We start from the raw sequence: 56,128 nt of genomic DNA, 5'->3' as shown, positions 1-56,128 counted from the left end.
ATTGGGCGGCTGTGACGTTCGCCCAGCAAGGTATTCGGGAGAGGATCATGGCCGGTGTGCCCATGGACCAGCGTGATGGCTGGATCTGGTTTGATGGTGAATTCAAGCCCTGGAAAGATGCAAAAATCCACGTGCTGACGCATGGGCTGCACTATGCAAGCTCGGTGTTCGAAGGTGAGCGCGCCTATGGCGGCGAGATCTTCAAGTCGCGCGAGCATACCGAGCGGCTGATCCGCTCGGCGGCGACGCTGGATATGCCTTTCCCCTATTCGGTCGACGAGATCGAGGCGGCCAAGCGTGCGGTGCTGGAAAAGAACGGCCTGGTCGATGCTTATGTGCGTCCGGTGGCGTGGCGCGGTTCGGAAGAGCTGAGCGTTCCTGCTCGCAACAACAAGGTGCATGTGGCGATCGCCGCCTGGGTCTGGCCGAGCTATTTCTCGGTCGAAGAAAAGCTCAAGGGCATCCGGCTCGAATGGAGCCGCTGGAAACGCCCGTCTCCGGAAACCATCCCGTCGTCGGCCAAGGCTGCCGGTCTTTATATGATCTGCACCCTGTCCAAGGACGCGGCCATGGCCAATGGCTATGCCGATGCACTGATGCTGGACTATCGCGGCTATGTGGCCGAAGCCACCGGCGCCAACGTGTTCTTCATCAAGGGCAAGGACATCACGACGCCGACGCCCGACTGTTTCCTGAACGGGATCACGCGGCAGACGCTGATCGATCTGGCCAAGCGAAACGGCTATACCGTTACCGAGCGCCACATTATGCCGGAAGAACTGAGCCAATTCGACGAATGCTTCCTCACCGGTACGGCCGCCGAGGTTACCCCGGTCAGCCAGATCGGGGAGTATAATTTTACGCCGGCCGAAGGCTGCCGTACGCTCATCGATGCGTATTCGGCTGAAGTGCAGCCCAAGCGCGCTGCCGCGGAATAAGCGGAATCAATATGCGAAAAAGCCGGGCCAAGTGCCCGGCTTTTTTGGCACTACTCCCAGCGCGCCTTCGCCCGATCATCCTCAGCCTTGGCCTCTATCCATCTGGTTCCGGCGAGGCCTGTTTCCTGCTTCCAGAATGGTGCATCGGTCTTGAGGTAATCCATCAAGAACTCGGCGCCCTTGAAGGCAGCCTCACGGTGCGGTGACAGGGTCATTACCTGAACGATTGGTTCACCGGGTCGGAGCGTGCCGTAGCGGTGGATGACCGTGGCGGCGAGGAGTTCGAAGCGGGCGGTGGCTTGCTCGACTATTGCGGATAGCTGGTTGATCGCCAGTTCCGGGTAGCATTCCAGCGTCAGTGCGGTGATCGGGTCCTGCGCGCTGGAACGAACCACACCCGTGAAAGTCGCCGCGGCTCCGGCGCCATTCGCAGTTGCGAGAAAGGCGTTGAGTTCGGCGCCGGGATCGAACGGCTCGGGCGAGACGCGGACCTCTATCTCAGCCTCCCGTCATCGGAGGGAACAGCGCCACGGTGCTGGCGCCGCGAATGGATGCGTCGTGCGCTACGAGCCGGGCGTCCACGGCGGCCTTGATCAGGGCGCGCTTTTCGACCGCGTGCGAGAATGCGTCGTCACGGGAGGCGAGCCAATCAATCAGCTTGGCAACGGTATCAACTTCGTCAGGGGGAGAAACTTCCTCCTCGCCCCGGTTGAGCCGTTCGCGGAGCCAGGCGAAATACAGCACCTTCATTTGGTTTCAGCCGTCAGATGCGGCCAGCTGGCGCGCAGGTATTGAAAGCCCGTCCAGATGGTGAGGATGCCGGCGAGCCAGAGCAGCACATCGCTGACCAGGCCAATGCCGGGGACGATGGTTTCGAGCAGGACGATGGCCAGCGAGACCAGCTGGATCGTGGTCTTCCACTTGGCCAGCCAGCTTACGGGCAGCACGATCTTGGTATTACCCAGGAACTCGCGCAGGCCGGAGACGAAGAACTCTCGGAACAGGATGGCGCAGGCGGGAACCATGTCCCAGGCCGTAAGGCTGCCATCCCAGGCAAGCGCCGCAATCAGGATGCCGACGAGAAGCTTGTCCGCGATGGGGTCGAGCATGCGGCCCAGGGGAGAGTACTGGTCCCAGGCACGAGCAAGATAGCCGTCCAGCCAGTCGCTTGCGGCAGCGACTCCATAGATGATCAGGGCCAGCAGCCGCATAGTCGGATCCCCATTCATCACCAGTGCAACGATGGGGATTATCGCCAGGATTCGCGCTATGGTAATAAGATTTGGAACGAGCAGGAGCGGTGATCTGGCCATGGGAGGACAGAACAGGAATGGGGAGTGGGGGTCAAGGGTGCCAGTTGAACCCGAGCCCCGTTCTTTCTTGTCCCTCGCCCCTGAGGGGCGAGGTGAGCAGTTGCCCGCGGGTGACCTGGTGATCAGGCGACCTGCTGGGTGGTGGCCAGGCGCCGTTCGGTTACGGCGTCCGCAAGAGCCTGCAGCGTGGTAACCGTCGTATCCCAATCGATGCAGCCGTCGGTGATCGACTGGCCGTAGACGAGTTCCTTGCCTTCGATGAGATCCTGCCGGCCGGCGACAAGGTTGGATTCGATCATGACCCCAATAATGCGGCGGTCACCGGCAGCCATCTGGCGGCCGATGTCGGCGAGAACGAGCGGCTGGTTCTCCGGGTTCTTGGACGAGTTGGCGTGGCTGGCGTCGACCATGATCGAAGGGGCAAGGCCCGCCTTGGTGGCAGCTGCTGCTGCGGCATCGATGCTGGCGGCGTCGTAGTTGGTGGTTTTGCCACCGCGCAGGATGATGTGGCAGTCCTCGTTGCCCGTCGTCGCCGCGATAGCCGAGCGGCCGTCCTTGGTGACGGCGAGGAAATGGTGTGGTTGGCTGGCGGACTGCACGGCGTCGAGCGCAATCTTGACGTTGCCATCGGTGCCATTCTTGAAGCCCACCGGGCAGGAGAGGCCGGAGGCCAGTTCGCGGTGGATCTGAGATTCGGTGGTGCGGGCGCCGATGGCGGCCCAGCTGACGAGGTCGGCGATGTATTGCGGCGTCGTCATGTCGAGGAATTCGCACGCGGCTGGCAGGCCCATATTGGCGATGTCGAGCAGCAGGGCGCGAGCAGTGTGCAGGCCCACATCGATCTGGAAGCTGCCATCGAGGTTAGGGTCGTTGATCAGGCCCTTCCAGCCGACGGTGGTGCGCGGCTTTTCGAAGTAGACGCGCATGATGATCTCGAGCCGGTCGCCCAGGGTGTCACGCAGCGCGGCGAGGCGCTTGGCGTAGTCCAGCGCCGCGGCGGGATCGTGGATGGAACAGGGGCCGACAATGACGGCGAGGCGGTCATCGGTGCCTTGCAGGATGTTGTGGAAGTCGTGACGGGCGCTAAGCACGGTTCGGGTCGCGGCGTCGGTGCGCGGATGCTGGCGCATGACCTCGATGGGCGTGGTCAATTCCATAATCGCGCTGATGCGCAGATCGTCAGTTGATTTAAGCACGGTGTGGACTCCTCGGGGATCTGGGTAGGGCGAGGCGGCCACAAAAAAACCGCCTCGGGGGGCGGTTGGCTCGGGATTGGTCTTATCTTGTCAGGATCAGATCAAGCGCGCGGTAGCCTCCGCCGGGAGCGGATAGCTAAAATACCAAAACGAGATGGTTGCGACGGAGATCATGGGCAGATGTGTAGCGCGGAGGATGCAAAGTGTCCAGCCTACTTTCGGATGACGTGCCGACGCGCCGCCTGGATGCGGTTTTGATCAGCGTGCACGTGGCGAGGCCTTGCCTCGGTAGGTTTTAGTGTGTGAGACAGAGCCTCGCCACATGCGATGGGATTTTCTGGCGCGCGCGACTCTGGCTCCGGGCCGCCATAGACCCGGTAACACTTCCGCTTGCCTGCAGGGATCACGACATCCCTGCCCCATCTGACAACAACACTAGCCGGTTCGCGCGACCCGCTGGGCGTGAAGTTGGTAGGGGCAAGATAGCGCGTGGGAGATGGAGGGGGAGAAGATGGATAGATTATTTATGGGGGAAGCCCCCACCTAGCCTCCAGGGGGAGGGATTAGCGCGGTGGGGCGCGGGCGCCAACTATCCACTGCGATTGAAGTGATCGTAGACCAGTTGCGCCATGGCGCTGGAAATGCCGGGGACGGCGTTGAGGTCGGTTAGCGAGGCCCGGCCGACAGCTTTGGCCGAGCCGAAATGGTTGAGCAGGGCGCGTTTGCGGGTGGGGCCGATGCCCTCGATTTCGTCGAGCGGGTTCTTGATCTGGTCCTTCTTGCGCTTGGCACGGTGGGTGCCGATGGCGAAGCGGTGGGCTTCGTCGCGCAGGCGCTGAACGTAGTAGAGCACCGGATCGCGGTGGGGCAGCATGAAGGCTTCCTTGCCCTCCATGAAGAATTTTTCGCGGCCGGCGTCACGCTCCTCGCCCTTGGCGATGCCGATAAAGGTCACGTCCTTGGGCAGGTTCATGGCCGAAATGACTTCGCGCACGGCGTTGAGTTGGCCGGCGCCGCCATCGATGAAAACAACGTCAGGCCAATCGGGCATGCCGGTCACTTCGTCCTCGACCTCATCGTCGTTTTCGTTGGCGAGGCGAGTGAAGCGGCGGGTCAGCACTTCGCGCATCATGCCGAAATCGTCGCCGGCGGTGATGTCGGATTTGATGTTGAAGGTGCGGTAGTGCTTTTTCGAAAAGCCTTCCTCGCCCGCCACGATCATGGCGCCGACGGCGTTGGTGCCCGAGATATGCGAGTTGTCGTAAACCTCGATGCGGCGGGGCGGTTCATCCAGGCCAAAGCAATTGGCGACGCCTTCGAGCAGTATGCGGTTGGTGGCGCCTTCGGCGAGCTGGCGGCCAAGCGCCTCGCGCGCATTGTTGAGGGCGTGATTGACCAGGTCGCGCTTTTCGCCGCGCTTGGGCTGCTCGATGTAAACGCGGCGCCCGGCGCGGGTGGAGAGGGCTTCTTCCATGACGCCGTGCTCGGCCAACTCGTGGCTGACCAGGACCAGGCGCGCGGGCGTCCGGTTCTCGTAGAACTGGCCGATAAAGGCTTCGAGCACTTCGACGTCGGTCAGGGTGGCGTCGGCACGGGGGCGATAGGGATAGTTGCCCCAGTTCTGGAAGGCGCGGAAAAAGAACACCTGAACGCAGAATTGCCCGCCCTCGTGATGGATGGCGAAAACGTCGGCTTCCTCGACGGTCTTGGCCGTGGCGTCGCCCTGCGACTGGATCAGGGCCAACGCGGAGAGACGGTCGCGGATAAGCGCAGCCCGTTCAAAATCAAGTTGCTCGGCGGCCTGGTTCATGTCCCGCTGCAGATGATCGCGCACGTTTTGCGACTTGCCGGAGAGGAACTGGCGCGCGTCCTCGACCAGTTCGGCATAGCCTTCGAGCGAGATTTCACGCGTGCAGGGCGCTGCGCAGCGCTTGATCTGGTGCTGCAGGCACGGCCTCGTGCGGGCGGCGTAGAAACTATCCGAGCAATTGCGGAGCAGGAATGCCTTTTGCAGGCTGGCAATGGTCCGGCCCACAGCGGTCGCCGAGGCGAAGGGGCCGAAATAGTGACCCTGCCTCCGGCGGGTGCCACGATGCTTGGTGAGCTCGGGCGCCTCGTGATCGGTGGCGATCAGGATATAGGGGAAGCTCTTGTCGTCGCGCAGCAGCACGTTGAAGCGGGGCTTCAAGCGCTTGATCATGTTGGCTTCGAGCAGCAGCGCGTCCGACTCGGTTTCGGTGCGCACGAATTCCATGCTGACCGTCGAGGCGATCATGCGCTGCAGTCGCACTTCGAGCCCATCGGGCCGCGTGTAGTTGGTGACGCGGGCCTTCAGGTTCCGTGCCTTGCCCACATACATGACCTCGCCATTCGCATCGAGCATGCGATAGACGCCGGGCGCGGCGGGCAGGGTGCGGACGAAGTCGCGGATGACTTCGTGGCCGGATTTGGTCGGTGGGGTGGTCTGGTCGGTCATGTGCGTGGGGTAACGGCGCGACGCGCCGGATATTCGAGGTGCTGCCCGCCATCGAGCGCCAGCATCTGGCCGGTCATGGAGGGCGTATCGAGCAACATTATGACGCCATCGGCGATCGCCTGCGGCCCGGCATTGCGCTGCAGGGGCAGGGCTTCTACGGCGCGCTCGAACGCCTCCTGCGACTGACGCGAATGGGGCAGGACCGGACCGGGGCCAATGGCGTTGACGCGGATGGTTGGCGCAAGCGACTGGGCAAGGGTGCGTGTTGCGGTCCACAGCACGGATTTGGAGAGCGTATAGCTGAAATAGGCGGGGGCCAGGTGCAACACACGCTCGTCGATGATGTTGACGATGTTGCCGTCGGCGCCTTGCGGCAATTGCGCTGCGAAATCGCGCGCGAGGAAGATGGGCGCCTCGGCATGAATGGCGAAGTGCTGGTCCCAGATGGCTTCGTCGACGTCGTGGATGCTGTCCGGATCAAACGTCGAGGCGTTGTTTATCAGAACGGTCAGCGGGCCGAAAAACGCCGCAGCTTTCCCAATCAGGCCTGCACGTTGCCCGCGCTCGGCGAGATCGGCCTGGAGGATCTCGGCCCTGCCACCGTTCTCGATGATGGAATCGCGAACCGCGCTCGCCCCCTCGGGATTGGAGCGATAGTGGATGACGACCGCATGGCCATGCCGCGCCAGGGTCTTCGCGATGGTCGCACCGACCCGGTCGCTGGCGCCTGTAACGAGGGCGACGGGCTGGGCCGATGAAGTTTGATTCGTCATGAAGCTATTTAACCTGATGGAGCGGCAGTTTACTGCGGTTCGGGCCCGCTCAACAATGCGCGAGGTAACGCAGGCTGCTGACATCCGAGGGCAGCAGCTATTGTCCTATGCAATCGCTGGGGTTTGCGGTAGCGCTCAGATGCACTGCATAGATAAGCATCGAACATGACCATTTCACCTGGCGGCGGCCGGAACGACAATGTCGGCCGGGCTATCATTCTCACCATCTTCACGGTCGCGGTGTTCGGCATCCAGGATGTCGTTTCCAAAACGCTGGTGCAGACCTATTCGCCGTTCCAGGTGACGATGATGCGCTATTGGGGCTTTGCCCTGTTCGCATTTTTCCTGGTGCTGCGGCAGGCGCCGCTCAAGCAGGCGCTGCAGTCCAGGGTGCCGGCCTGGCAGGTGCTGCGCGGCTCGCTGCTGATTATCGAGATCTGGTTTTTCGCAATGGCGCTGCAGTCGGTGCCATTGGGCGAATTGCAGGCGATATCGCTGGTTTATCCGCTGCTGGTGACGTTGTTTGCCATTCCCCTGCTCGGCGAAAAAGTAGGCGTGTTCCGCTTTGTTGCGGTGGCGGTGGGATTCGCAGGGGCTTTGGTGATCGTGCGGCCTGGTGGCCTGCCGATGGGCTGGGGCGTTCTGGCAGCGCTGATTTCAGCGACGCTTTATTCGCTCTATATCGTGATTACCCGCAAGGTCAGCCAGTTCGATAGCGCGGCCACCAGCATGGCGTATACCGGGCTGATGGGCTTGCTGCTTTCGACCGCGGTGGGCGTGTTTCACTGGCAGCCCATGGCGTGGAGCGATTTCGCGCTGGTGGCGACCATCATGGTGACCTCATGCCTGGGGCATGGCCTGATGGTGTTTGCCCTGTCCATGGCGCCGGCCAGCACGGTGCAGCCGTTCAATTATTTCTCGCTGCCCTGGGCGATCTTCCTCAGCGCCTTGGTGTTCGGTCACTGGATCGACGGCATTTCGCTGATCGGCGCGGTGATTATCGTGGCGGCGGGCCTGGTGGTGATGGCCCGTGAGCGCATGCGCAAGGTCAGGACTGCACCAACCCCGACCCTGCCGGGCACCGAATAATTAGACAGAAACGCCGCCCTGGAGGGCGGCGTTCGAAGGGATGCGGCGATCAGTTGCCGATGCAGATAGAGCTGTTGGGGCTATTGAAACAGACATTGCTGTCGTGCCGGTCCGGATAGCGCGGGCGATGCGGACGATTGTCCCAGTGGGGCGGGCGGTGAGGCCGGTCCCAATCCCAACGGGGCGGACGCGGTGGGCGAGGGTGGTAGACGGGCGGACGATAATCGTCGTTCCAGCCGGGACGACCGCCACGTTCGAGATAATTGGCCGAGACCCAACCGTCCGGACCCCGCTTTTCCACATAGCACCAGCTGCCGCGGCACTGCTGCACATCGACGCGTTCGCCACGGCGAAGGGCGTCGACAACGCCATAGCCAGTGCCCGGACCCGAGCGCACATTGACGTTGCTGGTGGCATAGGCGGGGGCTGCCAAAGCGGCGCCAGCTGTCGCCATCAGCGCCAGAGCGGCGAGCCCGCCAGCCATGAGTTTCTTGCTCAAAGCCATTTCGATCTCCTTTCCATTGGGCAGTTAATGCCCGTGATCCATAAATAGCTCCATTGCCGATGAACCGGACCTGAATGGAATTGTCAGAATCCGCTCAGAGACTTAGCAGCTCGACAAAACGCTTCAGGTGATCGCCGAGCCGCTTGCGGTGCTTGGGCTTGAGTTCACCCATGAGGGCCTCTTCGAGCTGTGCCCAATGGTCGGCAAGACCGTTGCGGATGCGCACGCCGCGTTCGGTGAGTGCCACACCGGGAGCCAGTTCGGGACCGACAGCCTGGCGCGTGACCAGTTCGCGCTCGATCAGGCGGGCGAGGCGATCGGCGAGGGCGTCTTCGGCGACGCCAAACTGGCCGGCCAGCGCCGCTTCCGTCGTGCCCGAGCGTCCCAGCTCGAACAGGATGGCGTCATCGCCCGGCTCCAGCCCGCGTTCGAGCAGCGGCAGCAGCAATGCCTTGTGGGCAAGCTGGCCAGCTTCGATCAGCCGGTAAAGTGTGGAACGTGGAGAAGGCCTGGACATAAGCGGGAAAATAGTCCGAACTCCTTGTGCGCGTCGATTGGCGTTTCCATCCTATCGTTAATCTTGCCATGACCAAGGCCGGTTATTGTTCACAAGATGCGGATGAGTTATCCGTGTATTACGCTGATCTCGTGAACGGAATTTCATGACGCAGGACCTTGCCCGTATCCGCGCCTTCGTTCAGGTTTTCGACTCTGGCGGGTTCTCCGCCGCAGCGCGCCAGCATGGCCGCTCCAAGGCGCTGCTCAGCAAATATGTGACCGATCTCGAGGATTACCTTGGCGTTCGGCTGATGAACCGCACGACGCGCAAGCTCAGCCTGACCGAGGCCGGCGAGGCATATTACCGCGAAGCCAGCGCTCTGTTGCAGCAACTCGACGACCTGGACGCCACCATCACCGACCAGACAGCGGAGCCGCGTGGGCTGTTGCGCGTGTCGGCGCCGCGCAATTTCGGCGAGGATACGCTGGCCCCGGCCATTTACGATTATCTGCGCAAGCATCCCAAGGTGACGCTCGATCTGCGGCTGGAAGATCGTTACGTCGATCTGGTGGACGAGGGGATCGACCTGGCGCTGCGCATCTCGACGCTGGCCGATTCCTCACTGATCGCGCGCAAGATCGCGGATATGCACGTGGTCGTCGGCGCATCTCGGGAACTGCTGGGCCGCATCGGCACGCCGGCTCATCCCGAAGAATTGCGGCACATGCCATGCATCGTCGACGTCAATCTGCAGGGACAATCGAACTGGCGGTTCATCGAGGATGGCAAGACCATCTCGGTGCCGGTCAATGGTCCCGTGCGGGTCAATTCGCCACTGGCCGCGCGCAAGGCCGCGATCATGGGCCTCGGTTTCGTCGTATTGCCTTCCTATCTGGCGGAGCCGGCAATCAATAGCGGGGAACTCGTGCCGGTTTTGTCCGAGTTCCTGCCGACAGGCCAGACGCTGCAGGCGGTTTATCCGCATCGGCGGCATCTGGCGGGCAAGGTGCGCGCGTTGATCGATCATCTGGTCGATTGGTTCACGAGCCATCCGATACATTAGGGGCGGGGTGTGAAAATTGGTCGTTTCGGGCGCTGGGTCGCCGGGGTCGCGCTGGGTCTGTTTGCTCTGTCCGCGCCTGCGCTGGCCCATCCCCACATCTTCATCGACGCCAAAGTCACCGTCGTTTTCGACGATGCGGGGAACATTGCCGGGCTCAAGCAGGATTGGAGCTTCGACAAGGCGTTTTCAGTCTGGATGATCCAGGGTCTGGACACCAATGACGATCGCCAGACCAGCCCCGATGAACTGCAGCCGCTGGCCGACGAGAACATGGTCGGGCTTGCCGATTACGGGTTCTACACTTTTGCCGGCCCGCAAGACGATCTGATGGAGTTCACCCCCGCCGGTGACCAGCGGATGGTGTTTGCCGACGAACGCACCACGCTCTCCTATTCCCTGAGTGCAGTTGAACCTCGCGTGGTGGATACGGCGTTTGAAGTGGGTGTCTATGATCCGGAATACTACGTCGCCATCGCGGTCCAGGACGTGGTTCTGGAGAACGCGCCGGCAAGCTGTGCGGCTACGATCCAGCCGCCGGTCGAGATGAGCGATGAGCTGCAGACGCGGCTTTATTCGCTGGGGCCGGAAGTGCTTGAACTGCCGCCCGATCTGGCGGCGGCGATGCGCGGCACGCAGGGGTTGATCCTGGTCAATTGCGAGGGCGATGCTCCCGCTGCCCAGTTTGCAAGCACAGCATTGGAAGCGACTGAACAGGTGGCGCGGGCGGCACCGGCACTGCCCTTTGGCGGACCACCACCCGAGCCCGGCCTCAACCTGCCGCGCACCGGCTTCTTTGGCTGGCTGCAAACCCAGCAGCGCGAATTCTATGGCGCAATGAATACCGCGCTCGGCTCGCTCAAGCAGGACTGGACGGCCTTCTGGCTGCTCGGCGGGCTGAGCTTTCTTTATGGCGTTTTCCACGCCGCTGGGCCTGGGCACGGCAAGGTGGTGATTTCATCCTATGTGCTGGCTAACGAGACCCAGTTGCGCCGCGGCGTAACGCTCAGCGTCCTGTCGGCGCTGCTGCAGTCGCTGGTGGCGATCGGCTTCGTGCTGGTCGCGGCAGGATTGCTGGGCATGACCAGCATCGCCATGGGCGTTGCCGCCAACTGGATCGGGATCGTCTCCTACGCACTGGTGGCGCTGCTTGGCCTTTGGCTGATCGCGCGCAAGGTCTTCGGCTGGGGCCATGGCCATTCCCATGACCTCGCCGGCAAGGCACACGCGCATCTGCATGATGGGGATCACGATCATCATCACGACCACCACCACCATCATGACCACGCCCATATCGTGACGCCGGAGGCCACGACCGGCAGCTGGCGCGAGCAATTGGGCGTGGTATTGGCAGTGGGTCTGCGCCCCTGTTCCGGCGCGCTGGTGGTGCTGGTATTTGCCCTTTCCCAAGGCTTGCTTGTTGCCGGCATCGCTGCCGTCTTGCTGATGGGTGTGGGTACGGCAATCACCGTGGCAGCGCTGGCGACGATTGCCGTGTCGGCCAAGGGCTTGGCTCGGCGCGTTGGCGGGGTGGACAACCCGGTGATGGGCACAGTCGTATGGTGGGTGGAACTGCTGGGCGCCGTAGCGGTGTTCGCATTCGGCATATTGCTATTGGTTGCCAGTCTTTAGCGCGACCCATCGCCGCCTTGCGCGAGGGCGTGATGTGGTTATGGTGCGCGCAGCCTAGAACCTCTCCAAACTGGCCATCCATGTCCGACCATTTGCCGCCGTCGCACCCGCAAGTCCTCAAACCCAAGATCGGCGTCGTGCTGCTCAATCTGGGCACTCCGGACGCTACCGATTACTGGAGTGTGCGGCGCTATCTCAAGGAATTCCTGAGCGATCCGCGGGTCATCGAGACGCCGAAATGGTTGTGGTGGCCGCTTCTCAACCTGGTGATCCTGTCGGTGCGGCCGCAGAAAAGCGGCCACGCCTATGCGCAGATCTGGGACAAGGAACACAATGCCAGCCCCTTGCTGGTGATCACTCGCGAGCAGACCGCGGCGCTGGCCGAGCGGATGGCCGGCCACGACAACATCATGGTGGATTTCGCCATGCGCTACGGCAATCCATCGACCAAGAGCGTGCTGGAGCGCCTGCACAAGGCCGGCTGCAGCAAGATCCTGCTTGTGCCGCTGTACCCGCAGAATTCCGCGACCACCACGGCGACGGCCAACGACAAGGCTTTCGACATCCTCAAGACCATGCGTTGGCAGCCAGCCGTGCGCACGGCGCCAGCCTATTTCGAAGACCCCAAATATATCGAGACGCTGGGCAATTCGATCCGCGACGGCGTAGCGGCACTCGACTTCGAACCCGACCTGGTGCTGACCAGCTATCACGGCATGCCGGTGAGCTATCTCGAGCGCGGCGACGTCTATCATTGCCAGTGCCACAAGACGACGCGCCTGGTCCGAGAATATCTCGGCTGGCCCAAGGAAAAGCTGATGGTGACCTTCCAGTCACGCTTCGGCCCGACCAAGTGGCTGGAACCCTATACCGACAAGACGCTTGAAGCGCTGCCCGGCAAGGGGATCAAGAAAGTCGCGATCCTGGCGCCTGCCTTTTCCGCCGACTGCATCGAAACCCTGGAAGAAATCGCCATGGGCGGCCGCGACATTTTCATGGAAGCGGGCGGTGAAAACTTCGCCTATATCCCATGCCTTAACGCCAGCCCCGCAGGCATGGACATGATCGAAGCCATGGTGCGGCGCGAGTTGAGCGGCTGGATCTAGGTTTTACGCTGCACCCTCGGCCTGCGTCGCCCGTACTGCCAAATCTGCCTCAAGGCCAAGCAGGTCGGTCAGCGCCGAGATCAGCAGGTCCATCTGCGCCTTGCCGTTATAGCCCTGCACGGACAGCCGCGCGATGCAGCGGTCCTGCCATTTGAAGACCGGCATTTCGATGTTGTAGCGCTCGATCAGATCGATCTTGAGCTGCTCGGTGTTGCATTCCGGAAGCGGCATGGCGACCATTTGCGGGGCGCAGAATTGTGGTGCGCTCAGTGGCTCAAGGCCGGTCAGTACGCCGAGGCGCCGCGCCGTATCCTGCGCCAGCGCCTGGCAATGGGCCTGAACACTAACCCAATCATTGTCGCGGCGATAGTCGAGGGCCGTGGGAATGGTGAGCCAAGGCGCCGGATCGCGCGTGCCCTGGACTTCGATCTCGTCAATGAACGGGGAATTGCCGAAGGCGCCCTTGGCGCCAGCGTCCCTGGATTGCGCGGTCCAGCCATGGCTGATGACCAGCGGATTGAGCAAGCCCTGCACTTCCGGCCGGGCATGCAGAAACGCCGATCCCTTGGGCGCCATCATCCATTTGTGGCAGTTGCCGGCGTAGAAATCGGCCCCCAGCGCGTCCAGTTGGAGCGGAATGTGGCCGGGCGTGTGCGCGCCATCGATGACGCTCCAGATGCCGCGTTTGCGTGCTTCGGCGATGGCGCGTTCGATGGGGAACAGCAGCGCCGTTGGCGAGGTGATATGGCTGAGGAACAGCACCCTGGTGCGGTCGGTCATACCTGCGACCACCGCATCGGTGAACTGCGCTTCGGTTTCTAGCGGCAGGGGTATGTTGACCACCACGATCTCCGCCCCCGTCCTGCGGCAGACATAGGCCCAGGTCTTTTCCAGCGCGGAGTATTCGTGATCGGTGGTGAGGATCTGATCGCCGGGTTTGAGATCAAGCGACTGGGCAACGATGTTGAGGCCCGTCGTGGCGTTGGTGAGCCCGACGATGTTCTCGGGCGTGGTGCCAAGCTCTGTCGCGAGCGCGGTGCGGGGCAGGCGCATGTTCTCGGTCAGCGCGCGGCCCAGGAACTCCACCGGCTGGCGTTCGAGTTCGAGCTGCCAATGCTGGTAGGTCTCGAACACCGGCCGAGGGCAGGCGCCGAACGAGCCGTGGTTAAGGAAAACGACATCCTCACGGATGAGGAACTGCCGGGCCAGATTTTCGGACAATTCAGCGGCCTTTCGCTATGCGCTCAACAACACATGTCTGACGAATGCCTCTGCGCTTGGCAATCGAGTCGGTGCGCAACGTTTGGCGGCAGGGTGACGCAGCGTGAAATTATAACCGCAACTCCCCTGCGGCCCGTTCGTTCTGCCACGACGAAACAGCAGGAGCGCCTCATGGCCAAGGAACACCACGACAACGACAAGACTCCCGAGGAAGCGCGTGATCGCATCTGGGAGCTCGCCAAGAAGATCGACTTTTGCATGTTCACCACCTGGGATGGCGAACGCCAGCGCAGCCGGCCGCTCTCGGCGCGCGTGTTCCGCGAAGAGCACGCCATCTATTTCCTGGTGGACGAGGACGGCGCCAAGAATTCGCAGGTCGAGAAATTCCCTTTCGTGTCCTGCGCCTGGGCCGACAATGGCGGCCACAAATATGTGGTGATCTCAGGCTCCGCCCGCGTCAGCAATGATCGCGCAAAGATCAAGGAGCTGTGGAACGACTTCGACAAGGCCTGGTGGGATGACGAGAACGATCCGTCCATCCGCCTGCTGACCGTCACGCCCGAAGATGCCGAGCTTTGGGACAGCCCCAACCAGCTCGTCGCCACCGCCAAGATGGCCCTTGCGGCCGTGACCGGCGCTGCCCCCGAAATGGGCGATAACGAAAAGGTCAACCTCTAGGCGAACGCTTGAACCACCGGCGGGACTGGCGCATTGAAAGGGCACAGCAAAGGAGCCCTTTCATGCGCCTTCCCCTCATTATCGCCGCTGTTGCATTGGCCCTGCCGACCATCGCCAGCGCCGCCGAACCTACCGCGCGCGTCTCCGGCAACATCGCGGTCCGCTCCGGCCCCGGCACCGACTACCGCGCCATCGGGCGCCTGGAAAACGGCAGCCGCGTCACCCTCGACTACTGCACCCGCGACGACCGCTGGTGCCTCGTCTCCGGCGCGGGCTGGGTCAACGCGTCCTACCTCATCGGCTGGTCCGCCAAGATCCCGGTAACCCCGTTCCGGTTCCTGGGGAGTCCGAGCATGGATGACGATGGCCGCGAGGATTCGATCTGGTGACAAACGTGCGGAAGCGCCGCACAGCCCTGGAGCCTGCGGTGACACGGTGTGAAGCGGCTTTCGTCCCGAGGGCTTGCGCCCCCTGATTGAGTGTTGAAGAGGCGAAAGCCGCTTCGCACGACCTGATTTTCCTGCGCACGCATCGAGCGGCCGCCCCTGTGGGGTTCCGGATCGGTCTGCGGCATGGCCGATGGTCTGGCCCATGTCGCATTCCGCCGGCGGACCGGTGGTCAGCATCCACGCAGGCGCCGGGCGACCCCGGCAGCCAGCCTTCCCGCCTGATGCTTCGTCGGCATCACGTGTGTGGCGGGAACGGCCCCATTATCGCGCGGCGAAACCGGAGGGGGATAACTTCTTGCGGTCGTCGTGAAAGGCCTCGATTGCCTCCACGGTCAGCCATTTATCCCCATAGTCGTCATCATGGTCGCGATGCGCATAGGCAAAGGCGTCGAGCGCCACTTGAGCATCGCGCAGCATGGTGGACAGGGTACGCAGATCCGGCGGGTGTCGTGGGTCAAGACGCGGCAGGGCGCGGGCGCCCGGCTCGCGCGAGACCAGGCGATAGAGATCGCGGAGCAGCTGCCCGGCTGCGCCGCAAAGCGTCGGGCTGGCAAGGTTATCCGGCGCATCCTTGCGCGCCGCCGCCACAATGGCCCGCAGCGCCATCAACCGCTCGGACAGCTTTTCGTGGTCGAGCACTTTGGAAAATGAAATCGGCTGGATCATCGGTTCCCCCTTTGCGGCAAGCGTAAGCGCATGCGGTGGGATGGGGATAAGATTGAGGGAAGTGGTGCCGTGGGCAGAAGATGCAATTAGGACCTATTTGCAACACGAGAAGCGTCGGGCGGAGGGTGGGTTGGTTGGTTGGGCAGGTGGGTGGGTTGGTTGGGACGGCGGGTTGGGAGGTGGAGGTAGGGTGGGTTGGGAGGTGGAGGTAGGGGAGAGGGAGGTGGAGGGAAGTGGAGGGAAGTGGAGCGAAGTGGAGGGAAGTGGAGGGAGGGGAGGCTGGGCAGAAAGGGAAGGGGGAGGGTAGCGGGCAGAGGGTGAGGGCAGAGGGCAGTGGCAGAAGCAGAAGCAGAGGCAGAGGCAGAGGCAGAGGCAGAGGCAGAGGCAGAGGCAGAGGCAGAGGGCATCTGCTGTGCTGCCGGCCCCTCGAAAAGGGCGGACGCCAGGGCGGCGGCTACTGGCGGATGGTCAGGGTGTTGGTGTCGCGGATGATCACCAGTTCATAGGGTTTGCTCAGGCGGTAGCGGCCATATTCGGGCTCGAATTCGGCAAACTTGAAGCCGGCCTCGGCCATCTGGCTGGCTTCGGCAAGGGTTAGCGGCAGTTCGCGGGTGGAACGGTTGGCGAGTTCGGTGGTGAAGGTTGGCATGATGGACTCGACAGGTTATGTTCTGCGTTTGTTCTAAAATGACTTGATGTGAGAGTCTAGAGGCCGGGCGCTGATGTGATGAAGGCGGTGTGGACATCTGGCGTGTGAGGCGCAATCTACATGGGGTGCGCGGGGCCAGGGAGAATTCAGCCATGGTTGAGTATCGCAAGCTCGATGAGGCATTGACCGGCGGCTGCCAGTGCGGCGCGGTGCGCTATGCCGTGGGCGTGCAGCCGGACAATGTGCATGTCTGCCATTGCCGCATGTGCCAGAAAGCGGTGGGCGGGTCGTTCGCGGTGATCTGCCCGGTGCTCAAGAGCGATTTCGTGGTGACGCGCGGGGCGATCAGCTGGTTTCACAGCTCGGCCGTGGCCCGGCGTGGCTTTTGCAAGGATTGCGGCACCCCGCTGATTTTCGACTATCCCGCCTATCCCGATATCGGCGTGCTGGCCGGCAGCTTCGACCAGCCCGACCGCGTGCCGCCCGTGGTGCAATATGGCGTCGAGAGCAGGGTGCGCTGGTGGCATGGGCTGGAAGCGCTGCCGGGCGACAAGCCGACTTATGCGGATGATCCGGAGAGGATGTTGCCGCGGATCAGGGCGAGCAATCGGCAGCATCCGGATTGGGAGACGTAGGGCTGGCGTCAATCGCCGCGGTCAGGTCCGCCGACGAGGTGATGGCCGCACAGGTGGCGCTGAGATCGGCCACCGCGATGCCGCATAGTCAGACTGGGGGAACCTAGAGAGGCTCCGTGTGACCTTGCTACGGGAGCAGCCTTGTGAGGCGCAATCCTCACAGTTTCGAGAATTTAGTGGGCTAGTGCCATTGAACCACAAGAAACGAGAAATATCTGTTGCCCGAAATATATATCCTAATGTCTATACGTATTAGGGCATGATTGTCCAAATTGGAACGGGGATACTGTGTCCACATATCTATCAGAAGATTCGATTCATACGGCTATTAGCCATCTTTGCCGATTTGGGGACACGGATATTTTCCCTCACTTGTTTGAACTTGTCTACCTCTCCGAGAAGGCTGACGAGGTCGTCGATCAACTCAAGACGTACGACGTCTCCAATTTCTATCCGTCCCACTCAGTCGAGGCGTTGGCACCGAAGTCTCGATACGGATTCAGGATTGCGAACCAGTTGGTTATGCTGGATGCACTTTTGCTGATGGCAGGGACGGTTGAGATTGCGCCAGATCTTGAAAATTTCAAGGCTCCAGACGAGAGGTTCGGGCCGTTCTCTTATCGGTTTGAAAACAAGGGCGACGGCTCTGTCTTGAAAAACGATCGAACCTACCGAGATTGGATCGAGTTTCAACGGGAGATCGCAAAGGCCGGCGATATAGAGTACGTGGTCTTTACTGACATAGCTGATTTCTACCAAAGAATATACTTTCACAGAATCGAAAATGTTTTGCGGTCAGCGTCAGCTAACAAAGGAGTTGCTGCTCTTCTTGAAAAAATAATCAAGAAGATACGTGCGAAACAATCCTACGGGATACCAGTTGGAGGGACCGCGTCCCGGTTTATCGCCGAGGCTGTCCTGTCCGATTTTGATCATGCGCTGGAAGCCGAAGAGTACTTTTTCACCCGCTTTGTAGACGACATAAGGATTTACATCCGTAAGGGCGAAAGCGCGTATCGATCCTTGGCCTTTGCAGCGGAAGTGCTTCTGTCGGAGGGGTTAACTCTCAATGCTCAAAAGACGCGGGTGGTTACCCTAAATCAATACGTAGAATACCTCGACGATGAGGGGCTTGATGCGTTCGACGAGACTCAGAGGACGGCACTTGAGGCACTATCCAATTCTCTCTACTTCGAGGAGGCGGACGAGCCGGATGCAGATGAGCTGGCGTCTCTACAAGCTCTTAACTTAGTAGATCTGCTCTCAGACTTGCTAGCCGCAGAGTCCTGGGATTTTGGTAAGATTCGGTCCATTTTAAGGGCGCTACGAATTACTCAAAATGCCGAGTGCGTGCAGTTTATTGGTGCGAACTTGGAATTGCTGCTGCCCTTTATCAAGGACGTCGTCCTCCTTCTCGACAATCTGTCCAAATCTGGTGCGCTTCCGGCCGAGTTTGACATTACGCCGTCGGTAGTTGGCCACCTTCGGGTAGGCGCGGGGCGAAGCGTGCCCGTAATCAGAGCTTGGTTGTTGGAGCTATTTATCCGCCGGATAACACCGATCTCAGCAAAGACACTCGGAGAAATCGAGAGAGTGTCTGAGCTAGATGGCCGACAGATTATTCTGATTAATGCTACGATTTCGAATATCGCATATTTTAGGAAAAATAAGACTAGATTTGATCAATTCAGCATGTTTGAGCAGTATGCGCTAATTATTGGCGCCACGTGTCTACCGAAAGACGAATACGATACCTGGGTGGATGCTGTAAGAGGCGGAATGCTACAACCACTTGATAAGTCGTTTTGTGATTGGGCGAAGTCAAAGCAGGGAAAGTTTGGCTTGGTTATCACAGATCTTGCAAATCTGGCGCAAACGAGTGACGGCCAGTCCTGACTGACCTCAAAACTACCGGTAACAGGGGGGGGCACAGGTAGCCTGATTGAAATCCGCTTGTCAGCTGACGATGGCCGACGGTTCGGGGGCGTCGATAGTATAAAGCTGTTCGAGCTAGTTCATTCCCCGACAACCTATCATCTCCAACTAGCTTAGCTGCGTTACCTCGTGGATCTGGCGCGAATTTTCTGAGTGGCTGTTAGTGGACCCCCCACCTCGCCTCCCCTGTGAGCGGGAGGGATACTATCTGGGATGGGGTTGGCTTGGTGATGGCGAGATGGTCGGCTCCTCCCCCTGTCAGGGGGAGGTTGGGTGGGGGTTCGGCTGAGGGAGCGGTGATGGACCCCCACCTCGCCTCCCCCTGGGAGGGGGAGGAATCCCATCGGGGACTTGGCGAGTTTGGTGGGCAGGTGTTGGGCTCCTCCCCCTTTCAGGGGAGGTAGGATGGGGGTTCTGCTGAGAGAGCGGTGATGGACCCCCACCTCGCCTCCCCTTGGGAGGGGGAGGAATCCCAATGGGGATGGGGTGGGGGTGGTGGGCTTGCCGATGGGCTGGCCTTGGTTGATGCTGGGCTGATTGAGTTCTGCTTGGGGGGCGGATGGACGATCCGGTGAGCGTGGGGCGGCGGTTGCGGCGGGATCAGACGGAGGCGGAGCGGCGGTTCTGGGCGCTGCTGTATCCGTGGCGGTTCAGTGGTTGGCACTTTCGGCGGCAGGCGCCGGTTGGGGTGTATTTCGTCGATTTTATCTGCAAGCGCGAGAAGCTGATCTTCGAGATCGATGGTGGCGGTCACTATAGTGACGAGGGCGTGGCGCGGGATGCGCGGCGGACGGCGGTGCTGGAGTCGGCGGGTTATCGCGTGGTGCGGTTTAGCAATGACGATGTGTTGCGGAATGCGAATGGGGTGGGGGAGGTGTTGGTTGGGATTTTGGGGGAGCCGGGTGGTAGTGGCTCATAGGCTGGTGATGGACCCCCACCTAGCCTCCCCCTGTTAGGGGGAGGGATCGCATCGGGGATGTGGCGGGTTTGGTGGACAGGCGGGATGTTGGGCTCCTCCCCCTTTCAGGGGGAGGTTGGGTGGGGGTTTTGCCGAGAGTGTAGTGGATGGACCCCCACCTCGCCTCCCCCTGTAAGGGGGAGGGACACCATTGGGGTTGGGGCGGGGTTTGCGTTAGTTGACCTCGCCCGATAGCGTATCCAGTTCCATTTCGCGCAGGCGTTTGACTTCGTCGCGTAGTCTGGCGGCCTTCTCGAATTCCAGATTCGTCGCGGCTTCGCGCATCTGGGCTTCCATGTCCTTGATGACGGCGGCGAGGTTGGCGCCGACCTGGATTTGCTCTTTGCCGTCGCGGCCTTTGCCGATGGAGACGGTGACGTGGTCCTGTTCGTAGACGCTGTCGACGATGTCGTGGATGTTGGAGCGGACGGATTGGGGGGTGATGCCGTTGGCGGCGTTGTAGGCCATCTGCTTTTCGCGGCGGCGGTTGGTTTCGGCCAGCGCCCGTTCCATGGAGCCGGTGATCTTGTCCGCGTAGAGCACGACCTTGCCATCAACGTTACGCGCGGCGCGGCCGATGGTCTGGATCAGGGACGTCTCTGAACGCAGGAAGCCTTCCTTGTCGGCGTCGAGAATGGCGACGAGGCCGCATTCGGGGATGTCGAGGCCTTCGCGGAGGAGGTTGATGCCCACCAGGACGTCGAAGGCGCCGAGGCGGAGGTCGCGGATGATTTCGATGCGCTCGATGGTGTCGACATCGGAATGCATGTAGCGGACGCGAATGCCCTGTTCGTGCAGGTATTCGGTGAGGTCCTCGGCCATTTTCTTGGTGAGGACGGTGAGGAGGGTCCGGTAGCCGGCCTTGTTGGTCTGGCGGATTTCGTCGACCACGTCATCGACCTGGGCCTTGGCGGGGCGGATTTCGACCGGGGGATCGATCAGCCCGGTGGGGCGGATGACCTGTTCGGCAAAGACGCCGCCGGTCTGCTCCATTTCCCATGAGCCGGGGGTGGCCGAGACATAGACCGATTGCGGGCGCATGGCGTTCCACTCCTCGAAGCGGAGCGGCCGGTTGTCCATGCAGCTCGGGAGGCGGAAGCCGTATTCGGCCAGGGTCGCCTTGCGGCGGAGATCGCCGCGATACATGGCGCCAAGCTGGCCGATGGTGACGTGGGATTCGTCCACGAACACCAGGGAATTTTCGGGCAGATATTCGAACAGCGTCGGGGGCGGTTCGCCCGGCTTGCGGCCGGAAAAGTAGCGGCTGTAGTTCTCGATGCCGGCGCAGGAGCCGGTGGCTTCCATCATTTCGAGATCGAACAGGGTGCGCTGTTCGAGGCGCTGGGCTTCGAGGAAGCGGCCGGCGCCGTTGAGCTCCTGCAGGCGGGCCTGCAGCTCCTGGCGGATCAGCTTGAGCGCCTGGTTCATGGTGGTGCGCGGCGTCACGTGGTGGGAATTGGCGAAGACGCGGATGAAGGTCAGGTCGGCGGATTTCTTGCCGGTGAGGGGATCGAACTCAACGATGGACTCGATCTCGTTGCCGAACAGGGACACGCGCCAGGCGGCGGCTTCATAGTGGGCGGGGAAGATTTCAACGGTATCGCCACGCACCCGGAAGGTGCCGCGCACGAAGCCGGTGTCGCCGCGCTTGTATTGCAGGGCCACCAGCTTGGCGAGCAGCTCGCGCTGGTCGATTCTATCGCCCTTCTGCACATCGATGGTCATGGCGGTGTAGTCTTCCACCGAACCGATACCGTAGATGCAGGACACCGACGAGACGATGATGACGTCGTCGCGTTCCAGGATCGAGCGCGTGGCCGAGTGGCGCATGCGGTCGATCTGCTCGTTGATGGTGGATTCTTTTTCGATGTAGGTGTCGGTGCGGGGGACGTAGGCCTCGGGCTGGTAGTAATCGTAGTAGGAGACGAAATACTCCACCGCATTGTCGGGGAAGAAGGATTTGAACTCGCCATAGAGCTGGGCGGCGAGGGTCTTGTTGGGGGCGAGGATCAGCGCGGGGCGGTTGGTAGCGGCGATCACCTGGGCGGCGGTGAAGGTCTTGCCCGAGCCGGTGACGCCGAGCAGCACCTGGTCGGTTTCGCCATTGTTGACGCCTTCCACCAGCTCGGCGATGGCGGTGGGCTGGTCGCCGGCGGGCTTGTAGTCGGTGACCATGCGGAAGGGCTTGCCGCCCAGCCGCTTTTCGAGGCTGTTCTGCGCTTTGTGCGGCACCCAGGGGGAGGAGCCCTCCACCTCCTTGCGGCCGTGCAGAATGATCTGTTCCAGCGCCTTGACGGTGGCGGTGATGCCGACGGTCTGCGCGTTTTCGAGGCTCTCGCCCTTGCGCGCCTTGTTCTTTTTCACCGAAGCGTCGAGCGCCTCGCGCAGGCGGGCCTGTGCCTCGGGATCAGCGGCGGCGGCGCGGGAGATCTCGCGCGCGCTGGGCATGTGGTTGAAGCCGGCCTGGGGCGCTTCGCCCATGCCGGAGAAGTCCACGCGATCGACGGAGTTGATCTTGGTCTTGCTGGTCTTGGCCGCCATGCCGGTGACGGTGTCGTGCGACGACTTGGTGGTGCGGCGCTTTTCCAGCGCGGTCTTCTTCTTGGCGGCCTGCTCCAGAGCCTTGGCGGCATCGGCCTCGGCCTGTGCAGCGTCGGCGGCGGCCTTCTGGTCGGCCCGGTCCAGCGCGCGCTTGTTGCGCATGCGCTCGGCATAAAGCGGCTTGCTCGCGGCGAGGTCCTCGGCCTTCTCGATTTCACCGAGGAAGTCGTCGATGGAAAATTCGGCTTTGCCGGGGCGAGCGGATTTGTCGGCCATAAGGAAACACCGTGCGCTGGGGAAGCAACTCAGATGGGGAACGAGGCACCGAAATGCAATGTTCCGCAGAGTGTAGCGCCTAACGAACGGAGAGGGAACAGGGGGTGCTGACAGGGGGTGTCAGGATGGGGGCACTGCCACGGCGTCATTCCCGCGAAAGCGGGAATCCCGCTCCGGCGCTGAAGGGAAGTGAGATTCCCGCGTTCGCGGGAATGACGTGTTTTAGCCGAGGTGCTCAGTAAACCCGCGCCGAGGACAGATTGCGCTGCAGATACTGGTCCAGCACCGGCTGGGAGGTGATGATGCGCTCGCAATAGCTCTGGAAGAAGCGGTCGCGGCAGGCGGCGACGGAGACATTGCCGACCAGTTCGACGGAGAGGAACTGATTGTCCATGTTGAGCAGGGCAAAGTCCTGCACCACGCGGCCGGGGCGGGCGCAGAAGGCAATGCCGGTGAAATTGGTGCCGGTATAAAAGCAGACTTCACCCGGCCCGCCGGAGGGATAATCGGGGTTGATGCCGCCGGGCCAATCAGCCGGTGTCTTGCCGAAGGAGATGTGGTCCCTGCTGGTCCAGCCGCGGCCGCCCTCGCCATCCACCAGGCACCACAGGCGCTGGCAGCGCAGCACCTTGATGGCGGCGTTCTCGGCGATCTGGCCGGTGACGTGGTAGGCGGAGCCCGGGCCGGAGCTCAGCACCAGCGGGCTTGTGCTCCAGGCGTGAGTGCCCGACTCGGTATAGGCGGAGGCGGGAATGGCGAAGGCCAGCAGAAGGAAAAAGGTGGCAATGAAGCTGGGGCGGCGCATTTGCATATCCTGGTGCAGCTATGTTGCCTCTAGAAGAACCACTCTGTGGGCTCAAGAGCAACAGAAAAGGCGCCAACCGGAGCTGGCGCCTTTGGATGATCAGCGGACGCGGACCGAGACGATGTAGTCGTCGAAATCACCCAGCGAAGACGCGCTGGTCGTGTAGGTCCGGCAATTGCGGAAGTTGCGCTCGGAGCAGACCTGAACCCGCAGCCCATCGGGATTGTCGATAGAGGACGCGCGATCGGCGAACTCACCGAGGTTGCGATAGCTCTCGCCGGCCTCCAGGCACAGGCTTTCGCCACGGAAGCGCGTGCGGTCATAGAGGCACACTTCGCCGGCATAGTCCGGCTGTTCGATCACTGGCGGACGCTGAGGCCGGTTCTGGCCGCCGACGCCGATGTTGATCTGGGGTCCGTTTCCGCCACCCAGATCAATCGAAATGCCCGGCTGGCCTGCGTTGCCCGGACGGCCATTGGTGCTGATATAGCTGGAGGAAACCCAGCCGTCCGGGCCGGGCTTGGAGATGAAGCACCACGAACCCTGGCACTGCTGCACGTCCACCTGGCTGCCGCGGCGCACGGTGTCGACTACACCGTAATTGGTGCCCGGGCCGGAGCGCACATTGACATTGCTGGTGACCATGCCGGGCGCGGCATAGGCGGCCGGCACGAAAACGGCTGCGGCCGTTGCGGCGACGGCAATGCCCGTCGCGACATTGAGCAACATCTTGCGGGTATTTCGGTTCATATGGACGCTCCTGAAGCAACGGGCCGGCTTCCGGTGGAAGCAACGCTGGCGGACCATTGCGCAATTGTTGGGTTTGGCAAACAAACGAGGGCAGAAACAAAGAGTTCCGCCCGCGGTGAAATGTGCAAGGCCGTTTATGGCGCAGCAACTGAACGCCGGCTGAACGAAATCTTAGCCAGAAATCTCCGTTGTCAGTGCTCGATCGGGCGCTTCTTGCCGTCTTCGCCTATCGACACGTAGACGAAGCGTCCTTCGGTTACCTTGTGACGGCCCTGGAGCCGCCGCCTGGACCAGGCCTCGATGGACACGGTGATGGAGGTGTTTCCCACCCGCTCGATCGAAGTGTAGACGCATAGCACGTCGCCCACCTTGACCGGCGCAATGAACGTCATGGCTTCGACGGCGACGGTCACCACACGGCCCCGGACGCGCTCGACGGCGGCGATGGAGCCCGCGATGTCCATCTGGCTCATCACCCAGCCACCAAAGATATCTCCGGCCGGGTTGGTGTCGGCGGGCATGGCGAGCGTCCGGATGGTGAGGGCGCCAGAGGGTTCGGCATCGATGTCGTTCATGGTCCAGATCCTTCCTATGGGCCTTTCACCGGCCAGCGGCCCACGGCTTCTTCCCAATGCTTGCGGCACAGCGAAACATAGACCGATTTCTCGATGGAAACCTGCTCGCCTTCCACCAGCACTCGACCGTCCGGGCTCTGGCGAACCACCATGGTGGCCTTCGCCCCACATTCGCAGATGGTGCGGATTTCGCGCAAGACGTCGGCGATGGCCAGAAGCTCGGAGGAGCCGGGAAACAATTGCCCGCGAAAATCGGTCCGCAGGCCGAAGCACATCACCGGGATTTTTAGCCGGTCGCTGACGCGCGCCAGCTGCCAAACCTGATCGGGGGACAGGAACTGCGCTTCGTCCACAAAGACGCAGTCGACCTTGCCCTCTTCGAGGTGGTCGCGAATGGACAGATAAAGATCGTCGTCTGCCCCATAGAGTTCGGCCGGCTCGGCAATGCCGATGCGCGAGGAGATGAGCCCCACGCCGCCGGCTGCATAGAGCGCGGAGGTATAGAGCAGCGGACGCATGCCGCGCTCGCGGTAGTTATAGGCGGCTTGCAGCAGCAAGGTGGACTTGCCGGCATTCATCGCCGCATAGGAGAAATAGAGCTTGGCCATGGCACTTTGTGCCGGAGTGCCGACGCGCAGGCGAGAGAAAAGCCACTGCGCTCCACAAAAAAAAGGCCACCCAAAAGGGCGGCCCGAGGTGCCGACATTATCGGCAGTGGAACGCGGGTTGGCGGCCGCCTTCCACGAAGGGCCGGGCGCGACGTTGGGGACGTGGGGCGCGGCAATCCTGGCGGAATGGGGAAGGGCCAGGGCAGGGGTGATGGTAGGCCCGCCACATGACAGTGCCATGACCCTCAACGATGACCCCCAACGTTCAGCCGGCGTTCAGCTTGGCTGGCCCAGGATCACGGCCAGGCTAGTGGAGTAATGTCATGCGTTTCCTGGTTCGTGCTGCGATGGCAGCGACACTTGTTGCGAGTTCGATCCTGCCCGCCGCTGCGGCTTCGCCCGATGGGGTATGGGAGCTGGAAACCCGCGACACGCGCATCCAGGTCAATATCTGCGGCGATGGACAGCAGCTGTGCGGCGCGCTCGTCTGGCTCAAGGACACCGACTACAACGCCAGGTACAAGCCGCTGCTCAACAAGCCCATGATGGAGCGGGTGACGCAGGTCGCGCCTAACCAGTGGCGCGGCAAGATGCGCTTGTTCGGCATGACCGCTCAGGGGACCATTACCCAGGTCAGTGATGACCAGCTGACGCTTAAGGGGTGCGTGCTGATCGTGGCGTGCAAGACGTATCAATTGTATCGGCACGCGGAGTAGGGGCTGCAGGGCCTTCCCTGATTTCCCGCTCTCGCCGGCTTAGCAGCTGTCACCGGGTCATTCCCGCGAAAGCGGGAAGCTCCGTTTCAAAACTGGGGTTCCCGCTTTCGCGGGAATGACGTGGTGGGTGGAACTGACGAGAGACCAGAAGCCCTAAACAAGCATTGCCCTCCGGTAGGAGGCTAGCCCGGGGTCTCCGTAACCGGGCCCCGCTCGCTCAGCCGGTTCCCCCGCCGCGCCAGCATCGGCGGCAGTGCTTCCACCATCACGATGGCTGCAAACAACAGTGTCGCCCCGGCATAACCCACTGCCGGAAGACGATCGCCCATGAAAATGGCGCCACCGATCGCGGCGAACAGCGATTCCGATGACAGGATGATTGCGGCATTGGCCGAGGGCACATGCTGCTGCCCCACGGCCTGCAGCGTGAAGGCAATGGCGGTGGAGAATATGCCGGCATAGGCGATCTCTTCCCAGCCACCCATGATGCCCGTGATCGTCGGCGCTTCCCACAGCAACGCCAGGATCAGCGCGGCGCCGCCGGCCAGCAGGAAGCTGACGCAGGACACCAGGATCGGCTGGCCCGTGGTGCGGGCGATGAAGCCGAGCATGATGACCTGGATGGCCCAGAAAACCGCTCCCCCAACCACCAGCGCATCGCCGCTATTGAGCCGGTCGAGCCCCCCACCATTGAGATAATAGATGCCGACCAGCGCCAGCGGCACGCCCAGCCAGACAATCGGATGCGGCCAGGCGCGAAACGCCACAAGCCCGATCAGCGGCACGAACAGCACATAAAGACTGGTGAGGAAGCCGCCATTGGTGACGGTGGTGGTAATCAGACCAACCTGCTGCAGCCACGATCCCAGCATCAGCGCCAGGCTCATACCGCCCACAAACCACCATTGGCGGCGGGTGAGGCGCTGCGGCGCGCGCCGTGCCATGGCCAATGCGACCGGCAGGATGACAATGCCGCCCAACAGGTACCGCACCCCCATGAACGTCAGCGGCCCCATGGTTTCCATGGCGGATTTTTGCACCACAAAGGCAAAGCCCCACAGCGATGTGCAGATCAGCAGCAGGAGTATGGCGAGTGGGCGGGACATGGGGGATTACACCAGTTCAAGGGTAGACCTCATCCTGAGCTTGTCGAAGGACGAGGTCGTGGCACGATGTGGGCACGCCCTCGTGGTTCGACAGGCTCACCATGAGGGCTACTGGGGGGCTGCTGGAGAGCTTTCTGCTGTGTCTACTTCAACTCGGCATTCAGCGCTGCAATCAACTGCTCGATCTCGGCGGGCGACGTGTAATGCACGAAGCTCAGGCGCAACACGCCATGATCGGGGTCGATGCCCACGGCCTCAAGCAGCCGCTGGGCATAGAAATGTCCGCCACCTGCCATGATGCCGTGCTTCGCCAACCGCGCAGCGACAACTGCACCGGGCTCGTCGAGAGCGACTGAAATCGTCGGGGCGCGCTCGGCTGGATCATCCGGCCCGATGATGCGCACGCTGTTTTTCTTGCGCAGGAAATCGAGCAATGGCGTCGCGAGGGCAATCTCCTGTGCCCGCATGGCGGCATGGGCGCGGCGATAGGGATCGGCGCCTTCGACCTTGTCACCAGCCAGATCAGCGACGGCTTCCAGATAATCGACAATGCCGGCTGAGGCCGCGATCTGTGCGTGGTCCGGGCCAGCCGGCGTCAGGCGATAGCGCGGCTTGGTGTCATTGAAGAAATGACCCTGGTTGGGCAGTTCGGCCGCCAGCGAAGGGCGGATGGCCATGACGCCCTGGTGCGGGCCATAAACCTTGTAGGTCGAAAAGAAATAGATATCCGCGCCGAGCGCCGCCAGGTCGGGCAGGCCATGCGGCGCGTAGCTGACGCCATCGATAACCGTGATCGCGCCGACCGAGCGGGCGCGGGCGGCGATCTCGGCCACCGGGTTGATCTCGCCGGCAATATTGGAGCAGTGAGGCGCTGCGACCATGCGCACCTTGCTGTCGAGCAGGGCATCGAGCGCGGCAAGCGAGAGGCGGCCGGTCTGCGCATCGACGCGCCATTCGCGCACTTCGACGCCGATCTTGCTCAGCTTGCGCCAGGCGCCGGTATTGGCTTCATGGTCCTGGTTGGTGACGATGATGGCATCGCCCGCCTTGAGCCAGCCGGCAAAGGCATTGCCCAAAACATAGGTGTTGGCCGATGAGGAGGGCCCGAAATGGATCCAGTCGGCGCTGACATTAAGCGCCCGCCCAATGCGCTCGAAGCTCTCGTTCATCGCCTCGCCCGCCTTGATCGAGGCGGCATAGACGCCATAGGGCTGCACCTTGGTGGCGCGATAGAAATGCTCGAGCCGGTCCAGCACGCTTTGCGCGGTGTAGGAGCCGCCGGCATTCTCGAAAAACGCTTGTCCCTGCAGCGAGGGCTCGGCAAAGGCGGGAAACAGGGCGCGCAGGCGGGCGGGATCGAGCGGCAGGGCGGTCATGGCTGGTCCAGTCGGGATGTTGCCAATTGGATAAAGGAAGGCCCGGCAAAAGCAAACCCCGGCCGTTGAGAGCCGGGGTTCGTGCAGTGCCGGAGGGAAGAGCACCGCAGGAGCAGCGCCACCGCAGGAGCCGGCGCTGCCGGTGGGGCTATCTCAGCCAAGGCTCCAGAAGACCTCATGGTGAGCCTGTCGAGCCACGGGGTCGAGCGAGTGGAGGTCTGGGTGCCACGACCCCGTCCTTCGACAGGCTCAGGATGAGGTCTACTGGCGGTGCGGTACTTTAGCCGTTGGCCGGAGCCTCTGGAGCCTCTGCTGCTGGCGCTTCAGGCGCATCCGGGCCGCCGCGGTGCATGCCGCCTTTGCCCCAGTTGCGCCCGCCGCGCTGTGGGGTGAGCTGGGCCTTTTGTTCATCGGTCAGGCTGTCGAAGAATGCCGTTGCCGATGGCTGCACGGCTTCGAGCGCCTCCAACTGGGCCGAGGTCATGGCGATCCGGTTGGCCAGCATTTCGGAGAACTCCGGACGAACGCGGGGCTGGCCCTCGACAGGGGCTTCCGGGCGGATGGCTTCCAGTGCGCTGGCGAAATCCTCGGCTGCAGCCATGGCGGCGGTCTTGAAGGCGTCGAACAATGGCTGCTGTTCGGCAGTGGGATCGACGCGCTGGCTGAGGCGGACCAGGCTGATCTCCACGGCATCGGGATTGGTCAGGTTCAGGAAGCCGCCGCCCATTCCGCGGCCAAAGCCGCGCTCGCCACCATGACCGCCCGGGCCCTTGCCGTGATGACGCATCTCGCTCCGTTGTGGCGCAGCGTCATGGGCAAAGGCCGGAGCGGCGGCCGAAAGCCCGATGGTCGCGGTCATCAGGGCCACAATGGCGGTGGTTGTGATCGTCTTCATTGTCATATCCTTTTGCATGGGAGCCGGTTGGTGCCCGCAGGAATGAACCTAAACCGGCTTGCCTGTTGCTGACCTTGCGGCCAGATGAAGAGTTGGAGAGATTGGTAAGAATGGAGGCCATCGTGATCGATATCGTTACCGATCCCTTCGCCGATGATGCCGCCATGCGCGGCCTTTGGCGTTCGGCGTGGGGGAACGATGGGCCGGAGAGCTTCCAGCCGATTTTGCGGCGGAGCCTGGTGCATGTTGGCGCATTCGACGGGGCCATGCTGGTCGGCTTCGTCAACGTGGCATGGGACGGCGGCATCCATGCCTTTCTGCTCGATACCTGCGTGCACCATGCGTACCAGCGGCAAGGCATTGGCGTGCAGCTGGTGGAGCGCGCAACGCTGGAGGCGCGGACCCGCGGAGCGCAGTGGCTGCATGTGGATTTCGAACCCCATCTGGCCGCGTTCTACCAACAATGCGGGTTCCGGACGACGTCGGCCGGGCTGATTGCCCTGTGAAAAAAATGGGCCGGCGCGAAGCCAGCCCAAGCAGGTCAGAACAAAGGGAGGAGGTCAGTTAACAAAGGCGCCGTCCGACAGCGGGCGGCGATTACGGGCGGCCGGCAGCTCGGCAGGGACGTTGCCCCGCAGGACCACACGGGTCACCTCGAACATCATGGCCAGCACAAGGAGCGTGAGCGGGACCATGAAGATGGCAATCTGGGTATCGGGTTGATGGGCCAGATTGGCAGCGGTAGCCGGTGTGACGCCGGCCATCAGGCCCGCTGCAGCGCCGGCAACCATCAGGATGGCTGAGGCAATGGCATAGGGCTTGATGATTTTCCGCTTGGCAGACGTAGATTTGTGCATGGGTCGACGTCGTTTCTTGTCTTCGCAACGACTGTCACTAAGCGCCCGGAATGCGGTTCGAGTTTGTGTCGAACTTGGTCTCAGCCGGGCCATTCTGAGGCAAAACTGTGGCGGTCGGTGGCAACCTCGCTCCGTTGTGCCAGGATGGGACGAGGCTCACCTGCGAGGGTTCATATGCGGTGGAAGGTGGGCGATGGAGCCCGCCTGTGCCGCACTAGAGCGCGAACAGCACTGATCAGCGGCCGCAACAAACCATCGCTTTCTTTCCGTGGCGCGGGTTCCAGTGCGGGGGCAGGGCGCTCCCAGGCATCGAAATAGATATTCTTGAACAAATAGCTGGCGGGTATCATCATTCTTCTCCATTGTTGAATCGGTTCAAAACGCAGATACAGCTACTCCTTGAATCGATTCAAATCATACTCCTCCGGGCCGCCAAGTCAAGGCAAATTTGAATCGGTACAATAAGTTTGCTAGCCTCGCCTCTCAATCATGAGGCCCGTTTTGCCGAGAAGTACCGACAAGACCATCAAGCTCAAGGACGTAGCCAAAGCCGCTGGCGTGTCCCAGGGCACAGCATCCAATGCCTTCAGCCGTCCCGAAATCGTGCGCGAGGAAGTGCGCGAGCATGTCCTCAAGGTCGCGCGGGAGCTGGGATATGCCGGGCCAAGCATAACCGGACGCTTGTTGCGGGCGGGGCGGGTTAATGCCGTCGGTGTCGCCGCCATCGAGCCACTGAGCTATTTCTTCAAGGATCTTTGGGCCCGTCACCTGATGGACGAGATTTCTCGCATCTGCGACGAGCGCGGGGCAGGGGTGGCGCTGGTCTCAGCCCTGAGCGACGAGCGGCTGGACTGGAATATCCAGTCGGCGCTGGTGGACGGCTTCATCCTTCTTTGCGTCGAAGGCGGCGAGCGGCTGGTGGAAATCACCCGGCAGCGCCAACTGCCCTATGTCGCCCTAGCGATAGGCGCCGACGACAGTTCGATCCCCGCAATCGGCGTCGACAATGTGGGGGGCGCCCGCGCCGCGGCCGAGCACCTGATCGGCCTGGGGCACAAACGCCTGGCGATTCTCTCGACCGCACTCAGCGATGACCATAGCGGGCTGGTTACGGAACGGCAGGTCGATGAAGCGCTCTATTCCACCTCCCGCAGCCGAGCCCAAGGCTATTGGCAGGCCATGGACGCCGCGGGCATCGCGCGCAACACCGTGCCGGTCTTTGAAACCCGCGAGAACCAGGCCAGCACCCATGCCGGAATGGCGGAACTGTTCGACAGCCCCAAGCCGCCCACGGGCATACTGGCGATGTCCGATTTGATCGCCATGCACGCCGTGGACTGGCTGATCCAGCACGGGTACAGCGTGCCGGGCGACGTTTCGGTCGTCGGTTTTGACGGCGTGCCGGAGGCGGCGGTTGCAACGCCCAAGCTCACCACCATCGAGCAGCCCATGGCCGAGATCGCCCGGCTGGCCGTGGAGGCGGCGCTGGGCGGAACGCAGGTCACCGGCCGGCGCGTGCTGGAGCCGCGCCTGGTTATCCGCGAAACCACCGCGCCGCCCCGCGATTGAGCAGTTGCCCGCCGCCGCAGGAGCCCTTATCAATTCGCCCGATCTAGGGGAGGCTGGTTTGGCGTTTTTGTCTGATGCTCTGGCGCGCGTGGCGCCGTCCGCAACGGTTGCGATCACCCAGAAGGCGCGTGTCCTCGCTGCCGAGGGCCGCGACATCATCGCGCTGGCCGCCGGCGAGCCCGATTTCGACACGCCCGCCAATGTGCGCGAGGCAGCCGCCCGCGCCATGAACGAAGGCAAGACGCGCTACACCAATGTGGACGGCATTGCCGAACTCAAGGAAGCCGTCGCCGCCAAGTTCCGGCGCGACAATCGCCTGGATGTCACGGCGGCCGATTGCTTCGTGTCCTCGGGCGGCAAGCAGATCATTTTCAACGCCATGCTGGCAACGCTCAACCCCGGCGATGAAGTCGTGGTGCCTGTGCCCTATTGGGTCAGCTATCCTGAAGTCGTGCGCCTTTGCGGCGCCGAGCCGGTGTTCGCTGTGGCCGATGCGTCTACGGGCTTCAAGCTCAGCCCCGAAGTGCTGGAAGAATCGATCACACCTGCCACCAAATGGCTGATCCTCAACACGCCATCCAACCCCACCGGTGCCGCCTATAGCGCGGCCGAACTGCGCGGGCTGGCCGATGTGCTGCTGCGCCATCCGCATGTGCATATCCTGACCGACGATATTTACGAGGTGCTGGTCTATGACGGCGGCACTTTCGCTACGCTGGCGCAGGTCGAGCCCGCCCTGCAGCCGCGCACGCTGACCATGAATGGTGTGTCCAAATCCCACGCCATGACCGGCTGGCGTATCGGCTATTGCACGGGTCCGCGCCCCTTGCTCGCCGCCATGACCAAGCTGCAGGGGCAGTCGACCACCAATCCCTCATCCATTTCGCAATGGGCAGCGGTGGAAGCGCTCAACGGGCCGCAGGATTTCCTGGCCGAATGGCGGCAGGTGTTCCAGCAGCGCCGTGATCTGGTGGTGCAGGGCCTCAATGCCAATACCGGGCTCGATTGCCTGACCCCGGAGGGCGCCTTCTACGTGTTCCCGTCCTGCAAGCGGCTGCTGGGCAAGACCAGCGCCGCCGGCACAAGGCTCGAAACCGACGAAGACTTCGTCATGGCGCTGCTGGAGGAAACCGGCGTAGCCCTGGTCCATGGGGCCGCCTTTGGCCTGCCCGGCCATTTCCGCCTGAGCTATGCAGCCTCGAACGCCGAACTTGAGGAAGCCGTGCGGCGCATCCAGAGCTTCTGCGCGGGAATCGCGTAGCGCTCCAGCGTCTGCCTCCAAAAGCAAAAAAAAGGCCCCGCCCGAGGGGATGGGCAGGGCCAGCAGTCATCTGCCGAAGCGTCCGACTTTGGAGGGGCAGCACCACGAATGCTGCCAATTTACGTTCGGAGTATTGAACCTCGCAGCCTCATGCGACAATCCGCCCATATGACAGTGCTGCCATGCAAATTCCGTAGCGGGGCTGTTTCATCTCCCCTTGAGCAAAGGGTTCATCAACCCTTGCCAGCGGCGTGATGCAATCAAAAACCCCGTGTTGCCCTCGGGCTTGACCCGAGGGCCGTTCAGGGAGCCCTTACCGGAGAGCGGTGTTTGCGGAACGTGGCCCTCGGGTCAAGCCCGAGGGCAACACGGTGGGTGGGATAAATCTGTGTGCGTTACCACCGCGTCATTCCCGCGAAAGCGGGAACCTCCGTTGGCGATGGTTGCGAGGGAAACAGAGGTTCCCGCTTTCGCGGGAATAACCCGATGGAAAAAACGATAATGACCCGGTGGAAAATGCACAAAGCACGTCCGCCAACCTCCCCCCCTCAGATCTGGCCCGGACCAAAAAAAGAGGCTCCAACCGAAGTTGGAGCCTTATGATAGGGCCGAAGCCAAATCTGAGTAATAGCCCGGCGCAAGGGAGGAGGATATGCACCGAACCGGGTGGACCCAAGCCGAGGGAGGAGGATACGGCCTAGATCCGATGTCGCCTAAACGCGGGTCCGAGGGAGGAGGATACGGAGCGGCGTCACCGGCGACAAAGCCAATATAGGTTTTGACCATTTGGTCAGCAATAGAAAGGTCAACATGCCTGCCATGCATTTTAGCCTGCGGCAACCTGTCAACCAGACGTCGTAACTGCTGACGTCCGAAGATAAAACGCCTGTTTGCCGATTGGGTTCCAGACTGATGCGGGTTGAACCGGCGTGCTGCAGGGCAAAAAAAAGGCCCTGTCCGAAGACAGGGCCTGAAGACCAGGCCGAAGCCAAATCCGAAGTCTTGGCAGAGAGCAAGGGAGGAGGATATGCGCTCTGCCGGTGAGCCTTGATCGAGGGAGGAGGATACGATCGCGGCTCGGTGTTGCGATGCGGGGTCCGAGGGAGGAGGATAGGGAGCGCGCCTCAGCAACAACTGCAATATGTACTCTATCGGATCAGTCGACAATACCCCAGGGGGCATGTCAGCCATGCATCGAACGCAGCAAGGGGGCAAAAAAATATGGCCCCGCTCGAGGGGAGAGCGGAGCCATAAAGTGACGGGAGGGAAATCCCGCCAGGAGGGAACGCAGGGGGCGCAAGGGAGGAGGAGGGAAGCGCCCGCTGTGTGATGCCCATATAGTCGGCAGGTGGCAGCCTAACAATTGGGCTCGTGGCATGTTTGATATGCAATCAACGCATGCGGCCCGGGAAACGCCTGAAAAGCGTCCCGGAGGCCTTACAGCCAGCCACGCCGCTTGAAAAATAGATATGGCAGGATGGCCGAGCAGATCATCGCGCCAATCGCCAGCGGATAGCCGAATTGCCAGGACACCTCCGGCATATGCTCGAAGTTCATCCCGTAGATGGACGCAACCAGCGTGGGTGGCAGGAAGATGACGGCGGCCACCGAGAAGATCTTGATGATCTGGCTCTGCTCCAGGTTGATCAGGCCCAGCGTCGCATCGAGCAGGAAATTGACCTTGTTGGACAAAAAGCCGGCATGGTCTCCCAGCGAGGAGGCGTCGCGCTGCAGGATCTTGAATTCCTGCCGGATTTCCCGCGTGACCTTGCTGCCGGTGTCCCGGGTCTGGTGAAAGGTTGTCAGCCGCAGGATGCTGACGAGGCTTTCCCGCACCAGCGTCAGAATATCGCCCTTGTTGCCGATCTTTTCGATCAGGGCTTCAAGATTGCGCGCCTTGCGGGTGGCGCCCTTGACCCGGGAGCGGAACACGTCGCGCGAGATCGCATCGAGTTCGTCGCCAGTGGTTTCCAGCGCCTGCGCCAGACGGTCGATGAAGGCTTCGAGCAGCCCGACCATGACAAGTTCGCCGTTCAGAAGGGCACGCCCGCCGGGGCGAACGGCGCTGGCTTCGAACACTTCGAACGCCTTGGGTTCGCCATAGCGGATGGTGACAAGTGCGGTGCCGGTCAGCACGAACGTCACCGGCACCTTGATCGGGTCCTGCTCGTGCATGTTGGCGAGAACGGTAGCGGTCATGAACTCGGCATCGGCTTCGTTATAGAGCCGGGCGGACGGTTCGATGTCCTTCATTTCGTCGCGCGTCGGCACCAGTATGCCGAGGGACGCCTCCACGAAAAGCTCTTCCTCGCGGGTCGGATTGAGCAGGTCATACCAGATGCCCTGCTTCAGATCGGCATTGTCGGAAAGACCGTCCGTGATGGCACAGCTGAGGTGTGTGCCGGACCCTGTGTAGATGCGGAGCATTGTCGAAGTCCTTCGCCTGGGCACCCAGTGCGCAGGGCATTCATGGCATCACTGCGTCAGAAGCTCCACTCGCGCGCCTTGGCGACGAGGAAGTCGCGGAACACGCCGACGCGCTTGGAATTTTTCAGGGCCGGGGGATAAACGAAATAGGCCTCATAAGCGGGCAGTTCGATTTCCGGCATCACCTGAACCAGGCCGTCTTCTTCCTCGGTCACGTAATCGGGCAGCATGGCGATGCCGATGCCGGCGCGGCAGGCCTGCATCATGCCGTAGATGGCGTTGACCTTTAGCGCGGCGCGGCGCGGGCTCGAATCAGTGCGTCCCATGCGCTCGAGGTAATTAATGTCCCCCAGATAGGAGGGAACAGGTTCGCCGAAGCTGATGACGCGATGATCGTCGAGTTGATCGGCGCTCGCAGGCAGGCCGTGTTCCTCGATATAGCTGTTGGATGCATAGAAGTGGTTGTGCACCGTAAACAGCTTGCGCTGGATCATTTCGGACTGGTTGGGGCGATGCAGGCGAATGGCGACATCGGCCTCACGCATGGCGAGATCGAGTTCGGCGTCGTTGAGCCGGATTTCGAGCTGGATCAGCGGATAAAGCTTGAGGAATTCGTCCAGCCGCGACGACAACCAGGTGGAGCCGATACCCACGGTGGTGGTGACGATCAGCGGGCCGGTGGGGACGTCCTGGCTTTCGGACATCTGGGTTTCCACCTGCTGGAGTTCCCAGTGCATGCGGTGGGCGGTGCGGAACAATTGCTCGCCGACTTCGGTCAGCACCAGCCCGCGGGCGTGGCGGATGAAGAGCTTGAGCCCCAGATCGTCTTCCAGCGCGGAAATCTGCCGGCTGACCGCCGACTGGCTCATGCCCAGCTTTTCAGCGGCATGGGTGAAGCTGCCCGACTCGGCGGCGGTGTGGAAAATTCGCAGTTTGTCCCAGTCGAGCATTTTGACGCTTTCTCGTTAGGTGGGTGAGGGCGACTACTCCGCCGCTTCGGCAAGTTCGTGTTCAGCCAGGTATCGTTCAGCTTCCAGCGCAGCCATGCAACCCATGCCAGCGGCAGTGATTGCCTGACGGTAAACATCATCGGTAACATCACCGGCAGCAAAGACGCCGGGGACATTGGTTTCGGTCGTGCCTGGCTTCACCTGCAGGTAGCCGCCCGGCTTCATGTCCAGCTTGCCCGCAAAGATCGACGTCGAGGGCGCATGGCCAATGGCGATAAAGATGCCATCGATTGGCTGTTCGTAGGTGCGGTTTGCGGCAATATCGCGAAGGGTCACCGAATTGACCGATGGCGGCATGGCCGAGCCGCCAATGTCCGCGATCTCGGTGTTCCAGCGCACTTCGATCTTGGGATTCTTGAACAGGCGATCCTGCAGGATACGCTCGGCCCGGAACTCGTTGCGGCGATGCACCAGGATGACCTTGGACGCAAAATTGGTGAGGAACAGCGCCTCTTCGACCGCGGTATTGCCGCCGCCGACCACCAGCACTTCCTTGTTGCGATAGAAAAAACCGTCGCAGGTTGCGCAAGCCGAAACGCCGAAGCCCTGGAATTTCTGTTCACTGGGCAGGCCAAGCCATTTCGCCTGGGCGCCCGTCGCGATGATGATGCTGTCGGCCGTATAAATCTCGCCGCTATCGCCGGTGAGCACGAACGGGCGGCGATCGAAATCGACGCTGACGATGAGATCGTGCACGATTTTCGTGCCGACATGCTCGGCCTGTGCCTTCATCTGGTCCATGAGCCAGGGGCCCTGGATGACGTCGGCAAAGCCGGGGTAATTTTCCACATCGGTGGTGATGGTCAGCTGGCCGCCGGGCTGCAGGCCCTGGATCATCACGGGCTCCAGCATGGCCCGCGCCGCATAGATCGCGGCCGTGTAGCCGGCGGGGCCGGAACCGATGATAACGACTTTGGCGTGCATTGCAGCGCTCTCCGACAATAGGCGTACTCACCCCGCGCTAGTTAAAGGCCGAAGGCGAACGGTTTCAAGACATAGCGTTCCACAACCGCCAAGCAGCTGTGGAACGCGAGGAAATGTCGCACCACAAGAGGCATTGGCCCCTGGGACTGACTTTAAATATACTGGATTTTGATGATCTCGTAGCTCCTGGAGCCGCCGGGAGCGGAAACCTCGAACGAATCGCCTTCTTCCTTGCCGATCATGGCGCGGGCAATCGGGGAGGAAATCGAGATGCGGCCGGCCGAAGCATCCGCTTCGGGATCGCCCACCACCTGATAGGTTTTTTCTTCCTCGGTATCTTCGTCGATATAGGTGACGGTCGCACCGAACTTGACGGTCTTGCCGCCTATCTTGCTGACGTCGATGATGTCAGCGAGCGCCAGGATGGTTTCGAGTTCCTTGATGCGGCCTTCGTTGAGGCTCTGCTGCTCCTTGGCAGCGGAATATTCCGCATTTTCGGACAGATCGCCATGCGCGCGCGCTTCGGCGATGGCCTCGATGATACGCCGCCGCTCATTTGCTGTGCGGTGCTCAAATTCGGCGGTCAGCGCCTTGTGGCCGCCAATCGTCATCGGGATCTTGTCCATTCATACGCCTCCAATCGGCACGGCCAATATAATAGCTTCACCCTCAGCCAAAATCCGTTCGGCGTGCGCTTCAGGAATAGTTCTGAGGGGAGATAGCCGCAAATTGCCCGCCCGCCGCGTCGCGGTCAAGCGGTCAAGCCGGTGTGCCCATCAAGATGGGCATGTTTGCACCGGGATTCAAGCTTTAGCGGTGCCAAGTGGAGGTTTTGAGGACGGGGGCAGGCTCCCGCTTCGTGCGAGAGCCTGTGCGCTACTACTGCGCGGCAGATGCTTCGATCACGGCGCAGGCGGTGCGGTCTCCGGAATTGCCGGAGGGATCGGTCATTTGGTCATCGGCGGCGGCATGGATGACCAGCGCGGTTCCGTCCTCGTCAAAGACATAGGCGGGGTCACCTTCGCTCAGTGAAATCATTTCGCTCGTCAGCTCGACGGCGACGGTTCCATCCTCGGCGGCGGTGACGTTGGGCAGGTCGCCGGCATGGGGACCTTCAGGGTTTTCCAGGCCATGCTTGTGCTCGGTCGGGTTGAAGTGCTCACCGGCGGATTCGAACTTGGTGGCGGCGTCGCAATCGCCGGTCTGGTGGAAGTGGAAACCGTGCTCGCCCGGGGTCATGCCCGTCAGCTCGCCGGTGATGCTTACGCTGCCCTCGCCCTGAGTCAGGGTCACGGAGCCCACTTCGGCACCCTCGGCGTTCATGAAGGTGGCGGTGGCGCCTGCCTGGTCCTGGGCAATGGCGGGCACGATCAGCGCTAGGGTTACTGCAGCGCTCAGGACTAGTTTTTGCATGGTCTGTGGTCCTTCGTAATGGGGTTTTGATTGCCGCTCTAACGACCGGAGGGGCAGCGCGTTCCCTGCAAGGCCGCTTTGGTCCTGCATCGGCAGCAAAATGTCTTGTGTGGCGGGCGTGCTGCGGAAACAATGGCGCCAGGATTTGCGGGAGACAGTACGTGGCCGACACCAGCCATATCGTGGGTGGGGGACCCAAGAAGGTTCTCTATACCCTGGCGACGATTGCCCGCATGGGCGTCGGCAAAGCCGGCAAGGCGCTGACCGCCAAGAACACCTGCAAGGCCTGTGCCTATGGCATGGGCGGGCAGCGCGGCGGCATGACCAACGAACTCGATGAGTTTCCCTCCGTCTGCAACAAGAGCGTGCAGGCGCAATCCACCGATATCCAGCCCGCCATCCCGCACGAAATCTTCGAGCACAATCTGGCGGATCTGCAGGAGTTGACCGGCCGCGAGATGGAGCATCTGGGCCGCCTCGGCACGCCGCTGTTCAAGGCCAGGGGCGCGGACCGTCTCCAGCCCGTGGATTGGCAATTTGCGCTCGACCATGCCGCCAGCAAGCTCAAGGCCACCGACCCGCGCCGCAGTTTCTTCTATTCCTCCGGCCGGTCCTCCAACGAAGCCGGCTTCCTGTTCCAGCTGCTGGCGCGCGCCTATGGCACCAACAACGTCAATAACTGCTCCTATTATTGCCACCAGGCCACAAGCGAGGGCCTCGCGACCACCATCGGCAAGGGTACGTCCAGCGTCGAGCTGGAGGATCTGACCGGCGCCGATTTGATCTTTGTGATCGGTGCCAATCCCTCGTCCAACCATCCCCGCTTCATCCACATGCTCAAGAACTGCCGCGAGCGGGGCGGGGAGGTCATCGTCATCAACCCGGCCAAGGAGCCGGGGCTGGTCAAGTTCGCCGTGCCCAAGTCGCCAGGCTCGATGCTCAAGGGCGGCAGCGAAATCGCCTCGCTCTATGTGCAGCCAGCAATCGGCTCCGACATTGCCCTGATGAAGGGCATCGCCAAGGCTGTGCTGGAAGCCGGGCACGAGGACATGAGCTTCATCGCCGCGCATAGCAGCGGCTTCGACGCTTTCCGCGCTGACCTCGAGGCACTCGGCTGGGACGAAATCACCGGCGCCTGTGGGGTCTCGCGCGATGAGGTCGAGGAAATTGCGCGCCGCTACGGGCAGTCGCAAAACGCCGTTTTCGCCTGGGGCATGGGCATGACCCACCACATCCACGGCGTCGCCAATGTCGAAGCCATCGCCAATCTCGCCACCCTGCGCGGCATGGTCGGCAAGCGCTTCGCTGGCCTGCTGCCGTTGCGGGGGCACTCCAATGTGCAGGGGATCGGCACCATCGGGGTGAAGCCGGTGCTCGCCAAGGACGTGCTGGCCAAAATGGAAGCCGTGTTCGGCGTGCAGTTTCCGCCCGAGAAGGGCTTCGACACCATGGCTTGCCTCAAGGCGGCCGAAGCGGGCGAGATCGACAGCGCCGTCATCATGGGCGGCAATCTGTGGGCCGCGACGCCGGACACAGCCTTTGCCAGCCGGGCCATGGAGGCAATCGGGTTCAAGCTCTTCCTCACCACCACCCTCAATCTGGGCCATGTGCATGGGTTGGGCGAAGGCGAGGTGCTGATCCTGCCCGTCACCGCGAGGGACGAGGAGTGGGAGCCCACGACGCAGGAATCCATGTTCAACTATGTGCGCCTCAGCGATGGCGGCATCCGCCGGCTGGAAAATGTGCGGCCTGAAAGCTGGATTCTTGGCGAGATCGGCCAGCGCGTGCTGCCGACGTCGCCCATCGATTTCAAGGCCTTCAGTGCACATGGAAAAGTGCGTGACGCGATCGCGGCCATCGTGCCCGGCATGGAGGAACTGGCCGATATCGACGTGGCCAAGCGCGAGTTTCATATCAAGCACCGCGTCATGCACACGCCTGAGTTCGGCACCCCTGACGGCAAGGCCCATTTCGTCGTGACTCCGTTGCCTGCCGCGCCCAAGGCGCGCCTGACGCTTGCCACCATGCGCAGCGAAGGCCAGTTCAACACCATCATCTACGAGGAAAAAGACAGCTACCGCGGCGGCGCCGGCCGCCATGCGGTGTTCCTGAGCAAGGCCGACATGGCGGCTTTCGGTCTCGACGAGGGGCAGGCGGTTACCCTTGCCTCGAACGCCGGCCGCATGCCCGCCATCGCCACAGCGTTCGATCTGCCCCCGGGCAGCGCTATGGCCTATTACCCTGAAGCCAACGTGCTGGTCGGCACCGAAGTCGACCCCCGCAGCAAGACCCCGGCGTTCAAGTCAGTGCCGGTTTGGATCGAGGCGTAGGTTGGTGGTTGGACCCACGCTATCCCCCACAAACACGGTGTCATCCCGGCGAAGGCCGGGATCCATCCTGAGATGGCAGTCTTGCCGCAAGGTGGATCGTTCGAACGATCTTCGCCGTGGCGCAATCTCAGGATGGACCCCGGCCTTCGCCGGGGTGACACCGAGGATGTGGCGCCAATAGCGCATCCCTACTCCTTCGGTACTACCGGCGGCGCGGCGGGTGCGGCTGGTCCAAGCAGCATTGTCGTGGGTTTCGTGCCCAGCAATTCCTCTGCCGCCGCCTTCACATCAGCCACCGTCACCGCCTCGATCATCGCGTCGCGTTCGGTGATGTAGTCGGCGCCCATATCCCGCAACTGCAGCCCTACCATGGTGTTCGCTATCGCGCTCGATGAGCCCAGTTCATTCAGCGCATAGGAGCCGATGACATATTTCTTGGCCGCCGCAAGCTCTTGCTCCGTCGGCCCGTTCTCTGCCATTTCGGCCACCACATCCTTGATCACGCCAAGTGTTTCGCCGGCCCGATCCGCATTGGTCGAGGTACCGATCACCAGCGCATTGGCATGCTTGAGATTGAGCAGGTTCGCGCCCGCGCCGTAGCTGAGCCCGCGCTTTTCGCGCACCTCCTCATTGAGCCGCGACAGCATGCTGTCCCCGCCCAAAATCTGCGTCATGAGATAGGCCGCCAAGAACTGTGGATCGCTGCGTTCCACGCCGGGATAGGCCATGTAAATTGTCGTCTGGGGCAGGGGGTATTCCACCGCCAGATCCTTGCCCAGCGCCAGCGGCACATCGGGAACCGGCTTCAGATCAGGCTTCTCCGGCAGCGCGCCAAACAGATCATCCAGCACCCCTTTGGCGGTCTCGGCATCAATCGCCCCAACTATGCCGACATGCAAATTCTCCCGGGCAAACACCGCGCGGTGGAAGGCCCGCAAATCATCGGCCGTGATGGCGGCCAGCGTTTCCGCCGTGCCCTCCGCCGGACGGGCATAAAGGTGATCGCCATAAATGGTCTGCGCCCAGAGCTTCTGTGCTGCCGTGCGCGGGTTCTTGGCGGCGGCGACAATGCCAGTCACCAACTGCGCGCGCATGCGATTGATCGGGTCCTGGTCGAAGCGCGGCTCCTGGATGGCCAGCTTGAGCAGGCCAAACGCCTCGTCCCGCTGGTCGGCCAGCATGCGCATCGAGCCGTAAACCGCGTCGAGGTCCGAGCCGAACGCCATTTCGGCGCCCGCATCGTCGAGCCGGATCTGGAACGTCTCGCTGTCCAGATCGCCCGCGCCTTCATCGAAAAGCGCGGTGATCAGGTCAGCCAGCCCTTCCTTGCCCGCTGGGTCCTGCGTGGCGCCGCCTTCGAAGGCAAAGCGGATGGTGATGATGGGAACCGAATAGTCCTCCACCAGCCAGGCATCGACCCCCTTGGAGGAGGTGATTTCCTGGAACTCGACAACGGCGTGTGCCGGCGCGGTCAGCAAAAGAGCGGCAAAAACAAAGAAGATCGGGCGCAAGGCGCGGGCAAACATCATGGCGTGCTGGCTTCCTGTTCGGCTGGCAGCAGATAGCTGGTAACGGCAATAGATGGGTCGAGATATTTTGCGGCGACGGCCTGCACCTGTTCGGGCGTCACCGCGCGAATGCGGTCGGGCCATTCGGTGATGTCTTCTACGCTGCCGCCATTGGCAAGCTTGCTGCCATAGATATTGGCCATGCTGGCCTGCTCGTCGCGCGCAAAGATCAGGCTGCGCACATAGCGCATCTTGGCACTGTCGAGTTCCTTGGCTGTGATGCCGTCTTTAATCAGCCGTTCCAGCTGCTCGTCGACCGCGGCCTCCACCTCGGCCAGTGTATGCTCGCCCTGCGGCGCGCCATAGATGGTGAAGGCGCTGGGGTCATAGGCGCCTCCGGAATAGCCCGCGCCGGCACCGGCCGCGATGCCGGTCTTGACCACGATTTCCTGGTAGAACCGGCTGCGGGTTCCCCCGCCCAGGATTTCGCTGAGCAGGTCCAGCGCTTCGGCCTCGCCGGGCTCGGCGGTGCGATAGCTCGGCACCACCCAGGCATGGGAAAAAGCGGGCAATCCCACCCGTGGATCGGTGAGGGTGATGGTGCGGGCGGTGTTGTGCTCGGGTTCACTCGGACGCACGCGCGGCGGCAGATCGGGCCCGCGCGGCACTTTGCCATAGCTGGCTTCTGCCAGGGTGCGGACGGTTTCCGGGTCCACATCGCCAGCCACCACCAGCACGGCATTATTGGGGGCGTAGTAGCGCTTGTAAAACGCCGTCGCGTCCTCTGTATTGAGCTGCTCCATTTCGTGCATCCAGCCAATGGTCGGGATGCGATAGGGATGGTTCTGGAACAGTGTCGCCGTCACCTCTTCTCCCAGCAGGCCCTGCGGATTGCTCTCGGTGCGCTGGCGCCGCTCCTCGATCACCACGTCCCGTTCGGCGCCGATGATCTCCGGCGTCAGCACCAGGCCGCCCATGCGGTCGGCCTCGAAATCCATCATGGTGGCCAGCGCTTCGGGCGGAATGGTCTGCATATAGGCCGTCACGTCCGTGGTGGTGAACGCATTGTGGCTGCCGCCCAGTTCATTGACGACGCGATCCAGCTCCCCCGCCGGGTGGCGCTCGGTGCCCTTGAACATCAAATGCTCAAGGAAATGGGCGATGCCGGATTTGCCTGGCTCTTCATCGGCGCTGCCCACCTTGTACCACACCATGTGGGTAACGATGGGCGCCCGATGATCGGGAATGACGACCACCTCGAGCCCATTGTCCATGGTCCAGTTCGCGATCTCGGCTTGCGGCGGCGGGTCTTGCGCCAGCGCCGGAACGGCGAGGGCGAAACTCAGGGCAAGCGCCAGCAGGTCGCGAAAGATCATGGAGGGCTCCGGAAAAGACGAAAGGCAGGACGGGCAGCAGTCATTGCTCAACGGGGCTGAATTGAGGCCGGTTGCCCTTCATGCCCGCATCCCTTAGATACGGGCCCAAATCCCTCAATGCCAAGGACCGCGCCGAATGGCTCGCCAGTTTATCTATCATATGCACGGAATGTCGAAGGCTTATGCCGGTGGCAAGAAGGTGCTCGATAACATTCATTTGAGTTTCTACCCCGATGCCAAGATCGGTGTGCTGGGGCCCAACGGCTCCGGCAAGTCCACCCTGCTCAAGATCATGGCTGGCGTCGATACCGAATTCCAGGGTGAAGCCTGGGCCGACAAGGGCGCCCGGGTCGGCTATCTCAGCCAGGAGCCCGAACTCGATCCGGCGCTGAACGTCCTGGGTAACGTCATGACCGGCGTCAAGGAGAAGAAGGCCATCATCGATCGTTACAACGAGTTGATGATGGAATATTCGGACGAGACGGCCGACGAAGCCTCGAAGCTGCAGGACCAGATCGACGCGGAAAACCTGTGGGATCTGGAATCGCAGGTCGAAGTGGCCATGGAAGCGCTCGGCTGCCCTCCGGGCGATGCCGATGTCACCACGCTGTCTGGTGGCGAACGCCGCCGCGTGGCATTGTGTGCCCTGTTGCTCTCCAAGCCAGACCTGCTGCTGCTGGACGAGCCCACCAACCATCTTGATGCCGAGACCACGGCCTGGCTGGAGCGCCATCTGCGCGAGTTCGAAGGCGCCGTGCTGATCATCACCCACGATCGCTACTTCCTCGACAACGTGACGGGCTGGATTCTCGAGCTCGACCGCGGCCGTGGCGTTGCCTACGAAGGCAACTATTCCGCCTATCTCGGAGCCAAGGCCAAGCGCTTCGCCCAGGAGAAGAGCGAAGATGCGGCCCGCGCCAAGGTGCTGGAACGCGAACGCGAGTGGATGGGCCAGAGCCCGCAGGCCCGCCAGACCAAGTCCAAGGCCCGCCTCAAGGCCTATGACGAACTGGTCAAGATCAACGACGCCCGCACGCAGTCCTCGACTGCCCAGATCATCATTCCGGCCGGCGAGCGGCTCGGCCACAACGTCATCGACGTCGAGGGTCTATCCAAGTCGTTCGGCGATCGCCTGCTGATCGACAATCTCAACTTCAAGCTGCCCCCCGGCGGCATTGTCGGTATTATCGGTCCCAACGGCGCGGGCAAGACCACGCTGTTCAAGATGCTGACCGGCCAGGAAAAGCCCGACGCCGGCTCGGTCACCGTCGCCGAGAACGTCAAGCTTGGTTATGTCGACCAGAGTCGCGACAGCCTCAACCCGAACAAGACCGTCTGGGAAGAAATCTCGGAAGGCGACGAAGTGCTGATGCTGGGCAAGCGCGAGGTCAACTCACGCGCCTATACGTCCTCGTTCAACTTCAAGGGCGGCGACCAGCAGCAGAAGGTGGGCAATCTTTCTGGTGGGCAGCGCAACCGCGTGCACCTGGCCAAGATGCTCAAGTCGGGCTCCAACGTGCTGCTCCTCGACGAGCCCACCAACGATCTGGACACCGAAACCCTTGCAGCGCTGGAAGAGGCGCTGGAGGAATTCGCCGGTTGCGCCGTGATCATCAGCCACGATCGCATGTTCCTCGATCGTCTGGCCACGCACATGCTGGCCTTTGAAGGCGACAGCCACGTGGAATGGTTCGAAGGCAATTTCGCCGACTACGAGGCCGACAAGATCCGCCGCCTCGGCGCCGATGCGGTCAATCCAAAGCGCGCGACATACAAGCCATTGACGCGCTAAGATATTTGGGCGGGCACATTGCCCGCCCTTTTTGCTGTGGGGGCACGAGTGAAGTTTTTGGGGGGCGTCCTAGTTTGGGGCGCAATGACGGCGCTGGCTTTTGCCCAGCCCGGACAATGCACGGTGACCGGCTATGGCACCTTTGACTGCGATGTGGCGGTGGACGGCGGCGGCCTGAGTTTTGCCTTACCCGACGGGGATATTCTGGCGTTCACGCTGGTGGAGCCGGAATTGGGTATTGGCTATGTGATTGCCAGCGATGCCAAGCCGGGCCAGAGCCCGAACGAAATGGCTGGCTTTGCGCCGGTGGCCGACAAGCCGGGCTGCTGGGCGCGGGACGAGTTCGAGTTCTGCGCCATGGTGTCTGCAGGAGAAGGCATGTGATCGGAGAGGCTTTTTCCGTTCCGGTTCGCGGCGGTTCCCTTGCTGCGGCGCAGACCGGGGAAGGGCTGCCCGTGGTGTTCCTGCATGCCGGCGTTTGCGACAAGCGCATGTGGGAAAGCCAGATGGAGGCCGTGGCCGAGGATGGCTGGCACGCCATCGCGTATGACCGGCGCGGCTATGGCGAAACCGATAGCCAGGACGTTGCCTTCAGCCATATCGACGATCTCGATGCCGTGCTGCGCGCGCTCGATATTCATGCCGCCGTTTTCGTGGGCTGCTCACTTGGCGGGGGCCTGGCGGTGGATTTTGCCCTGCGCTATCCCGGCCGGGTGCTGGGGCTGGTGCTGATCGGCACCTCGGTCACCGGTTCACCATGGACTGCAACAGAAGCGGAAAGCCAGATCGAAGCCGCCGAAGAGGATGCGTTCGAGCGCGGGGATCTCGACATGCTCAACCGCGTCCAGGCGCATGAATGGCTTGATGGTCCGCGCGCCCAAAGCGGCCGTGTCGGCGGATCGGTACGCGAACTGTTTCTCGATATGAACAGCAAGGCGCTGGGCAAGCCCGGCCTCAGCCAGGAGGAGCGCCCGCCCGAAGCCTGGAGCCGGGTGGGCGGCGTTGGCGCACCCACCATGCTGCTCGTCGGCGACGAAGATTTTACCGCCATCATTGAACTGCACGACTACCTATCCGAAGAAATGCCCAACGCCTTCGCCGCCGTGCTCGAAGGCGTCGCCCACATCCCCAGCATCGAACGCCCTGATCTCGTCAATTCCCTGCTGCTCGAATTCCTCGATGCCATCGATGGTGTGGATGATGATGAGGATCTGGAGGATTAGTGCGGTGACAATTCCCCCATCCACAATTGCTGCCCTCGGACTTGATCCGAGGGCCTTCTCCCGTTTGTGCCGTGTTGAGGGTGGCCCTCGGGTCGAGCCCGAGGGAAGCGACTGTGAGTGGGGAGCCTCAGCTATTGCTCACCTCTCCACATTTCTTAAGCCGCAATGATCCCGTCGAAATGCTGATCCAATTGCGCCGTCGGCAAATTGGTCAGGTCCTTGTTCAACTCCGCGACGACGGTCTTTTTCACCGCCGGCGAAATCGCCTTGCGGATTTCGCCCAGCGCGATGGGCGCAGCGGCGATAATGAGCCGATCGAATGAGCCTTTCTGCTGATGCCGATCGAGGATCGCAGCCAGCGATTTGACGAAATCGGTTTCGCGCTTGTCTACGGGATTGGTCTGGGGCTCCATCGATCCGCCCATGCTGCCGCGACCTGGACGGTCGGTGACGATATCCTGCGCCTGCAGCGGTTCAATCGCCCAATCGAGACCTTCAACTTGCTTGAACCCCTTGCCCGGACCGGTGTTTTCAAGGACGCGCCCTTGCGCGCCGTCAGCGATCAAAACCCAGGTGACGGTCGTCTTCATGTGTAGCTCCTGCTGGTATCGGTCGGATGCGCCAGAATAGGGCGCCACGGTCAACGCGGGGGCGCAGGAAAGGTTGGCAGCAATCATCAGCTTTCTTGACGGCGCCGATCACAAACTCTGATTGGCAGGGCAAGACCTCCACTGCTATCAGGCAGTGCATCCCGCTCGAGGGTGCGGAGGTTGCCTCATGTCCCTGCCTGAAGCTGCGCCAGCCGCGATAGTTCCACCCGGAGCGTCCGCGACCACCACGGATACGCGCAACGGCGTCATCGCAGCGCTGGTGGCCTATTTCGCCTGGGGCTTTCTCCCTATCCTGTTCCGCCAGCTCGATTCGGTCGGCTCGGTGGCTATCGTGGCCGAACGAACCTTGTGGTCGCTGGTGCTGCTCGCCATCATCCTGGGCTTCATGGGCGGCTTCGGCGAGGTCCGGGCGCTGCTGGCAGACCGCAAGCGCGCTTTGGTGACGCTGCTGTCGGCGGTGCTGCTCGCCGGCAATTGGCTGCTTTACGTGTGGGCCGTGGAAACCGGCCAGGTACTCGAAGCCAGCTTTGGCTATTTCATCAACCCGCTGGTCAACGTTGCCATGGGCATGGTGCTTCTGGGTGAGCGGCAGAACCGGCTGCAGACGATTTCGATCCTGATCGCCGTCGTTGCCATCGGCATCCAGGCGGTGGGCCTCGGCGCCATCCCGTTCGTGGCCCTCGGGCTGGCGCTGTCCTTTGGCTTCTACGGCTATTTCCGCAAGACGGCGCATCTTGGTCCCGCCAATGGCCTCTTTGCCGAAACCCTGATGATTGCTCCGGCGGCGCTCGGCTATGTGATCTTCGACATTGTCAGCAACGGCGTCGGCCCTCATGCCGACCCATATTTGATGACCCTGCTGGTGCTCACCGGCCCCGCGACTGCCGTGCCGCTGCTGCTGTTCGCCTATGCAGTGCGCCGGCTGCGGCTGACCACGATCGGCATGTTCCAGTACATCGCGCCCTCGATCCAGTTCCTGGTCGCGATCTTCCTGTTCGGCGAACACCTCAATGGACTGCGTCTCCTCAGCTTCGCGCTGATCTGGCTGTCGCTGATGGTGTTCAGCTATGACAGCTTCAGGCGGCGGGCGAGATAGCTGTCACGCCCTCATGGTTCGACAGGCTCACCATGAGGGCTACTGAGGAACCAGGAGTAGACCTCATCCTGAGCCTGTCGAAGGGCGAGGTCGTGCCTCCCGGATCAGCTCGACCAGCTTCTCGAAAATAGAGGCAAACGGCGTTCCCTCGCGCCACACCAGCGACAGCACGCGCCCCGCACCAGGCGACGCGAGCGCATGAATGGCGATGCGCGGATCTTTGGCTTCCTTGCGCAGCGCGATCTGCGGCAGCAAGGTAACGCCCTGTCCATTGGCGACGAACTCGACAATGGTGGAGAGCGACGTCGCGGCAAAGGTGCGGCCCGCCGGATTGCTGTCGAGGCGGCAGGCGGCAATGGTCTGCTCGCGGAAGCAGTGCCCCTCGTCGAGCAGCAGGATACGCTCGGGGGCCAGGTCCTTCAGCGCCACCGGACCATCGGTTTTTTCGGCGCTGCTGGTGGCCAGCACGAATGGGTCCTCGCAAACCACCCGGCTAACCAGCCGGGGACCTTGTTCGGGCGCCTGCGTGCCGATCAATGCCACGTCCAGATTCCCGTCCACCAAGCCATCGATCAGCGCCTCGGTGCGGTTTTCACTGACGGTGAAGCTCAACCGCGGAAGCTCCCGCGTCAGCACCGGAAAAATTTCCGGCAGCAGATAGGGCGCGACCGTAGGGATGAGGCCGAAGCGTATGGCGCGAGCGGGCTGGCCCGCATTGCGCTGGCTGAGCGCCTCCAGCAGGTCGGCCTCGTTCAGCACCTGCCGGGCCCGCGCGACGAATTCCTGGCCAAAGGGAGTGAGCCGCGCTCCTGATTTGAGCCGGTCGAACAAGGGTGCACCACAATCCTGTTCCGCCGCCTGGATCTGCTGGCTGAGTGCCGGCTGGCTGATGTTGCAGGCCTCGGCGGCCTTGCCGAAATGGCCGCTATCGGCCACCGCCACGATATAGCGCATCTGCTTGAGGGAAAATGCCATGATAGGTACAGCCTATCACATCGAGAGGATCAATCAATTTGTCTAATCGAATTATCTCGGCCAGAAGGAGCGCGAATTAGAACCGTTCCAAGGGGAGTAGCAGCCATGGTCGATAGGCCAATCATGACAACGAGCGCCGGTGCGCCGGTGCCGGACAACCAGAATTCCGAATCGGCGGGTCCGCGCGGGCCGTTGCTGATGCAGGACTACCAGCTGATGGAAAAGCTGGCGCACCAGAACCGCGAGCGCATCCCCGAGCGCGTGGTGCATGCCAAGGGCTGGGGCGCCTATGGCACGCTGACCATCACCAATGATCTGTCGCAATACACCATCGCCAAGATCTTCGGCGAAGCCGGCAAGAAGACGGATCTGCTGATTCGCTTCTCCACCGTTGCTGGCGAGATGGGCGCTGCGGACGCCGAGCGCGACGTGCGCGGTTTTGCCATCAAATTCTATACCGATGAAGGCAATTGGGACCTCGTGGGCAACAACACGCCGGTGTTCTTCGTGCGCGATCCGCTGAAATTCCCCGATTTCATCCACACCCAGAAGCGCAATCCGCGCACCAATATGCGCTCCAAGACCGCGATGTGGGATTTCTGGAGCCAGAGCCCGGAAGCGCTGCACCAGATCACAACGCTGTTCTCGGACCGTGGCCTGCCGGTCGCGCCGATGTTCATGAACGGCTATGGCTCGCACACCTATTCGTTCTGGAACGAACAGGGCGAACGCTTCTGGGTGAAATTCCACTTCAAGACCCAGCAGGGCCACAAGCATTACACCAATGCCGAGGCCGAAAAGGTCATTGGGCAGGATCGCGAAAGCTATCAGGCGCATCTGTTCGGCACGATCGATCGGGGCGAGTTCCCGCGCTGGACCATGCAGGTCCAGATCATGCCGGAGCTCGATGCCGATAAGACCACCTACAACCCGTTCGACCTGACCAAGGTGTGGCCGCACGCGGAATACCCGCCGATCGACGTCGGCGTGGTCGAGCTCAACCGCAATGCCGACAACTACTTTGCCGAGATCGAGCAGGCGGCGTTCTCGCCCTCCAACAAGGTACCTGGGATCGGCTATTCGCCCGACAAGATGCTGCAGGCGCGCGTGTTCTCCTATGCCGATGCGCAGCGCTATCGCCTGGGCACGCACTACAATGCCCTGCCGGTGAACCAGCCCAAGGTGCCGGTGCATCACTACCACAAGGACGGAGCCATGCGCTTCTTCCCCAACAACCCGAACCCCAACGCCTATTACGAGCCAAACTCGTTCGGCGGCCCGGTGGAAGACAAGTCGATCCAGGAGCCACCGCTGCGGCTCACGGGCGATGCCGACCGCTACAATCACCGCGACGGCAATGATGACTACGGCCAGCCGCGCGCGCTGTGGAACCTGTTCGACGACGCCCACAAAGCCCGTCTCTATGACAATCTGGCCGCAGCCATGGATGGCGTATCGGACGAAATCATCGAACGCCAGCTGGCCCACTTCACCCTGATCGACCCCGCCTACGCCCAAGGCATCCGCGCCGCCCGCGCAGCGCTGGCCGGCAAGGCCAAGGACACGATCTCTGATGGGGAAAGCGCCGTAGCGGCGGAGTAAGAGGAGGCGCGGTTTCGCATCACCTGCCGCGCGTCACCCTCGGGCGTAGACCCGAGGGCTCTGTACTTGCCGCAGCGATGTGAAGTGAAGAGCCCTCGGGTCTACGCCCGAGGGTGACGATCTGTGGTGAGGACCACCCACCCAACCCCATAAAATTTGAATCAAATCCAACCGCACCGTTTGACTACGTACGAGCGAGTTGGGTTCACATTGGTCCCCATCTTTCCACGGCAGGACCGGGGTGTTGGGCGATGAATACCGAACTTGATCAGGGCGCAAAGGCGTTTTCCAGCTTTCGCGTGTTGAACGGCGAAGACAACCACTCCGAGCGTGAGCACCTGTTCCGCAACATGGCGCAGCTATTCAGCTATGTGTCCGATCGCTGCGACGACGATCAGGTGGCCCAATATGACGAGGTGCTGTGCCGGCTGGCGGAGCTGGTCGAGGTGGAGGCGCGTGTCCATGTCGCCAAGCTCCTCGCACCACTGGAGCGGGCGCCGGGCACGGTCGTCGTCAAGCTTGCCAATGACGACATCGAGGTCGCCAAGCCGCTGCTGGAATTCTCCAATGTGCTGAGCGACGACGATCTGATCGAGATCATCGGGCACCAGAGCGAGGAACACCGCATCGCCATTGCCGGACGCACCAATGTGCCGGAACGCGTCGGCGAGGCGATTGTCGCCCATGGCAGCACCCCCTCGGTGGTTCGCCTGGTGCGCAATTCCAACGCCGAGTTCGACAAGGCGACGCTGCAAAAGCTGCTGCAGCGCGCCATGCAGGACGCCGAGATTGCGGCCGACCTGCGCGGCCGCCATGACATCGACTGGAAGTCGCTGCGCACCGAAATCGACAGCGCTTCGACCAAGGTGCTCGAAAATCTCGCCACCCCGACTCATTCGCTGGATCCTGTGGCCGCCGGCAAGGTCAATGCGGTGGTTTATAACCGCATGCGCAACCGCGCCGGCTTCTCGGCCACCGAGTGGAAGGTTGCCTACAATCAGGTAAAGGCGCTCAGCGATCGCAAGCAGCTCGATGAGCGCGCGCTGGCTCGCTTTGCGCGCTTCGGCTACGGCCACCATGCCGCAGCGGCCCTGTCGGTAATGCAGCGCGTCGCTCCCGAAGTCTTCGTCAAATGGCTCGCCAGCCAGGACTATGTCGCCATCACGGTGGCGCTGCGGGCGGCGGGGCTGGCACCCGACATGTTCGAGGCGATCTTTGCGACGCTCCCCTGGCGCGATCTGCCATCGGACGCGGACAAGGCCATGGTCCTGAGCCGTTTCGAAGCGCTGGACCATGACGAGGCCGTCAGCATCTTCCAGTTATGGCGGGCCCATTCGTTCCGTAAACGCGCCGCTACCGAGCACCGCGAAGCCATCGGCGCGTGACCCTGGGGTCATGGCACCGGAAGTGGAGAGCGGCGGGGATAACCCCGCCGGCTCGTCGTGTCAGTCGACGCGTTTTTCCTGGATGAGGTCGCCGACATTTTCGAATTCTTCGGGGTAGGCATCCACGATTTCCTTGGGATTGCCGGCGGCATATTCATCCTGCCTATCCCGCAGGTGCTGCATCATTTCCCCTGCATTGCTGTAGGTTGACCCGTCCACAAGTTCATACTGCTGGCCAGCGTTCTCGGGTTTGGAATCCGCGTGCGCAGCAGCAGTGGCGAGGGCGATCGTGGCAAATGCCAGGGCAACTGATTTGATCATGGCTATCTCCTAAAATTGCGGCTTGGGCAGCCGACGCGTTAGGTATCAGCCCCAAGCTGACATGCACCTGAAGAAGCTGGTCAGGCTCTTGGGCAGCTGCAATGCAAATAGTGGGAAGAGTCGATCTTGGACCTCTAGACCGTCTCGCGAATTAGATATAAAGATATCTTTATATCGAATGCGAGGGCGGAGTGGCTGAGTTGACGGAACTGGTGGGCGTGCTGAAAGCCGCGGGTGAGGGGACGCGGCTGCGGCTTCTGGCCCTGCTAGCCGATGGCGACCATTCGGTGAAGGATTTGACCGAGATCCTCAAGCAAAGCCAGCCGCGAGTTTCGCGCCACCTCAAGCTTTTGGCTGATGCCGGTTTGATCCAGCGCAATGCCGAAGGCGCCTGGGCCTATTACGGCCTGGCCGAGGATGGCGACGGCGCGGCGCTGGCGCAATGGCTGATCGAGCGCATCGATCATCGGGACGCGGATCGCCGCCGCGATATCGAGCGGCAGCAGGCCGTGCGTGCCAGCCAGCAGGCGCTGGCCACGGAATATTTCGCCAAGGTCGCCAGCAGCTGGGACCTGCTCAAGACCCTGCATGTGCCCGAGGAAGCGGTGGAGGCCGCTGTGGTCGAGGCGCTGGGTGGACGCAAGGTCGATACGCTGATCGATCTGGGAACCGGCACCGGGCGCATGCTGGAATTGCTGTCGGGCAGCTACAAGCGCGGCATCGGGCTTGATTCGAGCCGCGAAATGCTCGCCGTGGCGCGCTCTCGCCTCGCCAGCAGCGGCATTGCCCATGCGCAGGTTCGCTTGGGCGATATTGGCGATCCGGATGTCGTGGTCGGGCCTGCCGACGTCATCGTCATCCACCAGGTGCTGCATTATTTCGACGATCCCGGCCGAATGCTGGCGCAGGCCAGGCGCCTGCTCAAACCTGGTGGGGAAATGATCATCGTCGATTTCGCGCCCCATAATCTTGAATTCCTGCGCAGCGAGCACGCCCATCGGCGTCTTGGCTTGTCGCAGGGGCAAATGAGCGGCTGGGCCGCTGCCGCCGGCCTCGAAATTGCCGGAACGCGCGAATTCCCCAGCCAGGACAATGAAAATGGCCTGACGGTCTGCCTTTGGCGCCTCAGCGACAAGACTTGAACGGAAGCACAATGCTCGACGACAATTTGCGGGCCAGCCGCCAGACGGCCGACCAGCGGCCCGATCTCCAGATCTCCTTTGAGTTCTTCCCGCCCAAGACCGACGCGATGGAGGAAAAATTCTGGGACAGCGTGCACAAGCTTGCGCCGCTGAAACCCCGCTTCGTTTCGGTGACCTATGGCGCTGGCGGCTCTACCCGCGAGCGTACGCTGCGCATGGTCCGCTCGATCAAGGCCGACACCGGCGTTGATGCGGCAGCGCATTTGACCTGCGTCGGCGCTACGCGCGACGAGGTGGACGAAGTTGTGCGTGGCTATCAGGATGCGGGCATCGGCCGGATCGTGGCCCTCCGCGGCGATCCACCCGAAGGCGTGGGCCAGCCCTTCACGCCGCACCCGCAAGGTTATCAGAACGCCGCCGACCTCGTTGGTGGCATCCGCCGCATCGGCGATTTCGACATTTCCGTTGCCGCCTATCCTGAAAAGCATCCGCAAAGCCCGGACTGGGCAACCGAGATCGACAATCTCAAGCGCAAGCTCGATGCCGGCGCGAACCGGGCGATCACGCAGATGTTTTTCTCTAATGGGGATTACCTGCGTTACCTCGAACGCGCCCGCGCCGCCGGCATCACCGCGCCGATCGTGCCGGGTATTCAGCCGATCCACAGCTTCAAGCAGATTTCGAACTTTGCCGCGCGTTGCGGCACTTCGATCCCGGCTTGGCTCGCCGAACGCTTTGACGGGCTTGATGAAGAGCCCGAAACGCACGCGCTGGTCGCCTCGGCGGTAGCCGCCGAGCAGGTGACCGAATTGCTCGACGAGGGGGTCACCGAGTTCCACATCTATACGCATAATCGCTCGCCATTGGCGCTGGCGCTGGCTCGTATCCTGGGGCGCCGGCCGGCTGTCGCATAGCTTAGCGTTAACCTTGCATTCACCATGTTCTGGTGCCATGAGACTGCCGCTCGCCGGCGGGGCATGAACCCTGTTCAGGGTAGGTTCATGTCGGCGGCCGCATCAAGGCAAGGTCGGCGCCGTTCCATAAAACGGCCATGAAATCCGGCTTTGTCGCCGCCCGAGGGCGGAATAAATCGGGACGTAAGACCATGCAGATCGATCGCCGCATTACCAATGGCCTGGCTTGGGCCGGTGCTTTTCTCGTTGTTGGCGTACCTACAGCAGACCTGCTATCCGCCCAGTTTCTGGGCGACAGGGCTGCGCCAACTGCACAAATCGCCGTCGTCGAGGAGCGCCCTTCAGCCCCCACGCCAGCCCCCCAGGCCCAACGCCCGGAAGCCAAGCCGGTTGAAGTTGCCGCCGTCGCGCCAGCCAAGCCGGCTGCGCAGAATACAGACGTCGTCGAAAATTTCGTCCAGTCCGGCAGGAAATTGCCCAGCTATATCAGTGATGCACCGGCCGAAAAGCCGGTCGCTCCTGCTGCAAAACCCGCCGAAACTGCAACGGTCAAGCCAGAGGTAACGGCCCCCGCGAAACCAACGCAGACCGCCGTTGCCCCGGCGCCGGCACGCACCCCCATCATCACCGAGCCTGCGGCCGCGACCGATCCGGTCGAGACCGCATCGATCTCGCCCAAGGTTGCGCCCGTTCCCATGCCGCTCTCCATGCGGCCCGAGCCCGTCATCGTCGCAACTGCCAACCCGGTTGCGCCCTCAGTGGTGTTCCCTGCCAACGAGCCGGTCTTTGTGCCTCCGTCGGTGCAGCCCGCGCCGCAGGCCGAGATCACTGCGGAAGATCTCGAGGATTGGGAAACCGGTCCGCTCGCTGATTTCCTGGCGCGCCGGCAGGCGCCGCAGCAAGCTCAGATTGCACCGCGCTACAATGATGACGACGAGTTCTTCTTTGATCGCGATCGGGAGTTCC

General features: G+C 62.1%; 54 protein-coding genes (1 of these 54 running past the window's edge). 24 read left to right on the top strand and 30 right to left on the bottom strand.

What is annotated here, in order from left to right:
• Window positions 1–47: 47 nt before the first annotated feature.
• Entirely contained in the window at window positions 48–938 is an 891-nt protein-coding gene (locus C8264_RS12000; protein WP_108461220.1) for a branched-chain amino acid aminotransferase, read from the top strand.
• Between the two features lie 50 nt (window positions 939–988).
• Here the strand turns inward: C8264_RS12000 and C8264_RS11995 are convergent, their stop codons facing one another.
• The 6 genes from C8264_RS11995 to C8264_RS11970 all read right to left on the bottom strand — a co-directional run bounded on the left by C8264_RS11995 (window position 989) and on the right by C8264_RS11970 (window position 6,696).
• Complete coding sequence (locus C8264_RS11995; protein WP_108461219.1) at window positions 989–1,435, bottom strand: molybdenum cofactor biosynthesis protein MoaE; 447 nt, start codon at window positions 1,433–1,435, stop codon at window positions 989–991.
• A 1-nt stretch (window position 1,436) separates the two neighbouring features.
• Window positions 1,437–1,688 (bottom strand): molybdopterin converting factor subunit 1, encoded by a 252-nt coding sequence (gene moaD / locus C8264_RS11990; protein ID WP_108461218.1) that lies wholly within the window; start codon window positions 1,686–1,688, stop codon window positions 1,437–1,439.
• A complete protein-coding gene (pgsA, locus tag C8264_RS11985; protein WP_108461217.1) occupies window positions 1,685–2,251 on the bottom strand; it encodes a CDP-diacylglycerol--glycerol-3-phosphate 3-phosphatidyltransferase in 567 nt (188 codons plus the stop codon). Before pgsA ends, moaD begins: the two co-directional genes overlap by 4 nt.
• Before the next feature lie 122 nt (window positions 2,252–2,373).
• Complete coding sequence (locus C8264_RS11980) at window positions 2,374–3,447, bottom strand: 3-deoxy-7-phosphoheptulonate synthase (RefSeq protein WP_108461216.1); 1,074 nt, start codon at window positions 3,445–3,447, stop codon at window positions 2,374–2,376.
• Window positions 3,448–4,036: 589 nt separating this feature from the next.
• A complete protein-coding gene (gene uvrC / locus C8264_RS11975) occupies window positions 4,037–5,923 on the bottom strand; it encodes an excinuclease ABC subunit UvrC (protein ID WP_108461215.1) in 1,887 nt (628 codons plus the stop codon).
• Complete coding sequence (locus C8264_RS11970; RefSeq protein ID WP_108461214.1) at window positions 5,920–6,696, bottom strand: SDR family oxidoreductase; 777 nt, start codon at window positions 6,694–6,696, stop codon at window positions 5,920–5,922. The genes uvrC and C8264_RS11970 overlap by 4 nt, the downstream gene beginning before the upstream one ends.
• A gap of 165 nt (window positions 6,697–6,861) precedes the next feature.
• Here C8264_RS11970 and C8264_RS11965 point away from each other — a divergent pair, with 165 nt between their 5' ends.
• Window positions 6,862–7,785 (top strand): DMT family transporter, encoded by a 924-nt coding sequence (locus C8264_RS11965; protein WP_108461213.1) that lies wholly within the window; start codon window positions 6,862–6,864, stop codon window positions 7,783–7,785.
• A gap of 49 nt (window positions 7,786–7,834) precedes the next feature.
• Here C8264_RS11965 and C8264_RS11960 read toward each other — a convergent pair whose 3' ends face one another.
• Window positions 7,835–8,290 (bottom strand): SH3 domain-containing protein, encoded by a 456-nt coding sequence (locus C8264_RS11960; protein ID WP_108461212.1) that lies wholly within the window; start codon window positions 8,288–8,290, stop codon window positions 7,835–7,837.
• 94 nt (window positions 8,291–8,384) lie between these two features.
• Complete coding sequence (locus tag C8264_RS11955) at window positions 8,385–8,807, bottom strand: hypothetical protein (protein WP_108461211.1); 423 nt, start codon at window positions 8,805–8,807, stop codon at window positions 8,385–8,387.
• 145 nt (window positions 8,808–8,952) lie between these two features.
• Between C8264_RS11955 and C8264_RS11950 the strand changes: the two genes are divergently transcribed.
• The 3 genes from C8264_RS11950 to hemH all read left to right on the top strand — a co-directional run bounded on the left by C8264_RS11950 (window position 8,953) and on the right by hemH (window position 12,587).
• Entirely contained in the window at window positions 8,953–9,852 is a 900-nt protein-coding gene (locus C8264_RS11950) for a LysR family transcriptional regulator (protein ID WP_108461210.1), read from the top strand.
• 9 nt (window positions 9,853–9,861) lie between these two features.
• Window positions 9,862–11,481, top strand: a complete 1,620-nt coding sequence (locus C8264_RS11945) for a HoxN/HupN/NixA family nickel/cobalt transporter (RefSeq protein WP_108461209.1) — start codon at window positions 9,862–9,864, stop codon at window positions 11,479–11,481.
• An 80-nt stretch (window positions 11,482–11,561) separates the two neighbouring features.
• Window positions 11,562–12,587 carry a ferrochelatase gene (gene hemH, locus C8264_RS11940; RefSeq protein ID WP_108461208.1) on the top strand — a complete coding sequence of 342 codons (1,026 nt, stop codon included), beginning with the start codon at window positions 11,562–11,564 and terminating at the stop codon, window positions 12,585–12,587.
• Window positions 12,588–12,590: 3 nt separating this feature from the next.
• Here the strand turns inward: hemH and C8264_RS11935 are convergent, their stop codons facing one another.
• On the bottom strand, window positions 12,591–13,808 hold the full coding sequence (locus C8264_RS11935; protein ID WP_108461207.1) for an aminotransferase class V-fold PLP-dependent enzyme: 1,218 nt from the start codon (window positions 13,806–13,808) through the stop codon (window positions 12,591–12,593).
• Window positions 13,809–13,979: 171 nt separating this feature from the next.
• Here C8264_RS11935 and C8264_RS11930 point away from each other — a divergent pair, with 171 nt between their 5' ends.
• Together C8264_RS11930 and C8264_RS11925 are read left to right on the top strand one after the other, a co-directional pair.
• A complete protein-coding gene (locus C8264_RS11930) occupies window positions 13,980–14,486 on the top strand; it encodes a pyridoxamine 5'-phosphate oxidase family protein (RefSeq protein ID WP_108461206.1) in 507 nt (168 codons plus the stop codon).
• A 62-nt stretch (window positions 14,487–14,548) separates the two neighbouring features.
• Window positions 14,549–14,875, top strand: a complete 327-nt coding sequence (locus C8264_RS11925; protein WP_108461205.1) for an SH3 domain-containing protein — start codon at window positions 14,549–14,551, stop codon at window positions 14,873–14,875.
• A gap of 321 nt (window positions 14,876–15,196) precedes the next feature.
• On the opposite strand, the gene C8264_RS11920 is transcribed toward C8264_RS11925, so the two are convergent.
• Window positions 15,197–15,601, bottom strand: coding sequence for a hypothetical protein (locus C8264_RS11920; RefSeq protein WP_108461204.1), 405 nt, complete (start codon window positions 15,599–15,601; stop codon window positions 15,197–15,199).
• A 454-nt stretch (window positions 15,602–16,055) separates the two neighbouring features.
• On the bottom strand, window positions 16,056–16,250 hold the full coding sequence (locus C8264_RS11915) for a hypothetical protein (protein ID WP_108461203.1): 195 nt from the start codon (window positions 16,248–16,250) through the stop codon (window positions 16,056–16,058).
• Between the two features lie 152 nt (window positions 16,251–16,402).
• On the opposite strand from C8264_RS11915, the gene C8264_RS11910 reads away from it, so the two are divergent.
• The 3 genes from C8264_RS11910 (at window position 16,403) to C8264_RS11900 (ending at window position 19,739) form a co-directional block, all read left to right on the top strand.
• Window positions 16,403–16,885, top strand: coding sequence for a GFA family protein (locus tag C8264_RS11910; protein ID WP_108461202.1), 483 nt, complete (start codon window positions 16,403–16,405; stop codon window positions 16,883–16,885).
• Between the two features lie 372 nt (window positions 16,886–17,257).
• Window positions 17,258–18,781, top strand: a complete 1,524-nt coding sequence (locus C8264_RS11905) for an RNA-directed DNA polymerase (RefSeq protein WP_108461201.1) — start codon at window positions 17,258–17,260, stop codon at window positions 18,779–18,781.
• 598 nt (window positions 18,782–19,379) lie between these two features.
• Window positions 19,380–19,739 carry an endonuclease domain-containing protein gene (locus C8264_RS11900; RefSeq protein WP_108461200.1) on the top strand — a complete coding sequence of 120 codons (360 nt, stop codon included), beginning with the start codon at window positions 19,380–19,382 and terminating at the stop codon, window positions 19,737–19,739.
• Between the two features lie 213 nt (window positions 19,740–19,952).
• On the opposite strand, the gene uvrB is transcribed toward C8264_RS11900, so the two are convergent.
• The 5 genes from uvrB to C8264_RS11875 all read right to left on the bottom strand — a co-directional run bounded on the left by uvrB (window position 19,953) and on the right by C8264_RS11875 (window position 25,333).
• Window positions 19,953–22,319, bottom strand: a complete 2,367-nt coding sequence (uvrB, locus tag C8264_RS11895; RefSeq protein WP_425430678.1) for an excinuclease ABC subunit UvrB — start codon at window positions 22,317–22,319, stop codon at window positions 19,953–19,955.
• 511 nt (window positions 22,320–22,830) lie between these two features.
• The gene (locus C8264_RS11890) at window positions 22,831–23,400 is read right to left on the bottom strand and encodes an SH3 domain-containing protein (protein WP_162783599.1); all 570 of its coding nucleotides are present in this window, start codon (window positions 23,398–23,400) and stop codon (window positions 22,831–22,833) included.
• 99 nt (window positions 23,401–23,499) lie between these two features.
• Window positions 23,500–24,150, bottom strand: coding sequence for an SH3 domain-containing protein (locus tag C8264_RS11885; RefSeq protein WP_108461197.1), 651 nt, complete (start codon window positions 24,148–24,150; stop codon window positions 23,500–23,502).
• A 191-nt stretch (window positions 24,151–24,341) separates the two neighbouring features.
• The gene (locus C8264_RS11880) at window positions 24,342–24,725 is read right to left on the bottom strand and encodes an acyl-CoA thioesterase (protein WP_108461196.1); all 384 of its coding nucleotides are present in this window, start codon (window positions 24,723–24,725) and stop codon (window positions 24,342–24,344) included.
• A 14-nt stretch (window positions 24,726–24,739) separates the two neighbouring features.
• Window positions 24,740–25,333: a thymidine kinase gene (locus C8264_RS11875; RefSeq protein ID WP_108461195.1), complete on the bottom strand. Its 594-nt coding sequence runs from the start codon at window positions 25,331–25,333 to the stop codon at window positions 24,740–24,742.
• A 323-nt stretch (window positions 25,334–25,656) separates the two neighbouring features.
• On the opposite strand from C8264_RS11875, the gene C8264_RS11865 reads away from it, so the two are divergent.
• On the top strand, window positions 25,657–26,049 hold the full coding sequence (locus C8264_RS11865) for a DUF2147 domain-containing protein (protein ID WP_108461193.1): 393 nt from the start codon (window positions 25,657–25,659) through the stop codon (window positions 26,047–26,049).
• Window positions 26,050–26,231: 182 nt separating this feature from the next.
• Here C8264_RS11865 and C8264_RS11860 read toward each other — a convergent pair whose 3' ends face one another.
• The 3 genes from C8264_RS11860 to C8264_RS11850 all read right to left on the bottom strand — a co-directional run bounded on the left by C8264_RS11860 (window position 26,232) and on the right by C8264_RS11850 (window position 29,426).
• Window positions 26,232–27,155: a DMT family transporter gene (locus C8264_RS11860; RefSeq protein ID WP_108461192.1), complete on the bottom strand. Its 924-nt coding sequence runs from the start codon at window positions 27,153–27,155 to the stop codon at window positions 26,232–26,234.
• A 143-nt stretch (window positions 27,156–27,298) separates the two neighbouring features.
• Entirely contained in the window at window positions 27,299–28,531 is a 1,233-nt protein-coding gene (locus C8264_RS11855) for an aminotransferase class V-fold PLP-dependent enzyme (RefSeq protein ID WP_108461191.1), read from the bottom strand.
• A 280-nt stretch (window positions 28,532–28,811) separates the two neighbouring features.
• On the bottom strand, window positions 28,812–29,426 hold the full coding sequence (locus C8264_RS11850) for a Spy/CpxP family protein refolding chaperone (protein WP_162783598.1): 615 nt from the start codon (window positions 29,424–29,426) through the stop codon (window positions 28,812–28,814).
• Between the two features lie 122 nt (window positions 29,427–29,548).
• On the opposite strand from C8264_RS11850, the gene C8264_RS11845 reads away from it, so the two are divergent.
• Window positions 29,549–29,932: a GNAT family N-acetyltransferase gene (locus C8264_RS11845; protein WP_425430677.1), complete on the top strand. Its 384-nt coding sequence runs from the start codon at window positions 29,549–29,551 to the stop codon at window positions 29,930–29,932.
• 54 nt (window positions 29,933–29,986) lie between these two features.
• Here the strand turns inward: C8264_RS11845 and C8264_RS11840 are convergent, their stop codons facing one another.
• Window positions 29,987–30,283, bottom strand: coding sequence for a hypothetical protein (locus C8264_RS11840; RefSeq protein ID WP_108461189.1), 297 nt, complete (start codon window positions 30,281–30,283; stop codon window positions 29,987–29,989).
• Window positions 30,284–30,784: 501 nt separating this feature from the next.
• Between C8264_RS11840 and C8264_RS11830 the strand changes: the two genes are divergently transcribed.
• Both C8264_RS11830 and C8264_RS11825 read left to right on the top strand, forming a co-directional pair.
• Window positions 30,785–31,852 (top strand): LacI family DNA-binding transcriptional regulator, encoded by a 1,068-nt coding sequence (locus C8264_RS11830; protein WP_245893116.1) that lies wholly within the window; start codon window positions 30,785–30,787, stop codon window positions 31,850–31,852.
• A gap of 58 nt (window positions 31,853–31,910) precedes the next feature.
• Window positions 31,911–33,113, top strand: coding sequence for a pyridoxal phosphate-dependent aminotransferase (locus tag C8264_RS11825; RefSeq protein WP_108461186.1), 1,203 nt, complete (start codon window positions 31,911–31,913; stop codon window positions 33,111–33,113).
• A gap of 1,437 nt (window positions 33,114–34,550) precedes the next feature.
• Here the strand turns inward: C8264_RS11825 and C8264_RS11820 are convergent.
• From C8264_RS11820 to C8264_RS11800, 5 genes are all read right to left on the bottom strand, one after another.
• Entirely contained in the window at window positions 34,551–35,540 is a 990-nt protein-coding gene (locus tag C8264_RS11820; protein WP_108461185.1) for a magnesium transporter CorA family protein, read from the bottom strand.
• Window positions 35,541–35,596: 56 nt separating this feature from the next.
• Window positions 35,597–36,490, bottom strand: a complete 894-nt coding sequence (locus C8264_RS11815; protein ID WP_108461184.1) for a LysR family transcriptional regulator — start codon at window positions 36,488–36,490, stop codon at window positions 35,597–35,599.
• 33 nt (window positions 36,491–36,523) lie between these two features.
• On the bottom strand, window positions 36,524–37,474 hold the full coding sequence (trxB, locus tag C8264_RS11810; RefSeq protein WP_108461183.1) for a thioredoxin-disulfide reductase: 951 nt from the start codon (window positions 37,472–37,474) through the stop codon (window positions 36,524–36,526).
• Window positions 37,475–37,626: 152 nt separating this feature from the next.
• Window positions 37,627–38,100, bottom strand: coding sequence for a transcription elongation factor GreA (gene greA / locus C8264_RS11805; RefSeq protein ID WP_108461182.1), 474 nt, complete (start codon window positions 38,098–38,100; stop codon window positions 37,627–37,629).
• A gap of 253 nt (window positions 38,101–38,353) precedes the next feature.
• Window positions 38,354–38,887, bottom strand: coding sequence for a superoxide dismutase family protein (locus C8264_RS11800; RefSeq protein ID WP_205245670.1), 534 nt, complete (start codon window positions 38,885–38,887; stop codon window positions 38,354–38,356).
• Between the two features lie 161 nt (window positions 38,888–39,048).
• On the opposite strand from C8264_RS11800, the gene C8264_RS11795 reads away from it, so the two are divergent.
• The gene (locus tag C8264_RS11795; protein ID WP_245893115.1) at window positions 39,049–41,217 is read left to right on the top strand and encodes an FdhF/YdeP family oxidoreductase; all 2,169 of its coding nucleotides are present in this window, start codon (window positions 39,049–39,051) and stop codon (window positions 41,215–41,217) included.
• Window positions 41,218–41,405: 188 nt separating this feature from the next.
• Here the strand turns inward: C8264_RS11795 and C8264_RS11790 are convergent, their stop codons facing one another.
• Both C8264_RS11790 and C8264_RS11785 read right to left on the bottom strand, forming a co-directional pair.
• Complete coding sequence (locus C8264_RS11790) at window positions 41,406–42,746, bottom strand: M16 family metallopeptidase (protein WP_108461180.1); 1,341 nt, start codon at window positions 42,744–42,746, stop codon at window positions 41,406–41,408.
• The gene (locus C8264_RS11785; protein WP_108461179.1) at window positions 42,743–44,101 is read right to left on the bottom strand and encodes a M16 family metallopeptidase; all 1,359 of its coding nucleotides are present in this window, start codon (window positions 44,099–44,101) and stop codon (window positions 42,743–42,745) included. Before C8264_RS11785 ends, C8264_RS11790 begins: the two co-directional genes overlap by 4 nt.
• A 136-nt stretch (window positions 44,102–44,237) precedes the next feature.
• Between C8264_RS11785 and ettA the strand changes: the two genes are divergently transcribed.
• From ettA to C8264_RS11770, 3 genes are read left to right on the top strand one after another with little or no spacing between them, the layout of a single operon-like run.
• Entirely contained in the window at window positions 44,238–45,893 is a 1,656-nt protein-coding gene (gene ettA, locus C8264_RS11780) for an energy-dependent translational throttle protein EttA (protein WP_108461178.1), read from the top strand.
• A gap of 48 nt (window positions 45,894–45,941) precedes the next feature.
• Complete coding sequence (locus C8264_RS11775; RefSeq protein ID WP_162783597.1) at window positions 45,942–46,277, top strand: hypothetical protein; 336 nt, start codon at window positions 45,942–45,944, stop codon at window positions 46,275–46,277.
• A complete protein-coding gene (locus tag C8264_RS11770) occupies window positions 46,274–47,116 on the top strand; it encodes an alpha/beta fold hydrolase (RefSeq protein ID WP_108461176.1) in 843 nt (280 codons plus the stop codon). Before C8264_RS11775 ends, C8264_RS11770 begins: the two co-directional genes overlap by 4 nt.
• A gap of 155 nt (window positions 47,117–47,271) precedes the next feature.
• On the opposite strand, the gene C8264_RS11765 is transcribed toward C8264_RS11770, so the two are convergent.
• On the bottom strand, window positions 47,272–47,706 hold the full coding sequence (locus tag C8264_RS11765; protein WP_162783596.1) for a host attachment protein: 435 nt from the start codon (window positions 47,704–47,706) through the stop codon (window positions 47,272–47,274).
• 187 nt (window positions 47,707–47,893) lie between these two features.
• On the opposite strand from C8264_RS11765, the gene rarD reads away from it, so the two are divergent.
• Window positions 47,894–48,823 carry an EamA family transporter RarD gene (gene rarD / locus C8264_RS11760; RefSeq protein WP_108461174.1) on the top strand — a complete coding sequence of 310 codons (930 nt, stop codon included), beginning with the start codon at window positions 47,894–47,896 and terminating at the stop codon, window positions 48,821–48,823.
• A 63-nt stretch (window positions 48,824–48,886) separates the two neighbouring features.
• Here the strand turns inward: rarD and C8264_RS11755 are convergent, their stop codons facing one another.
• Window positions 48,887–49,798: a hydrogen peroxide-inducible genes activator gene (locus tag C8264_RS11755; RefSeq protein WP_108461173.1), complete on the bottom strand. Its 912-nt coding sequence runs from the start codon at window positions 49,796–49,798 to the stop codon at window positions 48,887–48,889.
• 105 nt (window positions 49,799–49,903) lie between these two features.
• On the opposite strand from C8264_RS11755, the gene C8264_RS11750 reads away from it, so the two are divergent.
• Window positions 49,904–51,400: a catalase gene (locus C8264_RS11750; protein WP_108461172.1), complete on the top strand. Its 1,497-nt coding sequence runs from the start codon at window positions 49,904–49,906 to the stop codon at window positions 51,398–51,400.
• 251 nt (window positions 51,401–51,651) lie between these two features.
• Window positions 51,652–52,785, top strand: a complete 1,134-nt coding sequence (locus tag C8264_RS11745; RefSeq protein WP_108461171.1) for a DUF2336 domain-containing protein — start codon at window positions 51,652–51,654, stop codon at window positions 52,783–52,785.
• 60 nt (window positions 52,786–52,845) lie between these two features.
• On the opposite strand, the gene C8264_RS11740 is transcribed toward C8264_RS11745, so the two are convergent.
• Window positions 52,846–53,106, bottom strand: coding sequence for a hypothetical protein (locus tag C8264_RS11740; RefSeq protein WP_108461170.1), 261 nt, complete (start codon window positions 53,104–53,106; stop codon window positions 52,846–52,848).
• A 191-nt stretch (window positions 53,107–53,297) separates the two neighbouring features.
• On the opposite strand from C8264_RS11740, the gene C8264_RS11735 reads away from it, so the two are divergent.
• The 3 genes from C8264_RS11735 to C8264_RS11725 form a co-directional block, all read left to right on the top strand.
• Window positions 53,298–54,248, top strand: a complete 951-nt coding sequence (locus C8264_RS11735; protein WP_108461169.1) for an ArsR/SmtB family transcription factor — start codon at window positions 53,298–53,300, stop codon at window positions 54,246–54,248.
• Between the two features lie 11 nt (window positions 54,249–54,259).
• Entirely contained in the window at window positions 54,260–55,162 is a 903-nt protein-coding gene (metF, locus tag C8264_RS11730) for a methylenetetrahydrofolate reductase [NAD(P)H] (protein ID WP_108461168.1), read from the top strand.
• Window positions 55,163–55,353: 191 nt separating this feature from the next.
• Window positions 55,354–56,128: the 5' portion of a hypothetical protein gene (locus C8264_RS11725; protein WP_108461167.1), read on the top strand. 47 nt of this gene lie beyond the right edge of the window; the window shows 775 of its 822 coding nt (coding positions 1–775); it begins with the start codon at window positions 55,354–55,356; its stop codon lies off the right edge, out of view.

This window comes from Devosia naphthalenivorans (assembly GCF_003056355.1).
Classification (GTDB): Bacteria; Pseudomonadota; Alphaproteobacteria; order Rhizobiales; family Devosiaceae; genus Devosia; species Devosia naphthalenivorans.
The sequence above is the reverse complement of the archived record's forward strand: the minus strand, read 5'-3'. Positions and strand labels throughout refer to the sequence as shown.

Bases quoted from the DNA above. Each gene is read 5' to 3' on its own strand.
- C8264_RS12000 (WP_108461220.1), top strand. From the start codon at position 48: ATGGCCGGTGTGCCCATGGACCAGCGTGATGGCTGGATCTGGTTTGAT.
- moaD (WP_108461218.1), bottom strand. From the start codon at position 1,688: ATGAAGGTGCTGTATTTCGCCTGGCTCCGCGAACGGCTCAACCGGGGC.
- pgsA (WP_108461217.1), bottom strand. From the start codon at position 2,251: ATGGCCAGATCACCGCTCCTGCTCGTTCCAAATCTTATTACCATAGCG.
- uvrC (WP_108461215.1), bottom strand. From the start codon at position 5,923: ATGACCGACCAGACCACCCCACCGACCAAATCCGGCCACGAAGTCATC.
- C8264_RS11970 (WP_108461214.1), bottom strand. From the start codon at position 6,696: ATGACGAATCAAACTTCATCGGCCCAGCCCGTCGCCCTCGTTACAGGC.
- C8264_RS11965 (WP_108461213.1), top strand. From the start codon at position 6,862: ATGACCATTTCACCTGGCGGCGGCCGGAACGACAATGTCGGCCGGGCT.
- C8264_RS11960 (WP_108461212.1), bottom strand. From the start codon at position 8,290: ATGGCTTTGAGCAAGAAACTCATGGCTGGCGGGCTCGCCGCTCTGGCG.
- C8264_RS11955 (WP_108461211.1), bottom strand. From the start codon at position 8,807: ATGTCCAGGCCTTCTCCACGTTCCACACTTTACCGGCTGATCGAAGCT.
- C8264_RS11950 (WP_108461210.1), top strand. From the start codon at position 8,953: ATGACGCAGGACCTTGCCCGTATCCGCGCCTTCGTTCAGGTTTTCGAC.
- hemH (WP_108461208.1), top strand. From the start codon at position 11,562: ATGTCCGACCATTTGCCGCCGTCGCACCCGCAAGTCCTCAAACCCAAG.
- C8264_RS11930 (WP_108461206.1), top strand. From the start codon at position 13,980: ATGGCCAAGGAACACCACGACAACGACAAGACTCCCGAGGAAGCGCGT.
- C8264_RS11925 (WP_108461205.1), top strand. From the start codon at position 14,549: ATGCGCCTTCCCCTCATTATCGCCGCTGTTGCATTGGCCCTGCCGACC.
- C8264_RS11920 (WP_108461204.1), bottom strand. From the start codon at position 15,601: ATGATCCAGCCGATTTCATTTTCCAAAGTGCTCGACCACGAAAAGCTG.
- C8264_RS11915 (WP_108461203.1), bottom strand. From the start codon at position 16,250: ATGCCAACCTTCACCACCGAACTCGCCAACCGTTCCACCCGCGAACTG.
- C8264_RS11910 (WP_108461202.1), top strand. From the start codon at position 16,403: ATGGTTGAGTATCGCAAGCTCGATGAGGCATTGACCGGCGGCTGCCAG.
- C8264_RS11900 (WP_108461200.1), top strand. From the start codon at position 19,380: ATGGACGATCCGGTGAGCGTGGGGCGGCGGTTGCGGCGGGATCAGACG.
- uvrB (WP_425430678.1), bottom strand. From the start codon at position 22,319: ATGGCGGCCAAGACCAGCAAGACCAAGATCAACTCCGTCGATCGCGTG.
- C8264_RS11890 (WP_162783599.1), bottom strand. From the start codon at position 23,400: ATGCGCCGCCCCAGCTTCATTGCCACCTTTTTCCTTCTGCTGGCCTTC.
- C8264_RS11885 (WP_108461197.1), bottom strand. From the start codon at position 24,150: ATGAACCGAAATACCCGCAAGATGTTGCTCAATGTCGCGACGGGCATT.
- C8264_RS11880 (WP_108461196.1), bottom strand. From the start codon at position 24,725: ATGAACGACATCGATGCCGAACCCTCTGGCGCCCTCACCATCCGGACG.
- C8264_RS11875 (WP_108461195.1), bottom strand. From the start codon at position 25,333: ATGGCCAAGCTCTATTTCTCCTATGCGGCGATGAATGCCGGCAAGTCC.
- C8264_RS11865 (WP_108461193.1), top strand. From the start codon at position 25,657: ATGCGTTTCCTGGTTCGTGCTGCGATGGCAGCGACACTTGTTGCGAGT.
- C8264_RS11860 (WP_108461192.1), bottom strand. From the start codon at position 27,155: ATGTCCCGCCCACTCGCCATACTCCTGCTGCTGATCTGCACATCGCTG.
- C8264_RS11855 (WP_108461191.1), bottom strand. From the start codon at position 28,531: ATGACCGCCCTGCCGCTCGATCCCGCCCGCCTGCGCGCCCTGTTTCCC.
- C8264_RS11850 (WP_162783598.1), bottom strand. From the start codon at position 29,426: ATGAAGACGATCACAACCACCGCCATTGTGGCCCTGATGACCGCGACC.
- C8264_RS11840 (WP_108461189.1), bottom strand. From the start codon at position 30,283: ATGCACAAATCTACGTCTGCCAAGCGGAAAATCATCAAGCCCTATGCC.
- C8264_RS11820 (WP_108461185.1), bottom strand. From the start codon at position 35,540: ATGCTCCGCATCTACACAGGGTCCGGCACACACCTCAGCTGTGCCATC.
- C8264_RS11815 (WP_108461184.1), bottom strand. From the start codon at position 36,490: ATGCTCGACTGGGACAAACTGCGAATTTTCCACACCGCCGCCGAGTCG.
- trxB (WP_108461183.1), bottom strand. From the start codon at position 37,474: ATGCACGCCAAAGTCGTTATCATCGGTTCCGGCCCCGCCGGCTACACG.
- greA (WP_108461182.1), bottom strand. From the start codon at position 38,100: ATGGACAAGATCCCGATGACGATTGGCGGCCACAAGGCGCTGACCGCC.
- C8264_RS11800 (WP_205245670.1), bottom strand. From the start codon at position 38,887: ATGCAAAAACTAGTCCTGAGCGCTGCAGTAACCCTAGCGCTGATCGTG.
- C8264_RS11790 (WP_108461180.1), bottom strand. From the start codon at position 42,746: ATGATGTTTGCCCGCGCCTTGCGCCCGATCTTCTTTGTTTTTGCCGCT.
- C8264_RS11785 (WP_108461179.1), bottom strand. From the start codon at position 44,101: ATGATCTTTCGCGACCTGCTGGCGCTTGCCCTGAGTTTCGCCCTCGCC.
- ettA (WP_108461178.1), top strand. From the start codon at position 44,238: ATGGCTCGCCAGTTTATCTATCATATGCACGGAATGTCGAAGGCTTAT.
- C8264_RS11765 (WP_162783596.1), bottom strand. From the start codon at position 47,706: ATGAAGACGACCGTCACCTGGGTTTTGATCGCTGACGGCGCGCAAGGG.
- rarD (WP_108461174.1), top strand. From the start codon at position 47,894: ATGTCCCTGCCTGAAGCTGCGCCAGCCGCGATAGTTCCACCCGGAGCG.
- C8264_RS11755 (WP_108461173.1), bottom strand. From the start codon at position 49,798: ATGGCATTTTCCCTCAAGCAGATGCGCTATATCGTGGCGGTGGCCGAT.
- C8264_RS11750 (WP_108461172.1), top strand. From the start codon at position 49,904: ATGGTCGATAGGCCAATCATGACAACGAGCGCCGGTGCGCCGGTGCCG.
- C8264_RS11745 (WP_108461171.1), top strand. From the start codon at position 51,652: ATGAATACCGAACTTGATCAGGGCGCAAAGGCGTTTTCCAGCTTTCGC.
- C8264_RS11740 (WP_108461170.1), bottom strand. From the start codon at position 53,106: ATGATCAAATCAGTTGCCCTGGCATTTGCCACGATCGCCCTCGCCACT.
- metF (WP_108461168.1), top strand. From the start codon at position 54,260: ATGCTCGACGACAATTTGCGGGCCAGCCGCCAGACGGCCGACCAGCGG.